This window comes from Neobacillus sp. BP17 (assembly GCF_059579525.1).
The window spans coordinates 4,050,579-4,108,249 of sequence record NZ_CM184198.1 but is presented as its reverse complement, the minus strand read 5'-3'; the positions used below and the strand labels follow the sequence as shown (position 1 = coordinate 4,108,249).

General features: G+C 37.1%; 65 protein-coding genes and 1 riboswitch (2 of these 66 cut by a window edge). Of the genes, 57 read left to right on the top strand and 8 right to left on the bottom strand.

The annotated features are described in order from the left end of the window. The 18 genes from AC4QJR_RS20020 to lysA form a co-directional block, all read left to right on the top strand. A protein-coding gene (locus AC4QJR_RS20020; protein WP_496523967.1) for an endonuclease Q family protein crosses the window boundary here: on the top strand, positions 1-795 show its 3' portion. The gene continues 369 nt to the left of window position 1, outside the view; only the last 795 of its 1,164 coding nucleotides appear in the window; the start codon falls outside the window, past its left edge; it ends in the stop codon at positions 793-795. A 126-nt stretch (positions 796-921) separates the two neighbouring features. Continuing rightward, positions 922-1,569 (top strand): stage II sporulation protein M, encoded by a 648-nt coding sequence (spoIIM, locus tag AC4QJR_RS20015; protein ID WP_496523966.1) that lies wholly within the window; start codon positions 922-924, stop codon positions 1,567-1,569. 118 nt (positions 1,570-1,687) lie between these two features. Next, positions 1,688-2,152: a ferric iron uptake transcriptional regulator gene (fur, locus tag AC4QJR_RS20010; RefSeq protein ID WP_098574870.1), complete on the top strand. Its 465-nt coding sequence runs from the start codon at positions 1,688-1,690 to the stop codon at positions 2,150-2,152. Between the two features lie 120 nt (positions 2,153-2,272). After that, entirely contained in the window at positions 2,273-2,500 is a 228-nt protein-coding gene (locus AC4QJR_RS20005) for a YqzK family protein (protein WP_098574869.1), read from the top strand. A gap of 5 nt (positions 2,501-2,505) precedes the next feature. After that, a complete protein-coding gene (xerD, locus tag AC4QJR_RS20000; RefSeq protein ID WP_496523965.1) occupies positions 2,506-3,393 on the top strand; it encodes a site-specific tyrosine recombinase XerD in 888 nt (295 codons plus the stop codon). A gap of 220 nt (positions 3,394-3,613) precedes the next feature. Next, complete coding sequence (gene deoB, locus AC4QJR_RS19995; RefSeq protein WP_496523964.1) at positions 3,614-4,798, top strand: phosphopentomutase; 1,185 nt, start codon at positions 3,614-3,616, stop codon at positions 4,796-4,798. Between the two features lie 15 nt (positions 4,799-4,813). Then, positions 4,814-5,635, top strand: a complete 822-nt coding sequence (locus AC4QJR_RS19990; protein WP_098574866.1) for a purine-nucleoside phosphorylase — start codon at positions 4,814-4,816, stop codon at positions 5,633-5,635. A 27-nt stretch (positions 5,636-5,662) separates the two neighbouring features. Next, the gene (locus AC4QJR_RS19985; protein WP_496523963.1) at positions 5,663-6,967 is read left to right on the top strand and encodes a pyrimidine-nucleoside phosphorylase; all 1,305 of its coding nucleotides are present in this window, start codon (positions 5,663-5,665) and stop codon (positions 6,965-6,967) included. Positions 6,968-7,074: 107 nt separating this feature from the next. After that, a protein-coding gene (locus AC4QJR_RS19980) for an IS3 family transposase (RefSeq protein ID WP_496523681.1) occupies positions 7,075-8,630 on the top strand; the annotation gives its coding sequence in 2 pieces (ribosomal slippage) (positions 7,075-7,720 and positions 7,720-8,630; 1,557 coding nt in all). A gap of 155 nt (positions 8,631-8,785) precedes the next feature. Beyond that, positions 8,786-9,958, top strand: coding sequence for a D-alanyl-D-alanine carboxypeptidase family protein (locus AC4QJR_RS19975; protein ID WP_251457054.1), 1,173 nt, complete (start codon positions 8,786-8,788; stop codon positions 9,956-9,958). Between the two features lie 145 nt (positions 9,959-10,103). After that, a complete protein-coding gene (gene spoIIAA, locus AC4QJR_RS19970; protein ID WP_026563990.1) occupies positions 10,104-10,454 on the top strand; it encodes an anti-sigma F factor antagonist in 351 nt (116 codons plus the stop codon). After that, on the top strand, positions 10,455-10,895 hold the full coding sequence (spoIIAB, locus tag AC4QJR_RS19965) for an anti-sigma F factor (protein ID WP_026563989.1): 441 nt from the start codon (positions 10,455-10,457) through the stop codon (positions 10,893-10,895). Positions 10,896-10,907: 12 nt separating this feature from the next. After that, positions 10,908-11,666, top strand: a complete 759-nt coding sequence (gene sigF, locus AC4QJR_RS19960) for an RNA polymerase sporulation sigma factor SigF (RefSeq protein WP_098574862.1) — start codon at positions 10,908-10,910, stop codon at positions 11,664-11,666. Between the two features lie 113 nt (positions 11,667-11,779). Then, positions 11,780-12,400 carry a stage V sporulation protein AA gene (locus tag AC4QJR_RS19955; protein ID WP_098574861.1) on the top strand — a complete coding sequence of 207 codons (621 nt, stop codon included), beginning with the start codon at positions 11,780-11,782 and terminating at the stop codon, positions 12,398-12,400. Next, positions 12,390-12,812, top strand: a complete 423-nt coding sequence (locus AC4QJR_RS19950; RefSeq protein ID WP_098574860.1) for a stage V sporulation protein AB — start codon at positions 12,390-12,392, stop codon at positions 12,810-12,812. The genes AC4QJR_RS19955 and AC4QJR_RS19950 overlap by 11 nt, the downstream gene beginning before the upstream one ends. Positions 12,813-12,866: 54 nt before the next feature. Further along, positions 12,867-13,436 carry a stage V sporulation protein SpoVABEA gene (gene spoVAEA / locus AC4QJR_RS19945; protein ID WP_142333014.1) on the top strand — a complete coding sequence of 190 codons (570 nt, stop codon included), beginning with the start codon at positions 12,867-12,869 and terminating at the stop codon, positions 13,434-13,436. Then, positions 13,423-14,913 (top strand): spore germination protein, encoded by a 1,491-nt coding sequence (locus AC4QJR_RS19940; RefSeq protein ID WP_098574858.1) that lies wholly within the window; start codon positions 13,423-13,425, stop codon positions 14,911-14,913. Before spoVAEA ends, AC4QJR_RS19940 begins: the two co-directional genes overlap by 14 nt. Positions 14,914-15,071: 158 nt before the next feature. Continuing rightward, positions 15,072-16,376, top strand: a complete 1,305-nt coding sequence (gene lysA / locus AC4QJR_RS19935; RefSeq protein WP_496523962.1) for a diaminopimelate decarboxylase — start codon at positions 15,072-15,074, stop codon at positions 16,374-16,376. 211 nt (positions 16,377-16,587) lie between these two features. Here the strand turns inward: lysA and AC4QJR_RS19930 are convergent, their stop codons facing one another. Then, positions 16,588-17,451: a DUF1002 domain-containing protein gene (locus AC4QJR_RS19930; protein ID WP_496523961.1), complete on the bottom strand. Its 864-nt coding sequence runs from the start codon at positions 17,449-17,451 to the stop codon at positions 16,588-16,590. 500 nt (positions 17,452-17,951) lie between these two features. On the opposite strand from AC4QJR_RS19930, the gene AC4QJR_RS19925 reads away from it, so the two are divergent. Further along, on the top strand, positions 17,952-18,302 hold the full coding sequence (locus AC4QJR_RS19925; RefSeq protein WP_098574854.1) for a GNAT family N-acetyltransferase: 351 nt from the start codon (positions 17,952-17,954) through the stop codon (positions 18,300-18,302). 31 nt (positions 18,303-18,333) lie between these two features. On the opposite strand, the gene AC4QJR_RS19920 is transcribed toward AC4QJR_RS19925, so the two are convergent. Continuing rightward, positions 18,334-18,864, bottom strand: a complete 531-nt coding sequence (locus tag AC4QJR_RS19920) for a DUF309 domain-containing protein (protein WP_496523960.1) — start codon at positions 18,862-18,864, stop codon at positions 18,334-18,336. A 155-nt stretch (positions 18,865-19,019) separates the two neighbouring features. Next, the gene (locus AC4QJR_RS19915; RefSeq protein WP_066363308.1) at positions 19,020-19,109 is read right to left on the bottom strand and encodes a YjcZ family sporulation protein; all 90 of its coding nucleotides are present in this window, start codon (positions 19,107-19,109) and stop codon (positions 19,020-19,022) included. 210 nt (positions 19,110-19,319) lie between these two features. Here AC4QJR_RS19915 and AC4QJR_RS19910 point away from each other — a divergent pair, with 210 nt between their 5' ends. The 4 genes from AC4QJR_RS19910 to AC4QJR_RS19895 all read left to right on the top strand — a co-directional run bounded on the left by AC4QJR_RS19910 (position 19,320) and on the right by AC4QJR_RS19895 (position 21,730). After that, the gene (locus AC4QJR_RS19910; RefSeq protein WP_496523959.1) at positions 19,320-20,090 is read left to right on the top strand and encodes a segregation/condensation protein A; all 771 of its coding nucleotides are present in this window, start codon (positions 19,320-19,322) and stop codon (positions 20,088-20,090) included. Further along, complete coding sequence (gene scpB, locus AC4QJR_RS19905; RefSeq protein ID WP_098574851.1) at positions 20,077-20,664, top strand: SMC-Scp complex subunit ScpB; 588 nt, start codon at positions 20,077-20,079, stop codon at positions 20,662-20,664. The genes AC4QJR_RS19910 and scpB overlap by 14 nt, the downstream gene beginning before the upstream one ends. 120 nt (positions 20,665-20,784) lie before the next feature. Next, positions 20,785-21,204, top strand: coding sequence for a hypothetical protein (locus AC4QJR_RS19900; protein ID WP_098574850.1), 420 nt, complete (start codon positions 20,785-20,787; stop codon positions 21,202-21,204). Between the two features lie 37 nt (positions 21,205-21,241). Continuing rightward, entirely contained in the window at positions 21,242-21,730 is a 489-nt protein-coding gene (locus tag AC4QJR_RS19895) for a YpuI family protein (protein WP_251457033.1), read from the top strand. Positions 21,731-21,923: 193 nt separating this feature from the next. Here AC4QJR_RS19895 and AC4QJR_RS19890 read toward each other — a convergent pair whose 3' ends face one another. Continuing rightward, complete coding sequence (locus AC4QJR_RS19890) at positions 21,924-23,285, bottom strand: IS1182 family transposase (protein WP_496523958.1); 1,362 nt, start codon at positions 23,283-23,285, stop codon at positions 21,924-21,926. Positions 23,286-23,674: 389 nt separating this feature from the next. Here AC4QJR_RS19890 and AC4QJR_RS19885 point away from each other — a divergent pair, with 389 nt between their 5' ends. The 14 genes from AC4QJR_RS19885 (at position 23,675) to AC4QJR_RS19820 (ending at position 37,875) form a co-directional block, all read left to right on the top strand. Then, positions 23,675-24,565 (top strand): superoxide dismutase, encoded by an 891-nt coding sequence (locus AC4QJR_RS19885; protein ID WP_496523957.1) that lies wholly within the window; start codon positions 23,675-23,677, stop codon positions 24,563-24,565. 169 nt (positions 24,566-24,734) lie between these two features. Further along, on the top strand, positions 24,735-25,880 hold the full coding sequence (locus tag AC4QJR_RS19880) for a D-alanyl-D-alanine carboxypeptidase family protein (RefSeq protein WP_496523956.1): 1,146 nt from the start codon (positions 24,735-24,737) through the stop codon (positions 25,878-25,880). Next, entirely contained in the window at positions 25,873-26,460 is a 588-nt protein-coding gene (locus AC4QJR_RS19875) for a nucleoside recognition domain-containing protein (protein WP_496523955.1), read from the top strand. The genes AC4QJR_RS19880 and AC4QJR_RS19875 overlap by 8 nt, the downstream gene beginning before the upstream one ends. Positions 26,461-26,466: 6 nt before the next feature. Further along, the gene (locus tag AC4QJR_RS19870; RefSeq protein WP_375375700.1) at positions 26,467-27,003 is read left to right on the top strand and encodes a spore maturation protein; all 537 of its coding nucleotides are present in this window, start codon (positions 26,467-26,469) and stop codon (positions 27,001-27,003) included. Positions 27,004-27,163: 160 nt separating this feature from the next. Further along, entirely contained in the window at positions 27,164-27,901 is a 738-nt protein-coding gene (gene rluB / locus AC4QJR_RS19865; RefSeq protein WP_098574846.1) for a 23S rRNA pseudouridine(2605) synthase RluB, read from the top strand. Positions 27,902-27,998: 97 nt separating this feature from the next. Next, complete coding sequence (gene resA, locus AC4QJR_RS19860) at positions 27,999-28,523, top strand: thiol-disulfide oxidoreductase ResA (RefSeq protein WP_098574845.1); 525 nt, start codon at positions 27,999-28,001, stop codon at positions 28,521-28,523. 21 nt (positions 28,524-28,544) lie between these two features. After that, on the top strand, positions 28,545-30,167 hold the full coding sequence (gene resB / locus AC4QJR_RS19855) for a cytochrome c biogenesis protein ResB (protein ID WP_496523954.1): 1,623 nt from the start codon (positions 28,545-28,547) through the stop codon (positions 30,165-30,167). Beyond that, positions 30,168-31,352 carry a c-type cytochrome biogenesis protein CcsB gene (gene ccsB / locus AC4QJR_RS19850; protein WP_496523953.1) on the top strand — a complete coding sequence of 395 codons (1,185 nt, stop codon included), beginning with the start codon at positions 30,168-30,170 and terminating at the stop codon, positions 31,350-31,352. It abuts the gene before it with no gap. A gap of 174 nt (positions 31,353-31,526) precedes the next feature. Then, positions 31,527-32,243, top strand: a complete 717-nt coding sequence (locus AC4QJR_RS19845) for a response regulator transcription factor (RefSeq protein ID WP_098574842.1) — start codon at positions 31,527-31,529, stop codon at positions 32,241-32,243. Next, a complete protein-coding gene (locus tag AC4QJR_RS19840; protein ID WP_496523952.1) occupies positions 32,240-34,027 on the top strand; it encodes an ATP-binding protein in 1,788 nt (595 codons plus the stop codon). Before AC4QJR_RS19845 ends, AC4QJR_RS19840 begins: the two co-directional genes overlap by 4 nt. A 232-nt stretch (positions 34,028-34,259) precedes the next feature. Next, a complete protein-coding gene (gene sigX / locus AC4QJR_RS19835) occupies positions 34,260-34,811 on the top strand; it encodes an RNA polymerase sigma factor SigX (protein ID WP_496523951.1) in 552 nt (183 codons plus the stop codon). Beyond that, positions 34,786-35,961 (top strand): RsiX family anti-sigma factor, encoded by a 1,176-nt coding sequence (locus AC4QJR_RS19830; RefSeq protein ID WP_496523950.1) that lies wholly within the window; start codon positions 34,786-34,788, stop codon positions 35,959-35,961. The genes sigX and AC4QJR_RS19830 overlap by 26 nt, the downstream gene beginning before the upstream one ends. 171 nt (positions 35,962-36,132) lie before the next feature. Then, positions 36,133-36,879, top strand: coding sequence for a peptidoglycan DD-metalloendopeptidase family protein (locus tag AC4QJR_RS19825; RefSeq protein WP_496523949.1), 747 nt, complete (start codon positions 36,133-36,135; stop codon positions 36,877-36,879). A 110-nt stretch (positions 36,880-36,989) separates the two neighbouring features. Beyond that, positions 36,990-37,123, top strand: a riboswitch (FMN riboswitch). 167 nt (positions 37,124-37,290) lie between these two features. Next, complete coding sequence (locus AC4QJR_RS19820; protein ID WP_098574837.1) at positions 37,291-37,875, top strand: ECF transporter S component; 585 nt, start codon at positions 37,291-37,293, stop codon at positions 37,873-37,875. A gap of 110 nt (positions 37,876-37,985) precedes the next feature. Here AC4QJR_RS19820 and AC4QJR_RS19815 read toward each other — a convergent pair whose 3' ends face one another. Then, entirely contained in the window at positions 37,986-38,234 is a 249-nt protein-coding gene (locus AC4QJR_RS19815; RefSeq protein WP_098574836.1) for a ferredoxin, read from the bottom strand. Between the two features lie 452 nt (positions 38,235-38,686). On the opposite strand from AC4QJR_RS19815, the gene AC4QJR_RS19810 reads away from it, so the two are divergent. The 6 genes from AC4QJR_RS19810 (at position 38,687) to AC4QJR_RS19785 (ending at position 44,224) form a co-directional block, all read left to right on the top strand. Further along, positions 38,687-39,862 (top strand): IS256 family transposase, encoded by a 1,176-nt coding sequence (locus AC4QJR_RS19810; protein WP_496523458.1) that lies wholly within the window; start codon positions 38,687-38,689, stop codon positions 39,860-39,862. 99 nt (positions 39,863-39,961) lie between these two features. Next, complete coding sequence (locus AC4QJR_RS19805) at positions 39,962-40,939, top strand: YpbB family protein (protein ID WP_496523948.1); 978 nt, start codon at positions 39,962-39,964, stop codon at positions 40,937-40,939. Further along, positions 40,939-42,453, top strand: coding sequence for a RecQ family ATP-dependent DNA helicase (locus tag AC4QJR_RS19800; RefSeq protein WP_496523947.1), 1,515 nt, complete (start codon positions 40,939-40,941; stop codon positions 42,451-42,453). The genes AC4QJR_RS19805 and AC4QJR_RS19800 overlap by 1 nt, the downstream gene beginning before the upstream one ends. Further along, positions 42,450-43,055 carry a CPBP family intramembrane glutamic endopeptidase gene (locus AC4QJR_RS19795; protein ID WP_098574833.1) on the top strand — a complete coding sequence of 202 codons (606 nt, stop codon included), beginning with the start codon at positions 42,450-42,452 and terminating at the stop codon, positions 43,053-43,055. Before AC4QJR_RS19800 ends, AC4QJR_RS19795 begins: the two co-directional genes overlap by 4 nt. Next, positions 43,052-43,678 carry a LysM peptidoglycan-binding domain-containing protein gene (locus AC4QJR_RS19790; RefSeq protein ID WP_496523946.1) on the top strand — a complete coding sequence of 209 codons (627 nt, stop codon included), beginning with the start codon at positions 43,052-43,054 and terminating at the stop codon, positions 43,676-43,678. The genes AC4QJR_RS19795 and AC4QJR_RS19790 overlap by 4 nt, the downstream gene beginning before the upstream one ends. Positions 43,679-43,768: 90 nt before the next feature. Then, positions 43,769-44,224: a YpbF family protein gene (locus AC4QJR_RS19785; RefSeq protein ID WP_251456994.1), complete on the top strand. Its 456-nt coding sequence runs from the start codon at positions 43,769-43,771 to the stop codon at positions 44,222-44,224. A gap of 72 nt (positions 44,225-44,296) precedes the next feature. On the opposite strand, the gene AC4QJR_RS19780 is transcribed toward AC4QJR_RS19785, so the two are convergent. The 3 genes from AC4QJR_RS19780 to AC4QJR_RS19770 are packed head-to-tail and all read right to left on the bottom strand — an operon-like array spanning position 44,297 to position 45,398. Next, complete coding sequence (locus AC4QJR_RS19780) at positions 44,297-44,866, bottom strand: manganese catalase family protein (protein ID WP_098574830.1); 570 nt, start codon at positions 44,864-44,866, stop codon at positions 44,297-44,299. 44 nt (positions 44,867-44,910) lie between these two features. Next, positions 44,911-45,171, bottom strand: coding sequence for a spore coat protein CotJB (locus tag AC4QJR_RS19775; protein ID WP_098574829.1), 261 nt, complete (start codon positions 45,169-45,171; stop codon positions 44,911-44,913). After that, positions 45,168-45,398 (bottom strand): spore coat associated protein CotJA, encoded by a 231-nt coding sequence (locus tag AC4QJR_RS19770; protein ID WP_098574828.1) that lies wholly within the window; start codon positions 45,396-45,398, stop codon positions 45,168-45,170. The genes AC4QJR_RS19775 and AC4QJR_RS19770 overlap by 4 nt, the downstream gene beginning before the upstream one ends. Before the next feature lie 142 nt (positions 45,399-45,540). Between AC4QJR_RS19770 and AC4QJR_RS19765 the strand changes: the two genes are divergently transcribed. From AC4QJR_RS19765 to rpsA, 14 genes are all read left to right on the top strand, one after another. Next, positions 45,541-46,176, top strand: coding sequence for a CBS domain-containing protein (locus AC4QJR_RS19765; protein WP_496523945.1), 636 nt, complete (start codon positions 45,541-45,543; stop codon positions 46,174-46,176). Between the two features lie 55 nt (positions 46,177-46,231). Continuing rightward, positions 46,232-46,600, top strand: coding sequence for a hypothetical protein (locus tag AC4QJR_RS19760; RefSeq protein WP_098574826.1), 369 nt, complete (start codon positions 46,232-46,234; stop codon positions 46,598-46,600). A 22-nt stretch (positions 46,601-46,622) separates the two neighbouring features. Then, a complete protein-coding gene (locus tag AC4QJR_RS19755) occupies positions 46,623-47,405 on the top strand; it encodes a metallophosphoesterase (RefSeq protein ID WP_251456988.1) in 783 nt (260 codons plus the stop codon). Positions 47,406-47,480: 75 nt separating this feature from the next. Further along, positions 47,481-48,062, top strand: a complete 582-nt coding sequence (locus AC4QJR_RS19750; RefSeq protein ID WP_496523944.1) for a genetic competence negative regulator — start codon at positions 47,481-47,483, stop codon at positions 48,060-48,062. A 219-nt stretch (positions 48,063-48,281) separates the two neighbouring features. Beyond that, positions 48,282-49,559 carry a Glu/Leu/Phe/Val family dehydrogenase gene (locus AC4QJR_RS19745; protein WP_098574823.1) on the top strand — a complete coding sequence of 426 codons (1,278 nt, stop codon included), beginning with the start codon at positions 48,282-48,284 and terminating at the stop codon, positions 49,557-49,559. Between the two features lie 116 nt (positions 49,560-49,675). Next, complete coding sequence (locus tag AC4QJR_RS19740) at positions 49,676-50,656, top strand: YpdA family putative bacillithiol disulfide reductase (RefSeq protein WP_496526717.1); 981 nt, start codon at positions 49,676-49,678, stop codon at positions 50,654-50,656. Then, positions 50,656-51,612, top strand: coding sequence for an asparaginase (locus AC4QJR_RS19735; RefSeq protein ID WP_375375051.1), 957 nt, complete (start codon positions 50,656-50,658; stop codon positions 51,610-51,612). Before AC4QJR_RS19740 ends, AC4QJR_RS19735 begins: the two co-directional genes overlap by 1 nt. 112 nt (positions 51,613-51,724) lie before the next feature. Beyond that, on the top strand, positions 51,725-52,414 hold the full coding sequence (gene prsW / locus AC4QJR_RS19730; protein WP_251456977.1) for a glutamic-type intramembrane protease PrsW: 690 nt from the start codon (positions 51,725-51,727) through the stop codon (positions 52,412-52,414). A gap of 97 nt (positions 52,415-52,511) precedes the next feature. Beyond that, positions 52,512-53,471, top strand: a complete 960-nt coding sequence (gene sleB / locus AC4QJR_RS19725) for a spore cortex-lytic enzyme (RefSeq protein ID WP_496523943.1) — start codon at positions 52,512-52,514, stop codon at positions 53,469-53,471. A 14-nt stretch (positions 53,472-53,485) separates the two neighbouring features. Next, positions 53,486-54,835 carry a germination protein YpeB gene (ypeB, locus tag AC4QJR_RS19720; protein ID WP_496526716.1) on the top strand — a complete coding sequence of 450 codons (1,350 nt, stop codon included), beginning with the start codon at positions 53,486-53,488 and terminating at the stop codon, positions 54,833-54,835. Between the two features lie 77 nt (positions 54,836-54,912). Continuing rightward, entirely contained in the window at positions 54,913-55,092 is a 180-nt protein-coding gene (locus AC4QJR_RS19715; protein ID WP_496523942.1) for a YpfB family protein, read from the top strand. Between the two features lie 163 nt (positions 55,093-55,255). Next, positions 55,256-55,930, top strand: coding sequence for a (d)CMP kinase (gene cmk / locus AC4QJR_RS19710; protein WP_496523941.1), 675 nt, complete (start codon positions 55,256-55,258; stop codon positions 55,928-55,930). A gap of 2 nt (positions 55,931-55,932) precedes the next feature. Then, on the top strand, positions 55,933-56,514 hold the full coding sequence (locus AC4QJR_RS19705) for a lysophospholipid acyltransferase family protein (protein WP_098574816.1): 582 nt from the start codon (positions 55,933-55,935) through the stop codon (positions 56,512-56,514). Positions 56,515-56,669: 155 nt separating this feature from the next. Continuing rightward, on the top strand, positions 56,670-57,671 hold the 5' portion of the coding sequence (gene rpsA, locus AC4QJR_RS19700) for a 30S ribosomal protein S1 (protein WP_496523940.1). Its footprint extends 138 nt past the window's final position; only the first 1,002 of its 1,140 coding nucleotides appear in the window; its start codon is at positions 56,670-56,672; its stop codon lies beyond the right edge, outside the window.

Below are 57,671 nucleotides of genomic sequence, written 5' to 3'. Positions count from 1 at the left end.
CACTTGAAAAATATTCAACTAAGCTCTCAAAGGATTTATGCCTCGGGCCTCACTTTGCAAAAGAAGGTGAAAGAGTTAGGTGGAATATTTATTCCTGCTCATGTATTTACGCCTTTTAAGAGCTTATATGGGAAAGGTGTCAATCAGTCATTAACTGAGGTATTGGACCCAGATTTGATTGATGCGATTGAACTTGGATTAAGTTCCGACACGAATATGGCTGATCAAATTAAAGAGTTGCATGATTATACTTTTGTAACCAATTCTGATGCCCATTCCCTTGCAAAAATAGCTCGAGAATACCAAGTTATCGCGATGAAGGAACCAACATTTTTAGAATTGCAGAAAGCATTAAAGAAGGAAGATGGACGTAAAATTATCGCAAACTATGGTCTTGATCCGTTGCTTGGTAAATATCATAAGACAGTTTGTGCAGAGTGCCTCAATCCTGCAGCAGATGACGATCAAATATGCAGCCAATGTGGAAATACCAAGATTATTAAAGGTGTAGCTGACAGAATCCTTGAACTGAAAACAGCTGAACAAGGGCCAGAAGATCGTCCTCCCTATATTCATCAGGTCCCGCTTGAATTCATCCCTGGCTTAGGACCGCGCTTACTTGAGAAGCTGGTCGATCATTTTGGGAGTGAAATGGCGATTTTACATGATGTTCCATATGATGGTTTGAAAGAGGTCGTCCCTGAAAGAATTGCTGAACTGATCCTGAAGGCTAGAGAGGGGAAAGTAAATCTAGCAGCTGGCGGCGGCGGGAAATACGGAAAAATTTCAGATTAAGTAAAGCAACCCCGGTAGCAAAAGCCATCGGGGTTAATTTCTGAAATCTATTAATTTTTGAGCATAGAAATACTAGACTGGCATACAATGTATTAACTGAATCGAGAATAGTGGGAGGAAACGCAAATGAAAAAACGATTGTACCAGTCCGATGCCGCTAGTTATTTCCGTGAGCATTCCTCAATATTTTTGTTTATTGTCGTCTTATTTTTGATGGGAGTCATCTTTGGGGCCATTGTCGTAAATAGTATGAGCATTACCCAGAAGGAAGATTTATTCTACTATTTATCCCAATTTTTTGGCCAAGTCTCAAGTGGAAAAGATGCCGAAGACAGTGATTTATTCTTACAAAGTTTATTCCATAATAGTAAGTTTATTGGGCTCATGTGGATTCTAGGTATTTCAATCATTGGTCTGCCGGTTATTCTCATTCTATTATTTATTAAAGGAATGGTAGTGGGATTTACCGTTGGTTTCCTAGTCAGTCAAATGGGATGGCAAGGGTTTATGCTAGCCTTTGTTTCCATATTACCGCAGAATTTGATTATCATTCCCGTCTTTATATTGATGGCAGCATTATCAGTAATTTTCTCACTCCGAATGATAAAAAAACAATTTATGAAAAAATATGCCCAGCCAATCCTTCCTTTTTTTAAGAGATATATTTTTGCCTTGATTGTAGCAGTGATATTTATATCTGCTGCATCCGGGATCGAGGCCTATCTTTCGCCATGGTTAATGAAAACCATTGTAACGTCTACTAGTTTAAAGTGATTATTTTATAATAATTATTACTAATAATTGTTTATTGTTATTTATAATAATTTTATTTTGATTCTCAATTGCCATCTGTTATAATGAGAATTAACAGTGGCGAGGGAGGGACTTCAGGATGGAAACTAGAATTGAGAGAATAAAAAAACAGTTGCATTCCGCAAGTTATAAACTAACACCTCAGCGTGAGGCAACCGTTCGTGTTTTATTAGAAAATGAAGAGGATCATTTAAGTGCAGAAGATGTATACCTCCTCGTAAAAGAAAAGTCGCCTGAAATTGGTTTAGCAACTGTTTATCGAACGTTGGAATTATTAACGGAATTAAAAATTGTTGATAAAATAAATTTTGGGGATGGGGTTTCTCGTTATGACCTCAGGCAGGAAGGTGCAGCCCATTTTCATCACCATCTAGTTTGTATTGAATGCGGTGCCGTTGATGAAATTCAAGAGGATTTACTTGAAGATGTCGAAGCAGTCGTGGAACGTAAATGGAATTTTAAAATAAAAGACCATCGTCTTACTTTTCATGGAATTTGTTACCGATGCCAGGATAAAGTGAAAGATGAAGAAAAAACGGATTAACCAATGAAGCTCTTTGAAAAGGGCTTTTTTCTTTTCTCCTTTAATACCAATGACTAGGTATAAAAATTGTCCGTTTTGGCATACATTTTACTAGACAACCTTAAAATTGGGGGAAGTAGAATGGGCCAATTTATTAAAGCTGTACTGAAAACCTTAAAAGTTTTTATTATATTCACAGGATGCACGATTCTTTTCTATTATGGTATCATGTTGGTAAATGAAGAATATCAAAATTATCATCGCTATGATGAACCGGAAGGAGCTTCTCTCAAGGTTTCGAACGCAGTAAATGAGGATAATTCTTCTTTGTTCGATCGGCTGATGTTGTTTTATTTAAATGGGGAGTAAATGCGATGGACGAGCAATTAAAGGATTTTATGCATTACTTAATCGTTGAAAAAGGTTTATCCAATAATACTATTGTGGCATATGAGCGGGATTTAAAAAGCTATCTTCATTATTTGAAAAATGTGGAATCGGTCATGACTTTAAATGATATACAACGGGTCCACATCATTCACTTTTTAAGATTTTTAAAGGAACAAGGAAAATCACTGAAAACCTTGGCAAGACACATCGCTTCCGTAAGGGCATTTCATCAGTTCTTATTAAGGGCAAAGGAAACAGACCAAGATCCTTCCGTTCAAATTGAAACACCGAGGCTTGAAAGGTCCCTTCCAACTGTATTAAGTCTGAAGGAAGTAGAAGTCCTGCTGGAGACACCACAACCACTTGATCATTTTGGAATAAGGGATAAGGCGATGCTTGAACTGTTATATGCAACAGGTATCCGAGTTAGTGAACTAATAGGTCTTGAGATTGATAATGTTCAGCTATCAATGGGATTTGTGCGTTGTAATGGGAATAAAGAGAGAATCGTCCCAATTGGACGAACTGCCTCTGAGGCAATAAAGCATTATCTCGAAGAAGGAAGACCACGTTTTGTATCGACAAAGCATCAGGAACATGCTTTGTTTTTAAACCATCAAGGGAGAAGGTTAACGCGTCAAGGGTTTTGGAAGATTTTAAAAAAGCTTACAAAAGAAGCAGGTCTTCATAAGGAACTTACCCCACATACCCTTCGTCATTCGTTTGCCACACATTTGATAGAAAATGGGGCGGATTTACGAGCTGTCCAAGAAATGTTAGGTCATGCAGATATCTCGACCACTCAAATATATACACAGGTTTCGAAAACAAAGATAAAAGACGTATATAGTAAATTTCATCCACGAGCTTAATAGAGTAGGAGAATCTAAAAAAACATAAATTGTCAAAAAGCTGCCTAAATTTTGGCGGCTTTTTTTCTTGTAATTTCTGAAACATTTAGTACAATAGAGATGTCAGACTTCTGACAAATAGATTTATATTAGTTTTTCATAAACCTATATAATGAGGGCAACCTATTTGTAGGATTTTAATATTTGCAAACGTTTTCGACGGATGAAGGAGGAAGAATTAATGGCTGCAAATACATATAAACGTATTTTTATTATCGTGATGGACTCGGTGGGGATTGGAGAAGCACCGGATGCAGAAAAGTTTGGTGACAAAGGCGCTGATACTTTTGGTCATATTGCCGAAAGAATGAACGGTCTTAATATGCCAAATATGGGCAAGTTAGGATTAAGTAATATTCGAGAAATAAAAGGTATTGAAAAAGCAGATAAACCCTTGGCGTTTTATACAAAAATGATGGAAGCATCCAATGGTAAAGATACCATGACAGGGCACTGGGAAATTATGGGTTTAAATATTCAAACACCTTTCCAAGTGTTCCCAGAGGGTTTTCCAGATGAGCTTCTCTCGGAATTAGAAAAGCGTACCGGAAGGAAAATTATTGGGAATAAGCCGGCAAGCGGAACAGAAATACTCGATGAGTTGGGTGAAGAACATATGAAGACAGGGGCATTAATTGTCTATACATCCGCTGATTCAGTTCTTCAGATTGCTGCACATGAGGAAATTATTCCAATTGAAGAGCAATACAAAATTTGTAAAATTGCTCGTGAATTAACGCTTGATGAAAGGTATATGGTTGGACGCGTTATCGCACGCCCTTTCTTAGGTGAACCAGGTAACTTTAAACGTACCTCGAACCGGCACGATTACGCGCTAAAACCATTTGATCGGACGGTGATGAGTGAATTAAAAGATAGCGGCTTCGATGTTATTGCCATTGGAAAAATATCCGATATCTATGATGGCGAAGGCGTGACTCAATCCCTAAGAACGGTTTCTAATATGGATGGTATGGATAAGCTTGTTGAAACCTTGGAAATGGATTTTACTGGAATCAGTTTTTTAAATCTAGTTGATTTTGATGCTTTATATGGCCATCGCCGGGACCCTGAGGGCTATGGAAAAGCTTTGGAAGAATATGATGCACGTCTCCCGGAAGTGTTTGCCAAGTTGAAAGAAGACGATTTATTAATGATTACAGCCGATCACGGTAATGACCCAGTAGCACCAGGTACAGACCATACACGTGAATATGTGCCTTTATTAGTTTACTCCAAGGGTATGACTGAAGGTAAGGAACTCCCACTAAGAGAAACGTTTGCTGACCTCGGCGCAACTGTTGCAGACAACTTTAATGTCAAATTACCTAATTACGGAAAAAGCTTTTTAAATGAATTGAAATAAAAAGGGGAATTAAGTATGAACACTGAAAAAATTCAAAATGCTTCAAGCTTTTTAAAACAGAAATATGCAAATACACCTAAGGTAGGATTAATTCTAGGTTCAGGACTTGGTGTTTTAGCGGACGAAATTGAGAACCCAGTAAAAATTCCTTACAATGAAATCCCTGACTTCCCTATTTCAACTGTGGAGGGCCATGCTGGTCAACTAGTGTTTGGACTATTAAGCGGTGTAGAAGTTGTCGCCATGCAAGGACGTTTCCATTTCTATGAAGGATATAGTATGGAAAAAGTAACCTTCCCTGTTCGCGTTATGAAAGAGTTAGGCGTGGACATGTTAATCGTGACCAATGCTGCAGGCGGAGTTAATGAAAGCTTTTCTGCAGGTGATTTAATGATTATTTCAGATCATATTAATAATATGGGCACAAATCCGTTAATTGGACCAAATGATTCGAAACTTGGGGTACGATTCCCTGATATGTCAGAGGCATATACGAAAGAATTACGAGTTGCTGCAAGAGAGATTGCTAGCCGTCTAAACATAAATGTTAAAGAAGGAGTTTACTTTGGTAATCCTGGACCTGTGTATGAAACTCCTGCTGAAATTAGAATGGTACGGACCATGGGTGGAGATGCAGTCGGAATGTCTACTGTCCCAGAGGTAATTGTAGCGCGTCACAGTGGCATGAAGGTACTTGGTATTTCATGTATTTCAAACATGGCAGCAGGTATTCTTGACCAGCCGCTTACCCATGATGAAGTGATTGAAACAACAGAAAGAGTAAAAGCTGACTTCCTTCAGTATATAAAAGAGATTGTGAAAACAATTGCTAGGTAAATATTTTTCGAAAAAGTGGTGATTTAGATGAGAATGGTTGACTTAATAGAGAAAAAAAGAGATGGACAAGAATTATCATCAGATGAAATTAAATTTATAATTAATGGATATACCGACGGATCAATACCAGATTACCAAGTCAGCGCCTTAACTATGGCTATCTTTTTTAAAGGGATGACTGAACAGGAAAGAGCCGATTTGACTATGTCGATGGTTGAATCAGGTGACCAAATTGATTTATCACAAATCGCTGGAATTAAAGTTGACAAACACTCTACCGGCGGTGTGGGTGATACAACAACTCTAGTTCTTGGTCCGCTTGTTGCTGCACTTGATGTACCTGTTGCAAAGATGTCAGGGCGCGGCTTAGGACATACTGGGGGAACAATCGATAAATTAGAAGCGGTAGAAGGCTTCCATGTTGAAATTAAAAATGAAGAATTTATCGAGCTTGTTAATAAAAACAAGATTGCTGTAATTGGACAAAGTGGAAATTTAACGCCTGCAGACAAGAAACTTTATGCATTGAGAGATGTGACAGCCACTGTCGATAGTATTCCACTAATCGCAAGTTCAATCATGAGTAAAAAGATTGCTGCTGGTGCTGATGCTATCGTTCTTGATGTTAAAACCGGTGCAGGTGCATTTATGAAAACACTTGATGATTCTCGCGAACTTGCAAAAGCAATGGTGCGAATTGGAAATAATGTCGGCAGAAGAACAATGGCTGTTATTTCTGACATGAGCCAACCGCTGGGTTTTGCGATTGGGAATGCCCTTGAAGTAAAGGAAGCGATTGATACATTAAAAGGTGAAGGCCCTGAGGATTTAACAGAATTATGTTTAACTCTTGGCAGCCATATGGTTTACTTAGCAGAAAAGGCGGACTCATTAGCAGATGCCCGGACCAAGCTTGAAGGTGTAATCAAAGACGGTTCAGCGCTTGAAAAATTAAAAGTATTTTTAAGTTCACAAGGCGGGGATGCGTCCGTTGTGGATGATCCATCAAAAATGCCGCAAGCAAAGTATATGATTGAATTGGAAGCCAAAGAGGATGGCTATGTATCTGAAATCGTGGCAGATGAAGTCGGAACAGCTGCGATGATTCTTGGCGCAGGAAGAGCAACTAAGGAATCTGTCATTGATTTAGCTGTGGGCCTCGTCCTAAGAAAGAAAATCGGTGACCAAGTGAAGAAAGGTGAATCCTTAGTAACCATTTACAGCAATTTCGAAAATGTCGAAGAAGTAAAAACCAAACTTTATAACAACATAAAAATTTCCGCGACAAAAATAGACTCACCAATCCTCATACATGGGGAAATAACCGAATAAATCAACTCTAAAGGGTGTCAGGCACCATGTGAAAAATTTGATATGCTCCCGATAAAGTAGACAGATGAAATAATAAAAATCTGTTTACTTTTTTGGGGGCTTTTTCTATGGGGAAATATTCATCACAAGAAAAATTTGAGATAATAACGGCTTATGAAAACAGAAAAATCTCAGTTTCAGACTTTTGTAAACAACACCACATATCTTCTAGAACTCTGAATGATTGGATTTATCAATTTCAGACATATGGAACTGAATGGCTTCAGGGTTCGGGGGAATGGAAGCGGTATTCGAAGAAAGTAAAAACAGCTGCGGTTAATGACTTTCTTTCGGGTCAATTCTCTCAAGTTGAGATTGTACGTAAGTATGAAATATCAAGTCGTTCAGTGTTACAAGGATGGATTAGGATTTATAATGATCATAGAGAAATAGAAGAGACGAAAAGGGAGAAGAACTCTATGATTAAAGGCCGATCCACGACATTAGAGGAACGATTTGAGATTGTTATGTATTGCATACAGAACGGGAAAAACTATCAACAAACATCTGATCACTTTAATGTTTCCTATCAACAGGTGTATCAATGGATAAAGAAGTTTGAGAAGGAAGGACCGGACGGTCTAGAAGATAAGAGGGGGAAGCGTAAAACGGAATCAGAGTTAACCCCTGAAGAGAAAATACAGCGCGAAATGAAGCGGTTAGAGCAGGAAAATGAACGCCTTCGGGCGGAGAATGCATTCTTAAAAAAGTTGGAGGAACTCGAAAGGAGGCGGTTAAAGAGATAAGCCAGGTCCGTTTGGCCGATAAATATACAGCTATTCAAGAACTTCATGAGAAAGAGAAATTCTCCATTGTGCTATTATGTGAAATTGCGAGAATTCAACGCTCTTCTTATTATAAATGGCTTAATCGCACCCCTCCTGAGAATGAAAAGATGAATGAGGAAATCCTGGAGGAGATAAAACGTCTATATAAGAAAGTGGACGGTATATATGGATACCGCCGCATTACGATGAACCTAAATCGTACCTTACCAAAGTCCATTAATCATAAACGAGTGTATCGATTAATGAGAATAGCTGGAATACAATCCGTTATTAGACGCAAAAGGAAAAAGTATAAGCCAAGCACTCCACAACATGTAGCTGAGAACATCTTGAACAGAGAGTTCCACGCAGAGAAGCAAAATGAAAAATGGTTAACAGATGTAACTGAATTGAAGTATGGAGTCTCACAAAAAGCTTATTTAAGTGCGATTTTAGATTTGTACGATGGATCCATTGTCAGTTATGTATTAGGCAATTCAAATAATAATCCATTGGTATTTAAAACCCTCGATTTAGCTTTGGAAACTAACCCAGGAGCAAAACCTATCCTCCATAGTGATCGAGGATTTCAATACACTTCCCCTACTTTTAAAAGGAAAATTGATAAGGCAGAGCTGGTTCAGAGTATGTCGAGGGTCGGAAGGTGTATCGATAATGGACCAATGGAAGCTTTTTGGGGAACATTGAAAAGTGAAAAGTATTATCTGAACAAGTACAGCACCTTTGAAGAGCTGAAGAAAGACATTGAGGAGTACATAAAATTTTATAATTATGAACGATTACAAAAAAAACTAAACGGCCTAAGCCCCTTAGAATACAGGGCTCAAGCCGCTTAGTGTCATTTATTTATTTCCACTGTCTACTTGACGGGTGTCACTTCAATTCACATGGTGCCTGACACCCTATTTTTATTTTGTTTACAAGGAAATAACTGTATAAAGTTATTAATTTTGGAAAAAATGGATGCTATAAAGAATGGAGGGTTATGCGAATGAAACGATTTGTCTCTTTGATAGTGACAATTTTTTTACTTACAAGTTTATGGAGTACATCAGCATTTGCTGCTGAGGAAAAAAAGAATGCTGATATCGTCAACAATGTAAAATCCGCTATTTTAATTGAACGTGATACAGGAAAAGTGCTTTATGAGAAAAACGGGAATGAAGAGTTACCGCCGGCGAGTATGACCAAAATTATGACTATGCTGTTAATCATGGAAGCCGTTGATAAAGGGAAACTATCTTGGAATGAAAAAATCCGTGCTAGTGAGTATGCAGCATCAATGGGTGGTTCACAAATTTTTCTTGAACCTGGCGAAGAAATGACCACCAAGGAAATGCTAAGAGGAATTGCAATTGGTTCTGGAAATGATGCATCTGTGGCTATGGCTGAAAGAATTGCTGGGTCAGAAGAAGCATTTGTTGACATGATGAATAACAAAGTGAAAGAACTTGGTTTAAAGCATACTTTCTTTAAAAATACAACGGGACTTCCAGTTAGTGGTCATTTCAGCACGGCGAATGATATGGCTATAATGGCGAAAGAACTATTAAAATATGAAGACATTACGAAATTTACTGGTATGTATGAAGCATATCTTCGTGAAAATACAGACAAAAAATTCTGGCTTGTTAATACGAATAAATTGGTACGATTTTACCCAGGTGTAGACGGACTTAAAACAGGCTTTACTGCGGAAGCAAAATACTGCTTAACAGCCACAGCTCAAAAGAATGGGATGCGTGTCATTGCGGTTGTGTTCGGAGCACCTACATCAAAGGAAAGAAATGCCCAAGTAACAAAAATGCTTAATTATGCTTTTAACCAATATCAAACACATCCAATGTACAAACGTAACCAGATAATAGCCAAAGCTAGATTGAGTAAAGGACAGGAGAAGTCGATCGAGGCTGTAACAAGCGAGCCAATTTCACTGCTTACAAAAAAAGGTGAAAAAACCGAGGATGTCAAACAAAAAATAACAATAAATAAAAATCTCCAAGCTCCCATCAATAAAGGCGATAAGATTGGAACCATTCAATTAATAAAAGACGGAAAAGTCTTTGTAGAAAGTCCTTTATTAGCAAAGGGAACCGTAAAAGAAGCTGGTTGGTGGACGCTATATAAACGATCATTTGGAATGTTCACAAAGGCTGGTAAATAAGAAAAGCGGAAGAACCTCGGCTGTGTCGAATCTTCCAAATAAATCACTTCTTTTAGCGAAATGCGACTAGTTTTGTATTTACAGAAGGATATTAACAGCCCGAAAGAGAATTGTCTCACTATACCAGATTAAGGAGGACGGGATAGTGAGTCTTAATATTGATATGGAAACAAAACATGACGTTCTATGCATTCGTTTAAGCGGTGAATTGGACCATCACACCGCGGATGAACTTCGCGAAAAAGCGATAACTGTGATTGAAAAAAATGAAATTCGTCATATTGTCTTAAATCTGGAACATCTCGCTTTTATGGACAGCTCTGGATTAGGCGTAATCTTAGGCAGATACAAACAAATTAAACAGGTCCACGGTGAAATGGTGGTATGTGCGATTTCCCCAGCGATACAAAGGTTATTCGATATGTCAGGTTTATTTAAAATCATCAAAATGGAACCGACAGAAGAATTTGCATTGCAAAGATTGGGGGTGGCCTGAATGAAGAACGAAATGAATCTTCAATTCAGTGCACTAAGTCAAAATGAGTCATTTGCTCGAGTAACCGTGGCCGCATTTATCGCCCAGTTAGACCCTAATATGGATGAATTGACTGAAATTAAAACAGTTGTATCAGAAGCAGTGACCAATGCGATTATTCACGGATATGAGAATGATCCTAATGGAATTGTCTATATTCAAGTAATCATCGAAGATAGTTTAATTGATCTAACAATTAAAGATGTAGGATTGGGAATTGTAGATGTGGAAGAAGCTCGTCAGCCATTATTTACAACAAAGCCGGATTTAGAGCGATCCGGAATGGGTTTTACTATCATGGAAAATTTCATGGATGAGGTAGAGGTTCATTCACAGCCAGGTCGAGGAACCGAAGTTAGATTACGAAAGCATTTACAAAACCGCAAAATGCTTTGCAATTAAGGAGACTTGCCAATGGATGTGGAGGTTAAGAATGATAAAGGTCAAACATATTTAAAGGATCATGAAGTAAAAGAACTCATTAAAAAGAGCCAAGATGGAGATCAAGAATCAAGGGATCTAATTGTTGAAAAAAATATGCGTCTTGTTTGGTCTGTTGTCCAAAGGTTCCTAAACCGGGGGTATGACCCCGATGACCTGTTTCAGATTGGGTGTATTGGATTATTAAAATCAGTGGATAAATTTGACCTTTCCTATGATGTAAAGTTTTCGACTTATGCAGTCCCGATGATTATTGGTGAGATCCAGCGATTTATCCGTGATGATGGAACCGTTAAGGTTAGCCGATCTTTGAAGGAAATGGGAAACAAAATCCGAAAAGCAAAAGACGAATTATCAAAAGTGCTTGGCAGAATACCAACGGTTAACGAGATCTCAGCCCATCTTGACCTCTCACCAGAGGATGTCATTCTCGCTCAAGAAGCCAGCAGAACACCTTCTTCCATTCATGAAACAGTGTATGAAAATGATGGAGATCCAATTACTCTACTGGACCAGATTGATGATGGAAATGATGGAAAATGGTTTGATAAAATTGCATTAAAGGAAGCTATCCGAGAATTAGATGAGCGCGAAAGACTCATTGTCTATTTAAGGTATTACAAGGACCAAACACAATCTGAGGTCGCTCTTAGGCTTGGAATATCCCAAGTGCAAGTATCACGACTTGAAAAAAAAATATTGCAGCAAATGAAAGGCCGTATGGATCTCTGATTCATACGGTTTTTTTGTGTAAATAAGCTGCTGGTATTTTTTGGATTTAATGAAAAAAGTGCTTATTACTCATACTATTTATACAGGAAATCATTGTTTGGGAAGTGATAGTTTTGGAAGAAACAATATATATCCGTATGCGGAATCGAGTTCAGGCTCCGCCCCAAGAAAAAGTATTGTTAAATGATATTGCCCAAGTCATTGCACCTGACGAAGTTCTTTCACAACTACAAACTTTGACCATTCATCAATTAACAGTTACAGATCAGAATATCGTCATTATTGATGTCATGAAAGTTATCCACTTAATTAAAAATGAATTTGAAAGAATGGAAGTCCAAACAATTGGACCCGCCCAAACCATCATTGAAGTCATGAATAAAAAAAAGGGAGTCCACCTGCCTTTTTTCCTTTTAATTTGGTTTCTCTTATTTTTCGGCTCAGCCTTGGCAATAATGAATTTTCATGATGATGTAAGTATGAAAAGTGTCCACGAAAAAATATATACGATCATTACAGGAAAAAAAGATGCAAAACCATTACTGTTTCAAATTCCCTATTCAATTGGATTAGGCATGGGAATGATTCTTTTTTTTAATCATGTCTTTAAGAAACGTATAAATGAAGAGCCCAGTCCCCTCGAGGTAGAAATGTTTAATTATCAAATGGATTTAGATAATTACGTAATTATCCACGAAAATAAAGAAAGTATAAAAAAAATCAGTGACGATTAAGATAATAGCCATCCTCTTTTTAGGTGTAGCGAGTGGACTGGCAGTAGGTTCTGGTTTTGTCGCATTTCTAACGGTATTAGGAATTATCCCGAGACTTACACAACTAAGTAAGACAATGAAAATGATTCAACACTATGAATGGGCAGTTGTGTTAGGAGCACTCGCTGGGGTAGGTGCAAGTCTGAGGGATCCTATTTTACATATTCCTTCTTTTTCATTAATTTTTCTCGGAATTACAGGTGGAATTTTTTATGGGATGTTAGCTGCAGCCCTCACTGAGGTATTAAACGTTCTGCCAATTCTTGCTAAAAGAATCCGATTAGATGGTGAGATTGTTATATTAATCATGGCAATCGTATTAGGAAAAATTGCGGGGTCAATTTTTCAATGGGTTTATTTTGTACATCATTAACCCTTTTGGGAAGAATTTTCAACTTGGGCCAAGAAAGGACAGCACACTATGAGCATTCGGAGGCGTGTTATTTTAATTACTGACGGTGATGAATATGCTAAGAAAGCAGTCGAGCATGTTGCCAAAGAAATAGGTGGCCGATGTATTTCTAGTTCCCAAGGGAATCCTTCAACCTTAACCGGAGAGAAAATAGTCCAGTTGATAAAAAAGACCCCTCACGATCCTGTATTAGTGATGTTTGATGATAGTGGCATAGTTGGAGAAGGTGCTGGTGAGAATGCTTTGAAATATGTAGCAGGACATGAAGACATTGAAGTTCTAGGAATTATTGCAGTTGCAGCTAAATCAAGACATGAAGAATGGTCAAGGGTGGACGTAAGTATCGATCGTGATGGAAATTTAACTCCATATGGAGTAGATAAATTTGGTATACCTGAGCTTGAAATCGGGAGAATAAATGGTGATACAGTTTACTGCCTTGATGAATTGGAGGTTCCTGTCATCGTAGGAATTGGTGATATTGGCAAGATGGCTAGACATGACTCCTACAAAAAAGGTTCCCCGATAACAAAAAAAGCAGTGGAGCTTATACTTGAAAGGAGTGGCTTCCATGTCAAGAAGTAACGAACAGAAATGGCCAATCCCTAAATCAGTAAATGAAGTTGAAAACTATATGAAACAACGGGTTGGTCTTGGGAAAAGCTTTGATTTTGGTGTGAGGAAATTAAAAATCCTCAAAAAAGACGTACATATCTACTATGTAAATGGCTTATGTGATTCCCGCTTCGTAATTGAATTAATTGAAGAATTAGTTGAAATCAATGACCATGAAAAATTATCATCAGATTTCTTTAAGGTAATTGAAAATAGGCTAATTAATCAATCGGTTGAACAGGCTACCACACTTGATTACATAGTTGATAAGGTTTTGTCCGGATTAGTTGCTGTAGTATTGGAAGGGGAAAATACAGCTTTTGTCGTTGATGTCAGAAGCTATCCAGGAAGGCAGCCTCAAGAACCTGATACAGAAAAGGTGGTTAGAGGGTCCCGTGATGGGTTTGTTGAAAATATTATTTTGAATACGGCCTTAACGAGACGGCGAATTCGAGATGAACGTCTTCGCTTTGAAATGCTAAAGGTTGGTGAACGGTCAAAGGCAGATGTGGCTTTAGGGTATTTAGAGGATGTTGCAGATCCAGATATGGTCAATGTGATTAGGAAAGAAATTCAGGCAATTAATACAGATGGAATTCCAATGGCTGATAAAACGATAGAAGAATTCATTCTAAAGCAGGGTTGGAATCCCTTTCCGCTCGTAAGATATACGGAGCGTGCAGATATCGCTGCAACACATCTTCTGGAAGGGCATGTTGTAATTTATGTTGACACCTCCCCAAGTGTCATAATCACTCCTACGACATATTTCCATCATGTACAGCATGCAGAAGAATTTCGTGAATCTCCTGCAATGGGAACATTTTTGCGTTGGACCCGTTTTTTAGGCGTACTTACGTCTATTTTACTACTCCCATTATGGATGTTATTTGTATTAGAACCATCCTTATTACCTGAAAGATTCTCTTTTATTGGACCAAATGAAACAACAAATATCCCGATTATCGTTCAGATTTTCTTGGCTGATTTTGGGATTGAGTTTTTACGATTGGCCGCCATACATACACCCACTCCACTCTCGACTGCAATGGGATTAATTGCAGCGGTATTAATTGGGCAGATTGCGATTAGCGTGGGGCTGTTTGTTCCAGAGGTAATCTTGTATGTAGCGGTTGCAGGGATTGGTTCCTTTACAACTCCAAGTTATGAATTAAGCGTAGCAAACAAAATTGGACGATTAACTCTGTTAATTCTTGTGTCGTTATTTCATCTGCCGGGATTTGTTATTGGGGCGACAGTATTCTTCCTTTTCCTTGTAAAAATACGTGCACTTAATACACCATATCTGTGGCCATTCCTTCCTTTTGAGCCGAAAGGATTTTTGCAAATCATTGTGCGCAGAGCAATACCAGGTTCTATCTTGAGACCAAGTATTGTTCACCCTAGAAACCGTTACCGGCAGCCGCCTAAAGCAAACGAGAAATAATTGCACTTTTCTAACAGGTATGCTAAAGTATTTTTAATTAAATAAAGGGATAAAGAATGAAAAATAGGCAGTATCTTTTGTAGATTCTGTCTATTTATTATTATCTTATGTGATTGTCCGCATAAACTATAGTGAGTGATTGGGAGAGAGGGAAGGGTATGTATTTTTACGGGACAACAGGCGTAAACAAAAACGGAAATTTAGAAATTGGCGGGGTCGATTCTATTGAGTTGGCGAAAGAATATGGAACTCCTCTTTATGTATATGATGTAGCATTAATGCGTGAAAGGGCCCAATCTTTTAAACGGGCATTTGAAGAACAAGAGATCAAGGCGCAGGTTGCCTATGCTAGTAAAGCCTTTTCAACCATTGCAATGATTCAGCTCGCTGAGGAAGAGGGATTGTCACTAGATGTAGTATCTGGCGGCGAATTGTATACTGCTATTGCTGCAGGGTTCCCTGTCGAGAGAATTCATTTTCACGGGAACAACAAGAGCAGAGAAGAATTAGAAATGGCATTGGATCATGAAATTGGCTGCATCGTTGTGGATAATTTTTCAGAATTGGAGCTTTTGAAAACCATTTCTAAAGAGAAAAATGCTCATGTTAGCATCCTGCTCCGAGTAACCCCTGGTATCGAAGCCCATACGCATGATTACATTTTAACTGGGCAGGAAGATTCTAAATTTGGGTTTGATCTTCAAAATGGACAAGCGGAAGATGCATTAAAAATGGCACTAAAAAATGATAACTTTGAAGTTCTTGGTCTCCATTGCCATATTGGATCACAAATTTTTGAAACAACTGGCTTTTTATTAGCAGCTAAAAAGATTGTCGCAAAAATGGAAGCATGGAAAAGAGAGCTTTCCTTCGAAGCAAAAGTATTAAATTTGGGCGGGGGCTTTGGAATCCGCTATACAAAAGAAGATGAACCCATTCAACCTTCTCAATACGTGAGTGAAATTATTCGGGAAGTTAAATTATTAACTGATAGCTATTCTTTAAAAATGCCGGAAATTTGGATTGAGCCAGGGCGTTCGCTTGTTGGGGATGCTGGAATTACTCTTTATAAAGTGGGTTCATCCAAAGAAGTTCCTGGTGTTCGAAAGTATTTAGCAGTGGATGGTGGAATGAGTGACAATATTCGACCAGCCCTTTATCAGGCGAAATATGAGGCTGTTCTTGCGAATAAACCATTAACGAAAGCGAAAGAAACGGTATCAATAGCTGGGAAATGCTGTGAATCAGGAGACATGTTGATTTGGGATTTACCGTTACCAGATGTAGGGGAAGAAGATATTCTTGCTGTTTTTTGTACAGGTGCCTACGGCTATTCAATGTCAAATAACTATAATCGCATCCCGCGTCCAGCAGTGGTATTCGTAGAAAACGGAATCGCAACCCTTGTGGTAAAGAGAGAGACATATGAGGATTTAATAAAACATGATTTACCGCTTAAGTAAAAAACTGCCGCAGAAATTTTTTTTGCGGCAGTTTTTTTATATTTTAATGCTCATTAATAGTATTGGCACGATGTTGATTGGAGCGGAAGGTGCGAGACTCCTGCGGGAGTACGGGGCAGGGGAGACCCCACAGGCGCTTAAGCGCCGAGGAGGCTCCCCGCAACGCCCGCGGAAAGCGAAGTACCTGGAGCGGAAATCAACATCCCCAATATTAAGAGAATATCGACTTAATCGTATCAATCAGCCAATTGAAAAATTGTTTTAACTTATCTAAAAAACCTTGCCCTTCTTCTGACTTAAGAAAATTAGAAATTTGATCCTTCGCTTTATTTAATTGATCGCTAACTTGATTCCAGTCAATGTTTAAATCCTTTAGCTTGTTAAAAAAGTCTATTAACCGCTGCATTTCTTCATCTGTAAGCTTTACATTTAAGTCCTTTGCAGCTTGTTCGATAATATTTTGTAATTCTTGATCATTTTTTGGTTTATTCTTTGCAATTTCTTCTTTTATCTTTGCAATTAACGCGGCAGCATTCTCTTCACCTATGGAGTCACCTAGTTTCGCAGTTTCAACCATTTCTTGATTTGCTGCCTGTTTCACTTCTTCAGGAATGGTCTTATCAGCAGATATCTCGTAGGCTTTTATAATCCCTGTTAATGCTGCGGTTCCAGAAACAGTAATCGGGGCCGTTATATAAACTTTTGCATCCTTTACACCTGCAGTTATTAGGGCATTGATGTACATTTCGTCCGTAACCCAATTAATATTCTTCGTTTCAACCGTGACACCCGCACCTTTCGGTTGGATGGTTATCGCCGATGATGAAATGGCTTTTGTTCCGATAAGTGATTTTGACACATATTTCCCTAAATACTGGTGTTCTTCCTCGTTTGTGACAGTGACAATCTGAACATCATCAGGAGCACCCATTTCTAATAAAAGTGCCTTCTTCTGAGCTTCAGTTAAATTTTGACCTAATGTAATAATCATGTCACCTTCTGCTACATCAGCAAAGGTGCGAATTGGATTGAAAATTAAAAAAGCCAACATGAAGTAAATGATAGTTTTTTTCATAGTTTCCTCCTCGGAATTTACAGGTAATCATGAAAATGTAGTGACTCTGTTTATTATAATATAACCGAATTCAATAATAATAACGTAAATAACAAGCTTTAAGTTTCATAGAAAGTAGAACTTGCTCGAAAAAATGTAAAATATGTAAGTAGAATAGCTTATTTTAGCAAAATAGTGTAGAATGTAGGACAGTACCAAATCTTCAATATTCTTTTGGAGGAAACATTTTAATGAAGAGAAGCAACTGGATTATATTTTGTATTCTTATTGGTGTGTCGATTTTATGGGGAGTTATCTATTGGATTTTTATCGGACCGAAACACTAATATTAATTTTTTCCATTGATGATTGACCGTTTATTATGTATCATGGTGATTGATGAAACATAATAACTTCCAATACATATAATGAATAGTGTTTAATATTCAGCTACTTGGTAAAAATATACTATTGTTAAACCATCAAGTTTATCGGTTTATTTAATATAATGAGGGATCTAAATGTTAATTCGTTATAAGAAAGCTTTCGAGAAAATAGCCATGGGGTTATTGTCTTTTATGCCCGCCGAAAAGGACTTAAAAAAGCTTCAGCAAACTATGAAGGAATATGAAACCGAAGATCAATTACAGCTATTTCTTTGGAAAGAGGAAGATATCATCGGTCTGTTAGGTGTCTTATTTCATAATGATACCAATTCTTTAGAAATCTTACACATCTCCGTTAATCCCTCACATCGGTATCAGGGAATCGGTAAAAAGATGGTTAAAGCTCTAAAAGAAATGTATGCTGAAAAAGAAATTACTGCTAATGAAAATACAGCCGCTTTTATCGAAAAATGTGAGTTTTGCTAATCTTATCTTCAAAAAGGCAGTGAATAATAATTTATTCGCTGCCTTTTCGCGTCTTTAATGACTTCAATCTTTCTTGGACTATGCTGGTTCTGTCGCGTAATTTATGACGATCAATAATGAATTTATTTGTCATATCACTTTGATTACCCCAAATAAACCCTTTTTGTTCACATGTTTTTTTCGCTAATTCAGTTAAGGAAGTGTCCCAAATCGGGATTGAGATGCTTCGATACGATTCACCTTTCTGAAGAGACGATAATTGTTCATGTAATAAATGGATAAGCCCGACGGGGGTTACTCCAAGTTTAGTAATAGAATCTGGTTGTAATTCGAAAATTTTAATGGCTTTAGCTAACGTCCGCTTTGCACCGCTAAAATTTTTTCGGCGATGATGATATAGAGAAACGGATAATAATATGAAACCAACCCAGATGGAATCTTTGTTTCTCGAATCTGTTTTTTTCCAATAGTCTTCAAGAAGTTCATGGCATTCGAAATAATCACGGTCTCCATGAAAATGGGCTAAAAAATGGATATACTCGCTAGGGTACAAGCAATTCACCCCCTTACACAATAATTATGTATAGTGTATCACAGTTATATGCTGTCTCGAATAAATAAAAAAAACCCGTCATGAAAGACGGGTCCAGTTTGTCTAACGGTAATGGCTGCTTTATTGAACTGGTTTTTTAGTAGTTCTTCAGCCTTCCTGTCTAATTAATATACCCAGGAAGCACCAACGATAATTAACAAGATAAATAGAACTACAATTAAAGCAAATCCGGATCCAAATCCATGTTCAGACATATTCACTACCTCCTAAAAATGATGTTTTGTTCTTTTCCTTGTCATCATATGTAGGATACTAGTCCAATGTTATGGGCAAACATCATGATTTGATAATATTCCCTCGGGGAGTTGATTTTTCTATTGGATAACCTCATTTAATCCTCTATACTATTATTAGTCGAAGTGGATAATCAACAACTTATTTTTAAAGAATTTTGGTGAAGTACAATGCCATACCAGGTGAAAATTGATGCATTTGAAGGACCGTTAGATTTGTTGCTCCATTTAATTAATGGGCTTGAAATTGACATATATGATATTCCAGTTGCCCAAATAACTGAGCAGTACTTAATGTATATTAAGACAATGAATGAACTTAAGTTAGATGTTGCAAGCGAGTTTTTGGTAATGGCTGCAACATTACTTGTCATTAAGAGTAAGATGCTCTTACCCAAACATGAGGAGGTTCCTGGTTATGAGGATCCTGACATCTTATATGAAGAAGACCCACGAGATGAACTGGTTGAGCGTCTAATCGAATACCGCAAGTTTAAAGAAGCAGCTCATGACTTAAAGTCGATGGAAGTAGAGCGAGGGCTTATGTATACAAAGCCGCCAAGTGATCTCTCAGAATACGCAAAAGAGAGCCAGCCTGAAAAAGCAGAGTTAAATGTGTCACTATATGATATGCTGGCGGCTTTTCAAAAATTAATGCGACGGAAGAAGCTTCAGCGCCCAATGGCTACGAAGATTGCTCGCCAAGAAATATCAATTGATACCAGAATGACAGAAATAATGGCTGAATTAAAGCAGGTAAAGGGCCGGAAAAACTTTAATGATTTATTTCCTTATCGAACGAAAGACCACATAGTAGTCACTTTTTTGGCGATTTTAGAGCTAATAAAAAGAAAAGAAATCAATGCACAGCAACGAGTGAACTTTGGAGATATTTATGTTGAAGCGGTAAAGGAAGGGGCAGAAATGATTGGACATCATTAATTGGAATAGCATTTTAGAGAGCCTTTTGTTTGCTGCTGGAGATGAAGGTCTTTCATTAAAACAACTAGTAGAGGTCCTTGAAGTAAGTGAATTAAAAGCAAATGAAATCATCGAAGATTTAAAAAAACAATATGAGCGTGATACTAATAGGGGAATTATGATTGTACAGCTAGCGGGAACATACCAGCTTGCCACGAAAAAAGAAAATGCAGCTTATTTAAAAAAGCTGGTTGATTCCCCGCATACGACGACACTGTCACAGGCAGCATTAGAAACATTAGCGATTATTGCCTATAAACAGCCTATAACTCGAGCGGAAATAGAGGAAATCCGTGGTGTCAAAACAGAGAGACCGCTGCATACCCTGATGGCCAAAGCATTGATCAAAGAAGTTGGTCGTGCGGAAGGGACTGGAAGAGCCTATTTATATGGGACGACAAAAGAGTTTCTTGATTACTTTGGTCTAAAGAGTATTGAAGAACTTCCTAAGCTTCCCGAAAAGGGAGAAGAGGAATTCATTCAAGAAGAGGCAGATCTTTTTTTTGAGAGATTTCAGGACACGATTAATTCTTAATTTTCAAATACTTAATTGAATTTATGATAAAATGAAGCTAAGTAAATTATGTAATTCATTCTCAAGTGAGTTGATCAGATTTATTTGCCATATTTTCATTGGCCAAGGAGTGGAATTTATTTGTTAATTAAAGAGTGTAAAGGGTTTGAATTAGAAAAAGAAAAATCAAATACTTCTGAGGATTTTTTTAACAGGAGCATCGTTACCTTTTATGAAGATGGAGAGGAAAAAACACTTCATGTTCTATACGTAAGGTATTTTGATGAAATTCGGCATGAATTTACACCATACCAGCAAGACCCAATTTTTGTTCAGCAAGATGATGAAATTGCCTTTAAAGACATTGTAGCTTTGGTCTGTCTCTTGAAAAACCCAGGCCTGCGCAGCCGGAAACGACTTTATATTAATTCTAAGCAGGAATTTGCATCGTATTTTAAAGATATCAATTATAATAAATTACCTGAAATTTTTCTTTCTTTAAATCAAAAGAAAGAATATGAGCTTCGTTCTCCGCTTGAATTCATCATGCAGCCAAAATAAGTATAATAAACGAAGTAAAAAACCTAGGGGGTACACAATGGGGAATACATTGGTAAAAACACAATTAAATGATGTAAAGAGTTTTCTAGGAAGATCTATCTCAACATTAGAGAATTTTTTAAATGAGGCAACTATTTCACAATTAAACTTAGAAAATGAAGAAGATACAAACTATAATAAATTGATCTTCGCAAATTTACGAAAAATAGTTGTTTATAGCGAGGAAGGGTTAGATGCATGTTCCGTTATTTTGCAGGGCAGCCCTTTTCAAAAAGCTGCAGCGGAAAAGACGCTTTACAAAATTTACCATCAATGTATTGAAGAGTTTTTCTCTCCGAAAAATGATGCATGGTATGAGGACAGCAGGTCAGCTTACACTGGAAGGAATTCTATTAAGTTTTACCGCACTGTATCAGACAATATCGCTCAGTTGGTTAAAAGTTTAGAAGGTGACTTTCAACGAATCAGGGAAGAACTTGAGTATTATGAAACAGACTACAGAACTAAAATGATCCAATCAAAATAAAAAGCGGCAGCGCCATAGCGCTGAAGCTGGACTGTTACCATAGTCGAAAAACTTAATATTTTTATTTTTTTACGGCTGCCCTACTAGGGCAGCTCAGATTGTAGACAAAAGGCATTCGATGAGCTTAATCGATTGCCTTTTTATGTTTTTTTTGCTCGTAAGAGCAAAATTTTGACCATTCCTATACCTTTATCTAGGCCATTTCTGGACTTTTCCATGTCCAGTTGGCCATCTTTTTCAAATTCATGGCAGCAAAAGTAAGCATCGCTTGCATGGACAATTTTTTTAGGCCTCTTAAGGTTGTCCAACGCATACCATGCTTTTCTTTAGCATCCGCAAAGACACGTTCAATTGTTTCTTTACGTTTTGCGTAAATGCTTTTGTTCTCTTGTGTATGACGAAGATGATCGGCTTCTTCTATGTAATGTTCCCACACATGCCGCTCAATCAATTTTTTATGATCTTTACTTTGCGTGCATTCGGAAAGTAATGGGCAACTTTTACAATTAAGAGGATTTGAAAAGTATTGACGCTTTCCATTCTTCGTCGTCGTTGCATATCTCAGAATTTGTCCTTCCGGACAAATATAACAATCGTAGTATTCATCATAAACATACTCATGTTTTTTCATATAACCATCCTTTGTACGTGGACGTGTATATGGTAAAGCAGGAGTCATATCATTTTCAAATACGAATTGAGCAATAGCAGGTGTTTTGTATCCAGCATCAGCAGCAACAGCTTCAGGTTTCCCGTGTTTTTCGATGATTTTCTCAAGTAGTGGCTCGAATATGACGCTATCATGGATATTCCCTGGAGTTACAATTGTGCCAAGGACAAAACCATTTCGATCTGAAGCCGCATGAAATGAGTATGCGAATTGTTTAGTTCGCTCGTCCTTTACGTAATAACCACTTTCTGGGTCAGTAGTACTTTCTTTAATTTCTTTTAATTCCTCTTTATCGAATTTATCTGGAGAAAATGGATTTTTTCCGTGATCTTCGCGGTCTTTATTAATCTCGTCTTGTAAACGTGCTTCATAAGCTTTCGATTCTTTTCGGACAACTTTCTTCTCGAATTTGCGCTTATTCGCACTAGCCTTAACGTGTGTGGAATCAATAAATACGTGTTCGCTACTAATCAATTTCTTGTCAGAGGCTTCCTTCAAAATACGGTAAAAAATCTGTTCAAACAAATCTGTATCCTTAAAGCGCCGCTCGTAGTTTTTACCGAATGTTGAAAAGTGTGGTACCTTGTCATTAAAACCAAAGCCAAGAAACCAACGATATGCCATATTAGTTTCGATTTCCCCAATGGTTTGACGCATGGAGCGTATACCGAAGGTATATTGGATGAAAGTCATCTTAATCAATACTACGGGATCGATACTTGGGCGTCCCCGTTCAGATGAATACAAATCTTGAACGAGTGGGTAAATAAATGAAAAATCAATTGTAGCTTCAATCTTTCGAACTAAATGATTCGCAGGTACAAGCTGATCTAAAGCTATCATTTCTATTTGGTCACGATTCATCTGTGTATTTTTAGTTAGCATTTCATCCACCTCATTTATATGTCTGTATCTTAATTATACAAAGGGCTGATATAAAGGTCATTAATGATTTTATAACCCTGTTGATTGGAGTGGAAGGCGGCGAAGACTCCTGCGGGAGTACGGGACAGGGGAGACCCCGCAGACGCTGAAAGCGTCGAGGAGGCTCCCCGAACCGCCCGCGGAAAGCGAAGCCGCCTGGAACGGAAATCAACAGACTAGTTTAATGTAGCCACACAAAAAAGACTGTCGATTTAAAACCCGAAATCCTTCGGATTTGTCGACAGTCTGGGCTGCCCTACTAGGGCAGCTTTGTTTTTGTTCTTATTAAACCGTATCTCTCATACCATTTAGGTAGATTACATCTTAACAGGTCAGGAATGAGGGATGGTATGGATAAATTTAGTCAATATGTAACCGAAATGTTTAAGTGGAATGAGCAAATGAAGCAGTTTCTTCAATCGGAAAAAGAGGGCAGCAGCTCAGAGTTATGGGAACAACTGGATAGTTTTACTGAGTTAATCGAAAGCACAAGAACGCAGTTATCGAATGAAGAACTACTAACATTACAAGCTAAGGCTGAATATATCCATGAGCAAATGGAACATTACTTTAATAGAAAACAAGCGAGAGGTGACATTAGGGTGGGAGAGAAAAGAGTTCCTCTAGGCGGGCATACACTGCCTAACCTCCCCTATCCCTATAATGCTTTGGAACCATATATATCAGAAGAAATCATGAGACTTCATCATGATAAGCATCACCAGGCATATGTTGATGGATTAAATAAAGCAGAACTTAAACTTAAAGAAGCAAGGGAAATAAATGATTTCGCATTAATTAAACACTGGTCAAGAGAGCTTGCTTTTCACGGGTCAGGGCATTATCTTCATTCGATTTTTTGGAAAAACATGAGCCCGCATGGAGGCGGGAGTCCACATGGACCGTTGAAGAGTGAAATAGAAAAATACTTTGGCAGTTTTACGGCATTTAAGAAGCAATTTACTGAAGCGGCCAAACAAGTTGAAGGAGTAGGCTGGGCAATATTAGTTTGGTCACCTCAAGCAAGACATTTGGAGATTTTACAATCTGAACGACATATGCTTTTGACCCAATGGGGTACCATTCCACTCTTGGTATTAGATGTTTGGGAGCATGCTTATTATCTTCAGTACAAGAATAAAAGACCTGAATATGTAGACAATTGGTGGAACATAGTCAATTGGCATGATGTAGAAATGCGTTTTGAAAAATCAGCAGACATGAAATGGACAGCAATGTAATAAGGGAAATGAAATTGAGCAGACGGCATGTTGTCGTCTGCTTTCGTTTTTCTTCAGCAAGTTGTCATAACAAGCCTTGTCCTGCATAAACTTGTACAAGAAAAATGAAAAGCAAAAACTGCTTTGACTAAAAGAGAAGATAACTTTACAAGGAGACGGGGTAAATCTAATGAGAATGATTTGGAAGCTAGTTATGTATTCCCTCATGGTCTCACTATTCATTGCTAACATTCCTCAAAAGGTGGAAGCTTCTGTTTCCGTAAGTGCAGCAAGTGCTGTTTTAATAGAGCAGAAATCAGGGCGCATCCTTTTTGAGAAAGATGCCCACACAAAAAGAAGAATCGCGAGTATTACGAAAATAATGACTGCGAAGCTAGCGATTGAATCGGGGAAAATGAATGAATATGTAAAAGTAAGTGAACAAGCAACTCGTGCGGAAGGATCATCTGTTTATTTAAAGCCAGGAGAAAAAATTAAACTTAAAGATTTAGTCTATGGATTGATGCTCAGGTCTGGAAATGACACTGCGGTAGCAATAGCCGAATATGTGGGTGGAAGTGTTGAGGGTTTTGCCTATCTAATGAATCAAAAAGCAAAGCAAATCGGGATGTTAAATACCCATTTTTCTAATCCTCATGGCCTTGATGATCATGAAAATCATTACTCCACAGCCTATGACATGGCTGTGTTAATGCGTTATGCCATGCAGGATAAAACCTTTAAAAAAATCTCTGGAACAAAGGTTTATCGAGCACCAAATCCTACGGAAGATTGGGACCGTGTTTGGAAAAATAAAAACCGCTTGCTAACAAAATATAAATATACCACCGGTGGAAAAACAGGGTACACAAAACGGGCGAAACGAACCTTGGTAACAACGGCAACAAAGGGAGATATGAGCTTAATTGCAGTCACCTTAAACGATCCAGATGATTGGAATGACCATATTTCTATGTATGAAAGTGGTTTTAAAGGGTTTGATATGGCTGAAGTGTTAGCTGAGGGTAAGATTGATGGTATTAAGAATAAGGCTTATAAGAATCACCTATATATAAAGAAAACAATTGTTTATCCGGTTACAAGCGAGGAAAGGGATTTATTCTCCATAAAATACAAACTAAATAAACCGACACAAAAATTTGATGATGATAAGAAGAATGATGTAGTCATAGGTAAGGCTGCAGTTTACTTAGATGGGCGTGTTGTCCAAGAAACGCCTATTTACTATCAAAGCGTGCCTGTAGAGAAAGAAGGAATGTTTGAATTCTTAAAGAAAATTTTTCTTATCTTTTGTGGTGTGAAGGACAATGGTTAATTATATCTGGGTGTTTATGTTTATTGTTGGTTTTATTTTCGCATTAATCAATGGAACCATGGCTGAAGTGAACAAAGCAATCTTTGATGGGGCGAAAGAAGCGGTGACACTGTGTATCGGGCTTATTAGTGTTCTGGTCTTTTGGCTTGGAATGATGCGGATTGCGGAGGAATCGGGCCTTCTAGAGCGTCTTTCTAGATTTTTTCGACCGCTGGTTAAACGACTTTTCCCGGAGGTACCAGTTAACCATCCAGCGATGGGATATATATTATCCAATATGATTTCAAATATGTTTGGATTAGGGAACGCTGCCACTCCCTTAGGGATTAAGGCAATGGAAGAATTAAAAAAGTTAAATGGGGGAAAGGATTCTGCCAGCAGATCCATGGTCACCTTTTTAGCAATTAATACAGCAAGTGTTACAATTATTCCTACTACTGTCATTGCGATTAGAATGAACTATCATTCAGCATCTCCTACGGAGATTGTCATTCCAACAATCATTGCAACTATTATTTCAGCACTAGGAGCAATCCTAATTGACCGTTATTTCTATTATCGCAGAAACAGAAAAGGATGAGGATGCATGGAACTCATTTCGGTAATTTCATTAACTTTTATTCCATTACTCATTGGGTTTATTCTATTATATGGGACAATCAAACGCGTCTCTACCTATGAAAGTTTTGTTGAGGGAGGAAAGGAAGGCATTAAAATAGCTGTATCCATTATTCCCTTTCTAGTTGGTATGCTTGTGGCTATTTCCGTCTTCCGGGCATCTGGCGCACTTGATGCTTTAATGAATTGGATTCGCCCACTCATGAAAACAATGGGCGTACCTGCTGAAATTGTGCCATTACTAATCATAAGGCCAATTTCTGGGAATGCAGCACTTGGGATGACAAGTGATTTAATTGCTGTATATGGTCCTGATTCATTTATTGGCCGTTTAGCATCTGTTTTGCAAGGGAGTACTGACACGACGTTTTATGTGTTAACCGTTTATTTTGGAGCTGTTGGTATTAAAAAAATGGGGGATGCCCTTAAAGTAGGACTCCTCGCGGATGTCGTTGGTATTATTGCGGCGATTGCCGTTGTTGGTTTAATCTTTGGTACAAAATAATTAACACGATTGTAGCATGTTCTTTGGACATGCTATTTTTATTTTTCTGTAATAATATCCGTTACTTTGAAAAGTGAAGGAATTGTGTCATAATTCATAAGGATAGGATGCAGTTTGCTGCTGTCAAATCGTTTTATATAGATAAATTCGAGGTGGAACAATGGAAAGATTACAAAAAGTAATTGCTCGGGCGGGCATTGCTTCTAGAAGAAAAGCAGAGGACCTAATAAAAGAAAGGCGCGTAAAGGTTAATGGAAAGGTTGTTACGGAACTTGGACTGAAAGTTTCTGCATCTGATAGGGTAGAAGTAGATGAAATTCAGATTGAGAAAGAAGAACCTGTTTATTTCCTTTTATATAAACCACGAGGAGTTATCTCAAGTGTTAATGATGATAAGGGCAGAAAAGTAGTCACAGATTTCTTTCCGCATCTAAAAGAAAGAATTTATCCCGTTGGACGTCTTGATTATGATACATCAGGTTTACTAGTGCTAACCAATGACGGGGAATTTGCTAATATACTGATGCATCCTAAAAATGAAATTGATAAGGTTTATGTAGCAAAAGTTAAAGGAATTCCCTTAAAGGAAAATTTAAGGAAACTAGAAAGGGGTATCCGTCTAGAAGATGGTAAAACGGCCCCTGCAAGAGTGAAATTACTCTCGGCAGATAATAAAAAACAAACTGCAATCGTTGAAATAACCATCCATGAAGGTAGAAATCGTCAGGTTAGAAGGATGTTCGAAGCGATTGGCCATGAAGTGGTGAAATTAAAGCGTGAACGCTACGGTTTCTTAACGTTAAGTGGTTTAAGAACAGGTGACGCAAGAGAACTGACACCACATGAAGTAAAGCAACTTAGAGCACTCGGGATGGGGTCTGCCAAAAAAAATTCATAAAACCGTCACAAATTACATTCTGCGTTAACACTGTGAATATATTGAGAAATGCTATAATTAGACAAACTGTGTCAAGTGGTTATGGGAGGGTTTTCTTATGAAAAAACGGCGATTAGTTATAAGATCCATCATCTTACTATTACTAGGTGCTGCCGTTGTTTATACGTTGTATCAAAATTTTACAAACGATACGAAACAAAAAGTTGCGGTAGGTGCACAGGCTCCTGATTTTGCATTGGTCGATATGCAAGGAAAAAAGCATCAGCTTTCAGATTACCGTGGACAAGGGGTATTCCTGAATTTCTGGGGAACATGGTGCCCGCCATGTAAAAAGGAAATGCCTTATATTAATAATCAGTATCATCAGTATAAAGACAAAGGTGTTCAAGTCTTGACAGTAGATATTCAAGAATCTGAACTCGCAGTTAATCAATTTGCAGAGCGTTTAAAACTGGATTTTCCAATTATGATTGATACGGATAAAGAAGTCATGAATACTTATGGTATTGATCCGCTTCCAGCTACATTTTTAATTGATAAGAATGGCGAAGTTGTAAATTATTATACTGGTGAACTCACGGAAGAAAAAGTAAGGGAGTTTATGGAGAAAATTAAACCTTAAGGTTGTAGGGAGTTTTTTCGAATGAAGGATGTTAAATGTGAATGTGGGCATGTGAATCCCCATGGAACCGTTTTATGTGAAGCATGTGGAAAAGAGCTGATCGTTCAATCTACTACAGAACAGCTTATTGATATGCGTTATGAAGGGAGTGCACGCCGTTCACAAACATATAATAAAACGATTATTGATAAAATATGGAACTTTTTTTCATCAGTAAAAGTTGGCGTTTGGCTGATTATAATCACCTTAATTGCCTCATCACTTGGTACCATATTGCCTCAAGAAATGTATATCGATTTACCTCCAGATGTATACTACGAACAAGAATATGGCTGGTTTGGTAAATTATATTACCAATTGGGATTTAATAACCTATATGGTTCTTGGTGGTACTTAGTTTTGATTGCAATGATTGGAATATCGCTAGTCATTTGTAGTCTTGATCGTGTTGTGCCATTATATAAGGCTCTTAAAGCCCAAAGAGTAACTCGACATGAAGGTTTTTTAAAACGTCAGCGTGTTTTCGGGGTGAACGAATCAGCAAGTGAAAGTGATTTTTCAATCGTTAAGAAACATTTACAAGAACGGCGCTACAATATTCGAGAAGAAAATGGAGATATTCTAGCGGAAAAGGGTCGATTTTCTCGCTGGGGTCCATACGTAAACCATGTCGGTTTAATTATTTTCTTATTCGGCGGTATGCTGCGCTTTATTCCAGGAATGTATGTTAACGAGGACCTTTGGGTGCGTGAAGGTGAAACAGCTGTTGTTCCAGAGACGGATGGAAAGTTCTATCTTCAAAATAACAAGTTCATTCTGGAGCATTACGATAAAAATAAAGATAAAACCTTTGAAAAGGCGATTGATAAGGCCGGGGAAGTTGTAAAAAATTATCAATCTAACGTTGTTCTATATAAACGAGTTGGAGAAAATCTCCCTGGAGAGAAACCAACCCTTAAAAAGGTTGAAGATTATAAGGTACGTGTAAATTTACCACTCACATATGAAGGCTATTCGGTTTTCCAGGCTTCATTCAGGAATGAATTAAATAAAATGTCATTTGGTTTGACAAATAAAAAGACAAACCAATCCATGGGCGAACTTACAGTTGACCTAAGAGATCCGAAGATGAAATATGACCTCGGAAAGGGCTACTCAGTTGAAATACTAAACTATTTTCCTGACTTTGAATTTGCAGACAATGGCGAGCCAACCACTAAATCACGGGTACCCAACAACCCTGCTTTTGTCTTTCGGATGGTGACTCCTGATAAGCCAAAAGGAGAAACAAGTTTTGTAGCCATCAAGCAAACAATTGAACCATTTGGTGATAACCAATATAAGATGTCCTTCAAAGGAATCGAAACAACAAATGTTTCAGGCTTTATTGTTCGTAAAGATTCAACCCTTTGGGTGATTATTATAGGTGGAATCATCTTTATGATTGGTGTCATTCAAGGTGCCTATTGGAATCATCGCCGCATTTGGCTTCAAAATAAAAACGGCGAAGTCTGGATTGCTGCGCACACAAATAAAAATTGGTATGGATTAAAACGAGAAATTGAAGGTGTATTGGCAGATACGAATCTTAAAATGCCAATTGATCAAACTCAATTAGAAGAATCGGATAAGGGGGGAGTCTAGTTGGTATCAATAAGTAGTAATTTATTATTTATTTCTTTTATTCTATATTTAGTTGCAACCCTATTTTTTGGCGGGTCGATTAAATCCAAAAAGCAAGGGGAAGAAAAGCAAGGAACCAATAAGTGGGGGAAAATAGCAGTCTTTTTAACGATTATTGGTTTTATCTCCCAATTAGGTTATTTTATTACGAGATGGATTGCGGCAGGACACGCTCCAGTAAGTAATATGTTTGAGTTTACAACATTCTTCGGAATGGCTCTAGTCGGTGCATTTATTGTTATATATTTTATTTATCGAACTACATTACTTGGATTATTTACCATGCCTGTGGCTATTTTGGTTATCGCTTATGCAAGTATGTTTCCGAAGGATATTTCGCCACTAATTCCTGCGCTGCAAAGTTATTGGCTACATATTCATGTTACGACTGCGGCAATTGGGGAAGCTATTTTAGCGATTAGTTTTGCTGCTGGGCTTATTTATCTTGTTAAGGCAATTGACCAAACCAAATCAAGCAAACAAACCTTTTGGCTTGAAATGGTGATGTTTGCACTTGTTGCAGTCATTGGATTTGTTGCTGTTTCCTCCATTTTTTCTGGTTTGGGTTATCATGAAAAATTTAATTGGATTGATAAACACGATAACGCGTCTGTGCTTGAATATACAATGCCTGCGCTTTCTGGTCCACATGAAGGAGAATTAGTAACTAAAGATGGATTTAAACCTTTGTTCGAGGTTCCAGCTTTTATTAATGCAAAAAAATTAAATACAGTCATTTGGTCATTGATGGCGGGGATTGTTATTTATGGCGTCATTAGATTAATTTTAAGAAAGCGAATTGCAGCGGCACTTAAGCCGATTGTAAAAAATATTAAACTAGACTTTGTGGATGAAATCAGCTATCGATCTGTGTTAATCGGTTTTCCTGTTTTTACTCTAGGTGCCCTGATTTTTGCAATGATTTGGGCCCAAATGGCTTGGTCGCGGTTTTGGGGCTGGGATCCAAAAGAAGTATGGGCATTAATTACTTGGTTGTTTTACGCAGCATTTTTACATCTACGTCTTTCAAAAGGCTGGCATGGAGAAAAATCCGCATGGCTAGCTGTTATTGGTTTTGTCATAATTATGTTTAACCTGGTTGCAGTAAATCTTGTTATTGCTGGACTCCATTCCTATGCAGGTTAAATTGCTTTAAAGCTAAATTTTATAGCCTTCACTTTTATTAAAGTGAGGGCCTTTTTAAAACTCAGATGTTTATAGTTTGTCAAAATATTGACACAACTTTTCAGGTGAATTAGCAGGAAATTATAGCATAAAACAATAGTGTTTTGTAAAATAAACTCCATGGGGGGATTATTAATGGATAAAGACGTGAAAATTTTAGTGGTAGATGATGAAGAAAGAATTCGTCGCTTATTAAAAATGTACTTAGAGCGAGAAGATTATATAATTGATGAAGCGGAAGACGGGAATGAGGCATTAGAGAAAGCATTTGCTAATGATTATGATGCCATTCTCCTCGACCTAATGATGCCTGGTAAGGATGGAATTGAAGTTTGTCGTGAATTAAGAGAAAAAAAGGCAACGCCAGTAATCATGCTGACAGCAAAAGGGGAAGAAATCAATCGAGTTCAAGGATTCGAAGTGGGAACAGACGATTATATTGTTAAACCATTCAGTCCCCGGGAAGTTGTCTTAAGGGTTAAAGCGTTGTTAAGAAGATCATCACAAACTAGTTACCTGCAAACGGAAACAACAACTAAAGACGTCATTGTATTTCCGCACTTAACAATTGATAATGATGCACACAGAGTATCAGCTAATGGTAAAGATGTTAGTTTAACTCCAAAAGAATATGAATTACTTTATTTCTTATCGAAAGCGCCTGATAAGGTTTTTGACCGGGAACAATTACTTAAAGAAGTCTGGCATTACGAGTTTTTCGGAGATCTGCGAACAGTAGATACACATGTAAAGCGTCTCCGTGAAAAATTAAATAAAGTTTCCGAGCCGGCTGCTAGAATGATCGTTACAGTTTGGGGTGTAGGCTATAAATTTGAGGTTATTAATGAATGACCTTTTTAAGAAGTGTTGTAGGAAAGCTATGGTTAACAATTCTTTTATTAGTTTCAGTTGTGCTTTTCATCTTAACAATCATGCTTCTCGAATTTTTCCAAAACTACAATACTCTTGGGATGAAAGAGGATTTAACCAATACAGCCGAGAAGATTGCTAACGTTTTAGAAAGCCATACTAATGGGGAATTATCACTTGGATTAGAGATATCCTGGGAAATTATCGATAAAGTAAATAATGTTGTCATCATCAAAAATGATAATGAAATCTACTACTCTCCAAACACAGAAAAGACGAAAAGATTATCATTGACAGATATTAAGAGTGACCCAAATTTATCACAGGTCTTTCAAAGAGACGTTAATGTAGAAAAGGTTTCCACACTTACGTTCAATAAAAATGATGATGATGGAAAGGGAACAAAGTTTACGATTATCGGTGTACCTTTGCATCTTCCTGGCGAAAAGCATAGTGCTGTATTTATTTATCAATCAATGGAAGTCATGCAGGAAACTACTCATGAAACAACAAAATTTATTCTACTTGTGGCTGGCGTTGCAATTATTCTTACAACGATTTTTGCATTCTTTTTATCTACAAGAATTGCTGCTCCGTTAAGAAAGATGAGGGAAGCAGCATTTGAAGTGGCTAGAGGGAAGTTTGATACCAAAGTTCCAATCCTCACTCACGATGAAATTGGTGAATTAGCAACTGCGTTTAATCAAATGGGCAGACAATTGAAATTCAATATGAGTGCACTCAGCCAAGAAAAAGAACAGCTATCAAGTATCTTAAGTAGTATGGCAGATGGAGTTATTACTTTTAATCGGGATGGTACAATCTTAATTACTAATCCCCCGGCTGACCGTTTTCTACAATATTGGTATTATGAAATGGGTGTATTTAGTGCTGATTCTGAGGCTATCCCAACGGAGGTAATGGATCTATTTCAACAAGCAGTAGATACTGAGTCTGAACAAATTGGTGAGATTTCGTTTCAAGGCAGGCATTGGGTCATCTTAGTAAGCCCCTTATATAGTAACCGTTTTATCCGCGGTGCTGTTGCTGTTTTAAGGGATATGACAGAGGAACGGCAGCTAGATAAGATGAGACAAGATTTTATTGCAAATGTTTCACATGAACTTAGAACCCCTATATCGATGTTACAAGGGTATAGTGAGGCGATTGTAGATGATATTGCTGAATCCCAGGAAGAGAAAAAGGAAATGGCAAAGGTTATCTACGATGAATCATTGCGGATGGGCCGGCTTGTAAATGAGTTACTGGATCTGGCGCGAATGGAAGCGGGTCATCTTCAACTAACAATGGAAGAAATTGATATTTCTTCATTTATTAATCGTATAATCCATAAGTTTCAGGGTTTAGCTAAAGATAATGAAATTCGATTGTATGTGGAGATTGAAAATGGAATCACCTCTATTTCTTTTGATCCTGATCGAATCGAACAGGTACTCACTAATTTAATTGATAATGCAATCAGACATACACCTAAAGGTGGATCAGTTAAATTAAGTGTCGGATCTGAAGAAAAGGGAATCATGATTGGAGTAAAGGATTCTGGCTCTGGTATTCCTGAAGAAGACTTGCCGTTCGTTTTTGAGCGCTTTTATAAAGCTGATAAGGCTCGAACTAGAGGAAGAGCAGGAACAGGCCTTGGACTAGCCATAGCAAAAAATATTATTGATGCACATCATGGTCATATCTCGGTTCAAAGTAAACTCGGACAGGGGACGACATTTTCCTTTTTAGTACCTCGAAAATAGTAAAATGAACAAGTTTTTTGCCGACTGTTCTTGATTCACGGGGAACATTTAAGAATAAAATATTGTTCAATCAAAAACTCATCCATAAAAATAGGATGAGTTTTTTTGTCATATCTTTAGGAAATCTATTCCAAATAATACCTTTCATTTTGTCACAAAAAAGTCTATATTTATAAGGTGAAACTTTTTATACATATAAATCGACTAATATTATGAACGGGGAGGGGAATGGATGGACTCCGTTTTCGATGAACTTTATCAAAAATACCATCACGACGTTTTTCAATTTCTATTTTATATGGTTAGAAACAAAGAACAAGCAGAGGATCTTGTCCAAGAGGTTTATATAAGGGTATTTAAATCCTATCGTCGTTTTGAAGGGAAAAGCAGTGAGAAAACATGGCTTTTTTCGATTGCGAGAAATGTAGCTATAGACTTTTTCCGAAAACAAAAAGGATGGAAAGGAAGATTACTGGAAAAATTCGATTGGTCAACTGATCAACTGAAAGACGGATATCCGATTCCAGAAGAAATTGCAGTACAAAGGGAAGAAATCAGATGGGTATATACTTGCCTTGAATATTGCACACTGGATCAAAGAGCTGTAATAATTCTACGGTATATACAAGATTTATCTATTTCTGAAACAGCCCAAGCACTAGGATGGACTGAAAGTAAGGTGAAAACTACACAACACCGTTCGTTAAAGGTATTGAAGAAGCATATGGAACTTTCTTATGAAAAGGAGGGATTAACTAGTGAAAAAGTCAGAGTGGAGCGATAAGCAGCTCGAAGAATTATTAAGGCAGATGCCTAAAATACAAGATGATCGCAATCCTCGTGACATTTACGAAAATCTTCCCATAAGAAAAAAGAAACCAAAACAATGGCTGGTACCTGGTCTTGCTACTGTTGCTGCCTTGCTCATCTTCTTTATCTTAATTCCTAAATTAATGGTCGGGCCACAATATTCAAAGGATCACGCTGGTCAAGAAAAATCATCTGTAGAGCGAGACATACAAAAGGCAGATGAAAATTCAACCATTGCATTGAAAAAGGAGGATGCAAGTCCAAAAGCAAGGACATTTTCAGGAGCGGATAAAACTCAAACTTCGAAAACGGCTATTTATGATGAAGAAGTGGGTGATGGAAAAGTATTAACCTACTGGATTCCTGACCCGCAAATACAAATCCTTGTACCCGTTTCAACAATAATTAATGATTCAAATGAGAAAACATGGCTGGAGTTATTTAATGAAAATATGGTGAATTTAAAGGAGCAGGAATGGGGATTAAGTGAATTCTATCCTCTTAGTGCTTCATTGAAACTTGATGAAAAAAATAATGGTATCTTAGTCGATGTTCCATCAAACCATCAGTATGGACAAGGATCAGCGACAGAAACAAATTTCATTAATGTTCTGAAAAAGGATATCTCCTCCAATAGTGATTTAAAAAAAATAAGATTTTCAACCAATGGTGAACCTGGTATTGAATTGGGGAATTATGGTCATCAAGACGAAGTGAGTGTACAGAAACAAAAGAATCATGCCTACTTCTTTTATTATTCTGAGGGTAATGATATACCCTTCCTAGTCCCATCTATAGAAAAATATGAAGATATTAAGAAGGCTGTTGAGGAAATGAAAAAAGATCAGCCCGCACTAGGATTAAAAAGTTCACTTTTACCTGCACTTCCGATAAATGTGGTGTCTATTAAAGAGAAAACGTTAATTGTATCAATGGAGGATAAAACAAGCCTTCAAGATGATCAACTAACAATCCACGCTTATGAGTCACTGTTATTAACAGCAAAAGAATTCGGATTAGAAAAAGTCTTTATTACGAACCCGCCAACAAAAAATCTTGGTCCATTTGACCTGTCAAAAGAGAATAAAGTACCGCTGGCTCCGAATCAACGGACATTACAATAATTTACTTAATCAACCGTTAAAGGTTGATTTTTTAATGAATATTATTTATCATTTCTCCAAATTATAACAAGTATGCCTAATCACTCCACCGATAAGGATTATGTTCTAAAGGTGAAAAATACTACATATTGTGTGGAGGAGGAAAAGAAATAAGGAGAGTGACTAAAGAAAATGCGAGATTACATAAAAAGGGTTATTATAGCCCTAATTATGGCGCTATGTGTCAGTTTGTTATTTTTAGGAGGAAAACATTCCGAAGCTAGTATGCAGGTTGATAAAAAGGTTAAGGATGGATGGATATGGCCTGCAGATGGTATAGTTTCTGATACATATGGAACAAGGATGGGTAAGCATAAGGGAATTGATATCGCTGGAAAATTAAATACACCTGTACTAGCAGTTGCTGACGGACAGGTGGTGAAATCTTATTACTCTAATACATATGGAAACGTAGTGTTTATTAAACACCCAAGTCATTTAGTAACTGTCTATGCACATTTAAACAAGAGAAACGTGTTACAAGGACAAAAGATTAAGCAAGGTACAGTAATAGGAAAAATGGGGGAAACTGGACAAGCTACAGGGATACATCTCCATTTTGAAACGCATCAGCAAGAATGGAGATATGATAAGAAGTTTGCATTGGATCCAGAAAAGATATTAGGAAAAGCTGACACCGGGGAGACAGTACGCGGAGGGATTGCCGCAAGCAATGGCGTTGTATTAGAAGCGAGCTCACATATTAAATTCAATCATGAGGATAAAATCAAGGTGACAAACCAGCAATATATCGTCAAACAAGGTGATACATTGTATTCGATTTCGAGGGAAAAAAACATCTCGGTGACCCGGATTAAAGAGTTAAACCACCTTTCCACCGACTTGATCAAACCTAAACAAATATTGAATATACATTAATTTCACGCAGCAAGACCCGCAGACTATTTTCTGCGGGTCTTGTTACGTGAAACCTTTTACTTAACAAAAGATAAGTTCTGCAGTATAATTGAAATTGTAATTTAATATCGATCTATCTTCGGGGCAGGGTGAAATTCCCGATCGGCGGTATTTGAGTAAAACTCATAAGCCCGCGAGCCGTTTTATGGCAGGATTTGGTGAGATTCCAAAGCCGACAGTATAGTCTGGATGGGAGAAGATGGAGGTTCTGCAGACGTTCAAAAAATTTTATATTAATGAACGTTTATTAAGCGTGCCTTTGTAAACTCCCTTAAGCAAATTATTGCTGAGGGAGTTTTTATTTACATTGGTCTCGTCTGTTGCTGAACCTCTCTTCCTTAACGCGATGGATCAAAAAAAGGAGAGAGGAAGATGAAGAAAATGCAGAAAAAGAGGAAAATGAACGTTAGGGCTTATGTGTCAATAGGAATGCTGAGTAGTATTGCTTTTCTGTTAATGCTCATACAATTTCCGTTGCCGCTATTCCCAAATTTCTTGTTTGTCGATTTCAGTGACATTCCAGCATTAATTGCCACATTGATTTTTGGACCGATTGCAGGAATTTTAGTTGAGTTTTTTAAAAATGTCCTTAATTATATTCAGACAGGTAGTCAAACAGGAATCCCGGTGGGGCAGATAGCCAATTTCGTTGCGGGAATTGTTTTTATCCTGCCGACCTATTTTGTATATAATAGACTTAAGACTAGAAAAGGTATGACGCTAGCATTAATTTTTGGTACGGCAATCATGGCAGTTATGATGAGTATTTTAAACTACTTGGTAATTTTACCTGCATATACCGTTCTAATGGGCTTTCCAGATATGAGGAATTTAGTATTGCCAGCAATCTTACCATTTAACCTTTTAAAAGGAGTCATGATGTCCATCATCTTCATGCTTCTGTTCATACGGATGCAAGCATGGATCAATAAATTTACTACTATTAAAAGCGCCTAAGTAGCTAAAGGACAGGGGGAATCATTCCTCCTGTTTTATTTTGTAAACAAAAATAAAGGCCCCTCACCTAAATAGGAGAGAGGCAGTAGCTTAAACGATTATCCTAAATATTACTCAAATTTAGTTGGATTGCCATCAAAAGCTTCGTCTGCTACTTTAATGGAATCAGTAGGACAGCCTTCGAAAGCATCCATCATGTCATCGATTAATACATCAGGAATTTCAACAATTCCTTCATTATCATCAAGTGTTACGTATGCGATACCTTCATCATCGTAATCATAGATATCTGGTGCTGCCGCGCCGCAAGCTCCACATGCAATGCATGTTTCCTTATCAACAATTGTGTACTTTGCCATGAAAAAAACCTCCCAGTAAATTAAAAAAATAAGACTCATTTCCATTATTAATATGAAAACGGATAACTCATATCTATTGTAAAACTGTATCGTCAACTTTTCAATAGAAAAATGCCTTTATCACTTTAGTTTATCCAAGTGTTTTGCTAAATCTTCCACATTTTTGGGCATCAAGATCCTTTATTTCATGGTAGAATAAAGAGAGAAAATGGTGTTTTTGGTCGAATATGTGCGAAATAAGTGATGGGAGGTTCGTATGCTCCAAATTGAATCCATCATTCTTTATAGTATAAAACAATTAAATAAGGAACGGACCATTTATTCGGTCTATCACCTTCTTAATGGAAAAAAGTCGATTAAGCCCATATAATTGTGTAAAAAGAAAATGAGTCAAATTAATTCCTCATGGTTACAATGTTAACGGCTAATTAAACAATGTGGAGGAAGTAATTATGACTCAAGTACAGTTTAACCTAAATATCGAGGATTTAAAAGATTCTGTTATGAACTCTAATATAGACGCTGTCATCAAAGCGTCCATCGTTTTGGTATTAAATTCTTTTATGGAAAAAGAACGTGATGAGTTCTTGCAAGCAGAATCCTATGAACGTTCTAACTTACGACGTGACTACCGCAACGGATATTATGAACGTGATCTAATTATTGGCATTGGAAAAATTACTCTTCGAGTACCACGTACTCGCAGTGGAGAATTTTCGACTACCGTGTTTGAACAATATGCTCGTTGTGACCAAGCTCTCGTATTAGCCATGCTTGAAATGGTTGTGAATGGAGTCTCTACAAGAAAAGTTTCAAAGATCGTGGAACAACTCTGTGGGCAAAAGGTGTCTAAATCATTTGTATCTACACTCACAGAAAAACTAGATCCTTTAGTGAATCAATGGGCAAGTCGACCTCTGAATACGATGTACTATCCCTATATCTTTGCCGATGCCATGTATATCAAAGTAAGAGAACATAATCGTGTTGTATCTAAAGCTGTATATATCGCAACGGCCGTTGACCAGAACAATAGACGTGAAATTCTAGGTTTAAGAGTAGATCATGGGGAGAGCACTGAAGCCTGGCAACGATTTTTCCAATACCTAAAGTCAAGAGGACTACAATCACCTAAGCTAGTTATATCTGACGCACATCAGGGGTTAAAGTCTGCCATTGGTACAGAGTTTGTTGGATCCTCTTGGCAAAGATGCACAGTGCATTTCAAAAAGAATATCATTACGCATATGCCCAAAAAAGGCATGGACGAAGTGAAAATGGGTTTAAAAAGAATATTTGAGGTAACGACCGTTGAAGAGGCAAGAAAATATAAAAATGAGTTCATTGGGCAATTGGGAGATAATCCAAAACTAGAAAAAGCGATAGAGATATTAGAAGAAGGCTTCGAAGATGCCATTCAATATTTAAATGAAAAACCAAAATACCATACACATATTCGAAGTACGAACTCGTTAGAAAGAATCAATGAGGAAGTCCGGAGAAGAGAGAAGGTAATTAGAATATTTCCTAATACACAATCCGCATTCCGATTAATTGGTGCGGTTTTAATGGACTATGCTGAGGAAGTAAGAAGAAGAATAATTCGGGACCAAGAAGAGAAGAAATAGCAACCGCGAAGCGCGAATTTTTGGTGTACTGGAAGGGGGGTACCCCCCTTCCAGTACACCAAAAATAAATCAGCTGCTTAACATTGTTTTTCATCAGGAATGAATTTACACATAATAATGGGCTTGACTAAAAAGTCATCGCAAACTATCCAAGATGCCCATTTATTTTCGTTGAAAAGTTTTTTTGGGATTTATGAGCAATTATCCAGAGAATCTTTTGAAGAAATTATTCAATCGATGAGTGAAAAAAAGTGGGTAAAAAATATCGGAGAACAACGATTTATAGTTACGCTTCTTGGAAAAGAGCTTCTAGAAAAAACTCAACTGCCGAAGTATATTCAAGGCTGGAACTATCATCAAATGACCTCCTTATTTTGGGAAAGATTGTCCCTATTAGTACAGGTGATATCCAATTTAATGTTCGGAGAAACAAGATATACTCCCATCCAAAAAAACAAAGAAGTTCATACTTGGTTAAAATCCGCTCTAAAAAGTATTAATCTGCCTAGGATGGAAATGGGGACAACTTTTTATTCAGAATTAGAAGATTGTCTTGACGCGGGAAACGGGTTTGACCCTGCCATCTTAGTAATTCGGTTAACAGGTTTTCAACAAATTGGCTTGACCCCTCTTCAAGCAGCCAAACAGTTAAATATAAATTTTCACGACTACCAAATTGGTTTTACAAATACACTTCATTATTTATTGCGAAAAATTGAGAAAGATGGTTATAAGTTTAAAATTTTGCCTTTTTTAATTAAAGGTCTAATGAAAAATGATGAATTAACGTTATCTACCAGGAAAACACAAAGATTATTAAATCAAGGATATACACTTGATATGATTGCAAATATAAGGCACTTAAAATTAAGTACAATAGAAGACCATCTGGTTGAATTAGCCTTAAATATGGAGAATTTCTCCATCGATACTTACGTAGATAAAGAATTACAAAATAAGATTTTAGAAATTTCACACCAAATAGCAACTAAACAGTTAAAGTTAATTCGAGAAAAGATTGTAACCGCAACATATTTTCAAATAAGACTAGTATTGGCGAAATATGGTGATAGATAATGGAACTAGAAAAAGTATTAATAGAACATTTTGGTTATCCAAGTTTTAAGACTGGACAAAAAGAGGTAATCACATCAATCTTGTCTGGCCATCATACATTGGCTATGCTCCCGACAGGAACAGGAAAATCATTGTGTTACCAACTGCCAGGTCTAATGTTAAAGGGGCAAATTTTAATAGTATCGCCACTCCTCTCATTGATGCAAGACCAAGTGGAACATTTAAAGAAATTTGGTGAAAAGAGAGTCATTGCGTTAAACTCCTTTCTTAGTGCAGATGAAAGGAAAAATGCACTTCATCAATTGAAACAGTATAAGTATATCTTCATCTCACCTGAAATGTTAATGATTCCTTTTATCCTTCGCAAACTACAAGAACTTACAATTTCATTGTTTGTAGTCGATGAAGCTCATTGTATTTCCCAATGGGGCTTTGACTTTCGGCCAGATTATTCAAAACTAGGTGAAATTAGAAAAAAGTTTGGCGATCCACTCACACTTGCGCTGACTGCAACTGCTACCAAAAAAGTAAGAGAGGACATCATTCGTTCACTTGATTTGGATGAAATTAAAAAAATAGAGTCCACAATTGACAGGCCAAATATAGGTTTTTATGTTAAAGAATTATTAGAATTCCGCGAAAAGCAAGGGGTTGTCTGTGAGCTTGTTGCCAATTTGCAAAAGCCTGGGATTATTTATTTTTCAAGTAAAAAAATGGCTGAACAAATGGCTTCCTTGTTATCAGATAAAGGAATCTGCCGAGCGATGGCCTATCATAGCGGTTTGGACCAATCCACTAGAATACTGATTCAACAGCAGTTTGTGTACGGACAATTAGATGTTATATGTGCCACAAGTGCCTTTGGCATGGGAATAAATAAGGACAATATCCGGTTTGTTATTCATTATCATATGCCGATGCAAATAGAATCGTATCTCCAAGAAATTGGAAGGGCTGGCCGAGATGGCAAACCAAGTATTGCCATCCTTTTATATACGCCTGGGGATGAACAACTGCCGATTCAACTTGCGGAGAGTGAATTACCATCTGAGCAGCAAATAGACTGGTTGTTTAATAAACTGGACGAGAAACGGATGTTAATAGATGGGAAGATGACTTTAGATATCAATCTAATGGATCTTGGCGGTTTCTCGGAAATTCAATGGCGGATTGTTGAGGACTTTGTAATAAATACTTCTCTTGAAACAACAAGTATTAAACAATTAAGAAACATCATTAAAGAGTTTGTTCTGGAAAGATTAACAATTAAAAAGAATAATATTTATCGAATGAAGAAATGGGCTGAATCTAGATTATGCAGACGTCAAAATATTTTACAATATTTTGATGAAACACTATTAAACAAGGTAAACAAATGCTGTGACATATGCGGACTTCAAATAATCGAATACCAAACAGGTCATTCTAGTGATTTACCTTTGGTGAGAAAAACGGAACAAAACTGGAAAGAATTACTTGCCAAAATTCTAATCAATAGTGAGTTGAGGGAATGAAAAAGAAGTATTTTGAATTAATAAATGGATTAACGGATAGAGATTTGCTTTTTCATCTGTATATGACACAAATCATTCTCTGTGTCATCTCGTTACTATTGGGGTTTATATTTTTTGACCATTTCTCCTATTTAGAAAATATAATTTTGGATGACTCTAACATTTTTATAATTGGGATTCCTGCGGGAGTAATCATTGTGATGTTAGATGTTCTTTTAATGAAATGGCTGCCTTCTTCCTTTTATGATGACGGGGGGTTAAATGAAAGAATCTTTAAAAATAGAAACTTTTTTCACATCATACTGATTGCTTTTTTTGTAGCGTTTAGTGAGGAATTATTGTTTAGAGGAATCATACAAACAAAAGTAGGATTGGTTTTTGCGAGCATTATTTTTGCAATTATTCACTATCGATATCTTTTTAATTGGTTTTTATTTGTAAATATTGTTATATTAAGCTTTTTGATTGGTGTAATTTTTGAATGGACCAATAATTTAGCGGTTACAATTGTTATGCATTTTGTTATTGATTTTTTATTAGGTGTTTATATAAAATGTAAAAGTCCAACTAGAGAAGACCCACGGGGAGGAGTGCGGCTATGAATAGCGAAGAACCATACAGGGACCAGGCGGAACGTTTGAAACAACGTATAGAAAAAATTAATGAGAAAGTGGACGCCAAGGATGACTTGCCGCCTCGTGAGCATATCCATCGGAGAAAGAAGAAAAAAACAAAGTGGAAGCTAAAATACCCAGTCATCCGTTTATTAGTTTTGTTCTTTATTCTCCTGCCGATTATAATTTTTAGTGTAATTTCGTACCGTGATGGAGCTAAAAAAGTTAATGGAGTTCCAAATACCACCGAGGATTCTGTTGGATATGAAACCATTAATTTAGAAACGTCAAATGACGAAGAAGAAACAAAAGCCGAGGATTTTGATCAATCAAAGGAAACGAATCCTGCTAATAATGAAACAAAACAAACTAGCAACGAGGTAAAACATTCTGAAACTAAAAAACCCTTAAAAAAAACAACAGGAACTTCGACAGAATCACAAATAAAGTCTATTGTAACACATACAGTTAAACGAAACGAAAATCTATATAGAATAGCCTTAAAGTACTACCAATCTCCCAAGGGGATGGACATCATTATGAAAGCCAATCATCTTCGGAGTAAACAAGTAAATGCAGGTCAGGTCTTGAAAATACCGATAAACAATTAGCCGATCCCTTAGTGATCGGTTTTTTCATGAAGAAATCATAATAGAAAGGACAAGTTCATATGTATATATATAGAAATGGAGGGTGATAAAATGGATTCTCCAATCCAATTACTTGAAAATACGGATCAAGCAACCAAACAAGCGCTTGAAAATGTGAGAAAAAGGAAAGAAAAGTTTGATCGGTTTAAAAAGCGGCATATCCTTTCAATCTGGGGAACAATTATATTGGCCGTAAGTTTTTTTGTCTATTTATATTTAACAGTTGCCAGCATTTATTCCTATTCCTTTGCTGCGATGTTTTCAGCTTTTGTTAATGATTCGAATAATTTAACACTATTAGTCTTTTGTGTGGGCATGTATGGAACCATGAACTTATTAAAAGAGAAAAAAGACAAAGCAGAAAAAGAGTACCATGAATTACGCTGTGAAATTGTTGACCGAAGTAAAGATTACTGGAAAAAAGAAGAAGAATGGAAAAACCGCCATATTGTCTTTGAAATGATGAAAACAAAATATGACATTAATCTATACCATGAAAAAAAATAAGAAGCAGGACAAAACTGCTTCTTATTTCTTTTGAATCCAACTCCAGCGCCTAGAGGAGCTTCCACTTTTTAGTTAAAATATTTTCTTTTTGCCTTGTTCGTCTTTTAATATTTCCACGGCTTCACGGAAGCGCTGTGAATGAATAATCTCTCGTTCTCTTAAGAACCGTAGACCATCATTTAAATCTGTATCATCACTCATATTAATAATCCATTGATAGGTAGCTCTGGCTTTTTCTTCTGCTGCAATGTCTTCGTAAAGATCTGCAATAGGATCCCCTTTTGTTTGGATAAATGCTGCTGTCCATGGCACTCCAGCAGCATTATGGTAAAACAAACCTTTGTCATGGTTTACATAGTGATCCTCAATCCCTGCCGCTTTTATTTGTTCTGGTGTTGCATCCTTTGTTAGCTTATAAACCATGGTGGCAATCATTTCAAGGTGTGCAAATTCCTCTGTTCCTATATCTGTCAGAAGTCCGATTACTTTGTCAGGAATGGAATATCTTTGGTTTAAATATCGTAGTGCTGCAGACAATTCCCCATCTGCACCGCCATATTGCTCAATTAAATATTTAGCCAATCTCGGATTACAAGTGCTGACACGAACAGGATATTGTAATTTCTTTTCGTAAATCCACATTTACACCAATCCCTCCTCAAAAAATAATACGGGCGCTTCGGATTTTAGACTTGCCATGGCCAAGGGGTATCGTCCCAATTCCATGGATAACTTGAGTAACTATTACCAAATTGCAAAAGAGGTCCAAATTGGCTTTCGAATGCTTTTTTAAGGCGTTTTCTTTCTTTTGCGTAATGATTGAATTGATTGATGGCTTCAAGATCATCATTATGAGTATCCAAATATAGGGTTAGTTCGACTAAGACAAAGTCAACAGCTTGTAGTTGTTCCATTAATTGATAGTACTCGGCAGGAACTTGTTTCATTGGGGTAATCCTCCTTTGCCAGGCTCCAGTGGACTAAACCATGGATCATAGAATGCTTTCCAGAGTGTACCGGCTCTAAGTGCCTCAAGTGGTGTAAATTGTTCCAGGTTTGGTGGTTGAAATCCCATATATAAATTTGGCGGGGTAGAGTATGCTTTTTCAAGAATCGGCGGACAAGGGTCAAAGGGACTCACATACGGATGAAAGGTTTTGAAATGTGTATTCATAATAGTCCTCCCTTTATTCAACATCAGTTAATAATATGAAATAATCCTTTTTCTATGACATAATCTTAAATGCAAAAGGGTTTTTTCCAAGCCTTATAGAAGTATACTAAATAATGCATGATTATATTTCGAGGTGATGGATTTGTTCGTAAAAAATATAATGATTCCAAAGCATGAATGTTTTACTGTCCAGGAAAATACTACACTTAAAGACGCTTTAGAAAGTTTGGAAAAATATCAGATTGATGGACTTCCGGTTTTAAGTGGAGATAAATACGTAGGAGTGGCGACAAGATACAACATTTATATGAGCTATTTTAAGTCTGATAAACAAAAGAATGAGTATTTATCCCAAACTTTTGTAAAAGATATTGCTACACATCATGATAAGTTTCTAGAAGGTGGAGAATTATTTGAGAAAACACTTCTTGATTTAAAGGATTTTCCTTTATTATCAGTTGTTGATGCTAACAAAAACTTCCTTGGTGTAGTTACGCGCTCTGATGTTATTAGTTCTTTCGAAAGTGCATTTGGGGTGAATCGTCCAGGTGTACGGATTGCCTTTACATCAGTTGAAACCGAAGGACGAATCGCTCGCCTGTCTGAAATTGCACATCAATTCCACGAGCATATTATTTCTCTGGTAACTTTCGATGAAACAGATAAACTTGTCCGGAGAATCGTTATGAAGATAGAGAAGAAAGACAATATCGATAAATTCACCAAGAGGCTGGAAGACCATGGCTTCAGAATATTGAGCATTCAAGAAGATGATTAACTAGCAGTAGGTAAGTTTTTAAATCCTTCTCATACATTGTATGGGAGGGGTTTTTATGTTCATTAAAGTGATTAAGTATTTTGTAATTTTTATATGTGGGTATATACTCATCAAATGGATTTCAATACCACAACCTTTTGCCTTATCTGATTTCTTTATAAGTCTTGTCGTAAATCCCTTAAAATTTTTTGCAGCCACGTTAGTTTTTTTTATCGGATTTCTCTTAACTGGGAGAGTCCTATCAGAACTTATCGTTGGCACAAAAATAGCTTGGCAAAAACGAAAAGTAATTGGTGTTGACCTTCTCATTGAGTATCTATATCTTCTGATTGTTTTTTGCCTTCTCTTTTATTTAGGTTTGGTGCAGACGATTGCATTTTTTAGTTTAAGTCTTTTTTATGGTATGATTTCCATTGAACGTTAGTTAAGAAATGGGGAAAAGAGAAATGGTTATAACATTAGTATTCTTGTTCATCCTGGGTGGATGCCTTCTTATATATATGTTACGAGAAGCTTTTTTAAATAATATCATAGAACATGAATTCAGCTTTCCTGACTTTCCTAAATCACTTGGCAGCATTTCTATTTTTTTTATTTCCGATATACATAGGCGAACAATCTCTGATAAAGTGATAAATCCAGTTATGGGGAAAGCGGATATTGTTGTGATCGGTGGTGATTTAACTGAAAAAGGTGTATCTTTTGAAAAAGTAAAGGCAAACTTGAGGAAATTAAAACAAATTGGCCCAGTTTATTTTGTTTGGGGAAACAATGATTATGAAGTGGATTATCATAAATTGGATACCATTCTCCTAGAATTGGGTATTAAAGTATTAGCTAATACAGCAGTTACCTTTGAATCTGTTAAAGGAGAAAAATTTTGTTTACTAGGTGTAGATGATTTAAACCAAGAACGAGATCGCCTAGATTTGGCCTTATTAGATGCGGAAGAAAGTGGGTTTAAGATATTAGCCAGTCATTATCCTAATATTACAGATAAGATTCTTCCAGAGCATAAAATACGTTTGGTGTTAAGCGGACATACACACGGAGGGCAAATTCATATTTTAGGATATAGCCCCCATGAGCGGGGAAAAATAAAAAAGCTGGATAACACGGTCCAACTTATAAGTAATGGTTATGGTACCACTTCCATTCCACTCCGGTTAGGTGCACCGGCTGAATGTCACCTGATTACACTAAATGGGAATTCTGTAATCGAAGGATAAATATAGACAATTCACCAACGGACCCCTGGGGCATACACTGAAAACAAGAGTTATGTCACGGCAGGGGGCAAAATCATGCGCTTAGAACGCTTAACAGCCAATAAAATAAAGATTTTTCTAACCTCTGATGATTTATTTGACAGAGGACTCTCCAAAGAAGATATTTGGAAGGACTCCATTAAATGGAATCAGCTTTTCCATGATATGCTGGAAGAGGCAAGTGAGGAATTTGATGTTGATATTCAAGGTTCTGTTGCGGTAGAGGTGTTCTCCCTCCAAGCTCAAGGGATGATATTGATTATTACCGTTGATGATGTGGTAGAAGATGATGAAATTTTGTATGATGGTTTTATCGAGATGCAAGTAAGAGTTGAAGGCTATGAGGACCTCTTGTATGAGTTTGATGAATTTGAAGATATTATCAGCCTTGCCAAAAGACTGTCCACTGTGAATATTTTCGGCGGGAGTCTCTATGTATGGAACAACCGCTACTATTTAATAATGGATAACTTAGAATCGGAAAAAAATATTAAAGCTGCCTGCGTTTTATCCGAATTTGGCAATGCATCTATACTTAGTCCATATGTTCTAGCTGAGTACGGTAAGCGAATAATCGAACAACAAGCGGTGGAAACCATTCTTCATTTTTTTAAGTAGAAATAATTGTTTTTATAGATAAAAAAGGGCGCCACCGCCCTTAAATTGGAAAATGATATTGCGCAATAATATTTAGCCATTGCATATAAAAATGCCAATGGCAGCGTTTACATAATTGGACTTTTTTTATACTTTTCTTCTTGCATAAATGAATGAAAGGTGTATACTTGTGTCTGAAAGATGACAACATTCGTAGCATTTTTTTAGGGAGGATTACAAATGGTAGCCGAAAGAGAAAATGAAAAGACTAATCAAGAGGAAAAGCATGATGTGTTGAAATCGACACAAACAGTTATACATAAGGCCCTTGAAAAGTTAGGTTATCCTGAAGAGGTATACGAGCTCTTGAAAGAGCCATTACGTTTAATGACAGTTAAAATTCCAATTAGAATGGATGATGGTTCCATAAAAATCTTTACTGGTTACCGTGCACAACATAATGATGCAGTGGGGCCAACAAAGGGTGGGATTCGTTTCCATCCCGGTGTAACAGAAACGGAAGTGAAAGCCCTTTCAATTTGGATGAGCTTGAAATGTGGGATTGTCGACCTGCCGTACGGTGGTGGTAAAGGCGGTATCGTTTGTGACCCTCGAGATATGTCCTTTAGAGAGCTTGAGAGATTAAGCCGAGGTTACGTTAGAGCCATTAGTCAAATTGTAGGACCAACGAAAGATATTCCAGCACCAGACGTATTTACTAATTCTCAAATCATGGCATGGATGATGGATGAATATAGTCGAATAGATGAATTTAATTCACCTGGTTTTATTACAGGGAAGCCGCTTGTTCTAGGTGGGTCGCATGGGCGTGAATCAGCAACTGCAAAAGGTGTGACAATCTGTATCCAAGAGGCTGCAAAGAAGAAAGGTATCCAAATTGAGGATGCACGTGTTGTTATCCAAGGTTTTGGTAATGCGGGAAGCTTTTTAGCTAAATTTATGCATGATGCAGGAGCAAAAGTCATTGGGATTTCCGATGCTTATGGCGCCTTGCATGATCCAGATGGACTAGATATTGATTATTTATTAGATAGACGAGATAGCTTTGGAACTGTTACAAAATTATTTAATAACACAATAACTAATAAAGAATTGCTAGAACTTGAGTGCGATATTCTGGTACCAGCCGCAATAGAAAATCAAATTACTGAAGAAAATGCTCACAATATTCGTGCGAGCATCGTTGTTGAAGCAGCAAATGGTCCAACGACACTCGAAGCAACGGAGATTTTAACTGAACGTGGTATTCTCCTTGTACCAGATGTTTTAGCTTCAGCAGGCGGTGTAACGGTTTCTTATTTTGAGTGGGTTCAAAATAACCAAGGCTACTATTGGTCGGAAGAAGAAGTGGAAGAAAAGCTTGAAAAAGTAATGGTAAAATCCTTTAATAATATTTACGATACTGCCCAAACCCGTCGAGTAGATATGCGTTTATCTGCATATATGGTGGGGGTTAGAAAAATGGCAGAAGCGAGCCGCTTTAGAGGCTGGATATAATAACGAGCTGCTGCTAAATATAATACTTAACCATTGAAACATAGTTAAAAAACTCCTATCATAGACGATAGGAGTTTTTTGTTATCCATGTGATTGTATTAAGGAGTGTACCTATGATGCAAATAGAAGATATCATAATTGTTGGTGGTGGACCCTGCGGCTTGGCAGCAGCCATTGCCATTCAGGATAAAGGAAAAGAGCCATTAATCATTGAAAAAGGAAATGTGGTAAATTCCATTTATCACTATCCAACCCATCAAACATTTTTTAGCACGGCAGAAAAGTTAGAAATTGGGGAAGTGCCATTTATTACTGAGAGTTATAAACCAAAAAGAAATCAAGCACTTGTCTATTATCGAGAAGTCGCTAAACGAAAACAGCTGCGTATAAACTCTTTCGAACAAGTGAATAAAGTTCTTAAAAAGGATGAAATGTTTCAAATCTTTACTAATAAAAATACGTATTGTGCACGCCATGTAATCATCGCAACAGGTTATTATGATCATCCAAACTATATGAATGTTCCGGGCGAAAATTTACCAAAGGTATTCCACTATTTTAAAGAGGCTCATCCATATTTTGATAAGGATGTTTGTGTGGTCGGCGGAAAAAATTCAAGTGTGGATGCGGCCATAGAACTTGTAAAAGCAGGTGCGAGAGTGACCGTTTTATACCGTGGTGATAAATATTCACCAAGTATTAAGCCTTGGATTCTCCCTGAGTTTGAATCGTTAGTTCGAACAGGAACCATTTTAATGGAATTTAACGCCCTCGTTAAAGAAATAACAGAGAATCAAGTTATTTATACAAAAGACGCTGAAGATAATACAATACCCAATGATTTTGTATTTGCCATGACCGGATACCATCCAGACCACCAATTTTTAAAAAATATGGGTGTAAAAATTGATGAAGAATCTGGAAGGCCATTCTTTAGTCCGGATTCGATGGAGACAAATGTAGAGGGAATATATATTGCAGGTGTAATTGCTGCTGGAAATAATGCAAATGAAATATTTATTGAAAATGGCAGATTTCACGGAGAAGCAATCGCACTCTCAATTATCGAAAAAGATGCAAAAAGGGTGGCTAAATAATGAAAAAGGTAGTTTTATTAACGACTGGTGGGACTATTGCAAGCAAGACAAATAAAGAATCAGGAAAATTGGCCTCAGGAGCGATAACGGGTGAAGAATTGGCAAGTATGTGTAATTTGCCAAAGGACATCGAAGTAGTTGTTGAATCAGTTTTTCAGAAGGCTAGTATTCATATTACATTTGATGATTTATTACTATTGAAGAATAAGATTGAAGACTATTTTAAGGATGATTCGGTTTCAGGTGTAGTTGTCACACATGGAACAGATACGATGGAAGAAACTTCTTATTTTCTTGATTTAACAATTAATGATTCCAGAACTGTGGTAGTGACAGGATCACAACGCTCTCCAGAGGATTTAGGAAGCGATGTATATATTAATTTACGTCATGCCATTTATTGTGCTTGTTCCGATGATTTAAGGAATGCTGGAACAGTGGTAGTTTTTAATGAACGAATATTTGCAGCACGTTATGTAAAAAAAGAACATGCATCTAATATTCAAGGCTTTAACTCATTTGGGTTTGGATATCTTGGTATTATCGATAATGATCAAGTTCATGTTTTCCAAAAACCAATTAAAAGAGAGTATTTTGAGATTAAAACTTCCATCCCTCAAGTGGAAATCATTAAATGCTATATTGGAGCGGATGGGAAATTTATTAAGGCAGCGCGGGAGGCGGGGATTGCTGGAATTATCTTAGAGGGAGTGGGACGTGGTCAAGTTGCCCCTAAAATGATGACAGAAATTGAAACAGCCATTGCAGAAGGAATGAAACTAGTTATAACTACAAGCGCAGAAGAAGGCTCAGTTTATACAACCTATGACTATGAAGGAAGTGCCTTTGACCTATTTAATAAGGGTGTAATTCTTGGAAGTGATAATGACTCTAAAAAAGCAAGAATTAAATTGGCAGTTGCGCTTGCCAGTAATTTGAATGAAATTAGATTTTAAGTTTTAATTAACCAAAAGATAAATACCTATTAGGAATTGGAATGAATCTTTCATTTTCTTTATAGAGAAACCATGTTACGATTAAGAAAATGGATTTGAAAAGAGGTTCATCATGCTGGGAATATTATCAGCCGGACTTGCCCCCGGACTGGCATTACTAAGTTATTTTTATTTAAAAGATGAATATGAACCAGAGCCAATTTCATTCGTTTTAAGGACTTTTATGTACGGAGCACTTCTTGTGTTTCCCATTATGTTTATCCAGCATGTCCTTGAAACAGAACATATAGTAAAATCTGAACTATTCAATGCATTTCTTAGCTCAGGCCTATTTGAGGAGTTCTTTAAATGGTTTATACTCTTTTATGTTATTTATCAGCATGTAGAGTTTGATGAACCCTTTGATGGAATTGTTTACGGAGTAGCTGTTTCACTTGGTTTTGCTACAATCGAAAATATCTTTTATCTAATTGCGAATGGAATCGAACACGCCATGACACGTGCATTGTTACCTGTTTCCAGTCACGCCCTATTTGGTGTAATTATGGGCTTTTATATTGGAAAGGCAAAATTTACAGAAGGAAATAAAGCGAAGTGGGTCATTCTTTCCTTATTCTTGCCATTTATTCTCCATGGAGCCTACGATTTTATCTTAATTTCACAAGAAAATTGGCTTATGATTATTTTTCCGTTTATGATTTTCCTTTGGTGGTTTGGTCTTAGAAAAGTTAAGAAAGCAAAAATCTTAAGTGCCAATCATTTGAAAAAACAATATTCTGTCCAAAAAACCCTTCAATCATAAAGAAGGGTTTTTTTATTTATTTAAATGGAATAAAAAACCCATTAAAACAAAAAATAGGTTTACTGCTAAAAAGATTTACAATGGGGGTTAAAATTCCATGAAAAAGAAGAAAATCCTAATTAAGTTATTTATACTAATCCTTCTGATCGTGACATCATCGATTTCTGAAAGCAAGGAAGTGCAGGCTTTCTCTAATCAGGTAATTGAAAAGGGTGCGGTTGGAGATGATGTCATTGAGCTTCAATCGAGGCTCCAGTATTTGGGTTTTTATAACGGTAAGATTGATGGGGTTTTTGGCTGGAGCACATATTGGGCGTTAAGAAATTTTCAATATGAATTCGGCCTGCCAATTGATGGGCTTGCAGGGTGGACAACAAAATTAAAACTAGCCAAAGCAAGTAAATACAATGAGCAGTTTGTAAAAAAACATATTAACACTGGCAAAAAGTTTACACATTATGGCGGGGTTGATCAAAGTAAACAGGTTGCACCAAGTCCTGGGAAACAGGCACCAGCGAAACAGGCACCTGCTAACCAAGCGCCAGCGAAACAGGCACCTGCTAACCAAGCGCCAGCGAAACAGGCACCTGCAAAACAAGCACCAGCAAAGCAGGCTCCAAAACAAACGGTGCCACAAAAAAACACAGCACCCCAGAAAACAGCACCTAAAAAACCGACGGCAGCGAACACACCAAATGGTTTTTCGCAAAATGATATTCAGTTGATGGCTAATGCCGTTTATGGAGAATCCCGGGGTGAGCCTTATACAGGGCAAGTTGCTGTGGCAGCTGTTATTCTCAATCGGGTAAATAGTGCCACATTCCCAAATACAGTTTCAGGAGTGATTTTTGAGCCTGGTGCATTCACAGCCGTAGCAGATGGACAAATATGGCTCACACCAAATGAAAATGCAAAGAAAGCGGTTTTGGATGCGATTAATGGCTGGGACCCAACTGGAGAGGCACTTTATTATTTTAACCCAGATACCGCTACAAGCGGGTGGATCTGGGGACGACCACAAATTAAACGAATCGGGAAACATATTTTTTGTAAGTAGAGAGGTGAATGAAATTGATAAGAGGAATATTAATTGGAGTTCTTGCTGTTGGTGTAGCGGGAACAGCATACTGGGGCTATCAAGAACACCAGGAGAAAAATGCAGTTCTTTTAAATGCGGAAAACACGTATCAACGGGCATTTCATGACCTTAACTATCAAGTAGATTTATTACACGATAAGATTGGTACAACCCTTGCAATGAATTCAAAACAATCATTGTCACCTTCCTTAATTGAGGTATGGAGGCTTACCTCGGAAGCACATAGTGATGTTGGACAATTGCCGTTAACCCTGCTTCCGTTTAACAAGACGGAGGAATTCTTATCAAAAATTGGGAATTTCAGTTACCGTGCTGCTGTTAGAGATTTAGACAAGGAACCACTTTCAAAGGAAGAATACAACACGTTAAAGGTACTGTATAAGCAATCTGGTGATATTCAGGATGATCTCAGAAAAGTCCAGCATATGGTATTAAAAAATAATCTTCGGTGGATGGATGTTGAACTTGCATTGGCATCTGGAAAAGAAAAAACAGATAATACGATTATTGATGGCTTTAAAGCTGTAGAAAAGACAGTAAGCGGCTACACTGAATCAAATTTGGGTCCTACTTTTGCAAACATGCAACAAAAAGATGAAAATTTTAACAAAATAAAAGGAAAAACCATTTCTAAGCAAGAAGCAATTAAAATTGCGAAAAAATACATCAAGATTGACGGGAATTCAGAAGTAAAAGTTACAGAGAATGGGAAAGGTTCCGACTATGGTTTTTATAGCGTTTCAATCAAAGATAAGAAAACCGGTGAGGAAGGCAGTATGGATATTACGAAAAAAGCTGGCCATCCGATTTGGTTTATTAATCATCGTGATGCAAAAAAACAAGTTATTAGTTTAAATGATGCTGATAATAAGGCCGCAGCATTTTTAAAGGAGACGGGCTTTAAGGGTTTAGAAATCTTTGAAAGCACACAATATGACAATATTGGAGTGTTCAATTTCGTTTCATCCATTAATGGCGTTCGAATTTATCCTGAATCAATTAAAGTAAAGGTAGCACTCGATAACGGGGATATTATTGGTGTATCAGCCGAAGAATATTTAAAATCTTTCCATACTAGAACTATTGAAAAACCGTCCCTCTCTGTGAAGCAAGCTCGAGCAAAAGTAAATCCGAACACTAAAATCATGGAAGACCGTCAGGCAGTTATTATAAACGATCTTAACAAGGAAGTTCTTTGTTATGAGTTTCTAGGAACAATCGATGATGATACGTATCGAATTTTTATTAATGCCAAAAGTGGTGTTGAGGAAAAAGTTGAAAAGCTAAAAAATGCTGAGGCTGTTTATGAAGACGTGTTATAAGGAAAAGCATATGCTTTTCCTTATATTTTTTTCAAAAAACTCCAATAATAAGTATATTAATCGGTGGAGTGGATGTTATGAAAAAGGTAGAAAGAGTCTTAATAAAAATTATCATCGTCCAATTTATTTTTCTATTTCTAACACAACTTTTTTTTCATCAGCTAAATGTACTTCCTCAAGTAAAACAATTGACAAAATACGAAGGAGTAAATGAAAATACATTTACTGAAATTCTTGAAACCTTTCAGGGTAAATGAGAAAGCAGGCCAGCCTGCTTTCTTTTGATTGGGCGAATAATAACAATAGGATCGTTAAAAATTTCATATTTTATCATGGTAAAAAAAGAGGCAATCCAATATCTTGTGGTAAAATAAATATAGACAACACCTAAGAAACTCATGATGACAAATAGGAGGATTTATGGACAAAAAATTATCAATCGCAATAGACGGCCCTGCTGCAGCCGGTAAAAGTACAGTTGCTAAAATAGTGGCAGAAAATCTTTCATATATTTATATCGATACTGGTGCAATGTACCGTGCTTTAACATATAAGGCAATCGTAAATAAACTGAATCTAGAAGACGAAGATGCATTATTGGCAACATTATTATCAACAGATATTAGATTACAGCCATCTGATAAAGGTCAGTTAGTATACGTAGATGAGCGAAATGTTTCTAATGAAATTCGTTTTGCTGAGGTTACCAATTCGACTTCGTATGTTGCTAAACACCAAAAGGTCCGTGAAGAAATGGTTAAAAGACAGCAGGCGTTTGCCACAGAAGGCGGCGTTGTGATGGATGGAAGGGACATTGGGACACATGTATTGCCTGATGCGGAGGTAAAAGTATTTTTACTTGCTAGTGTTGAGGAAAGAGCGGAAAGGCGCCATATGGAAAATATCCAAAAAGGCTTCCCGTCTGACTTAGAAAAATTAAAAGAAGAAATTGCTCGTAGAGATAAAATCGATTCTGAGAGAGAAGTGGCACCATTGAAAAAAGCAGATGATGCAGTGGAAATCGATACAACCTCTCTATCAATTACAGATGTTGTAGAAAAAATAATGGTGTTGGTGCACGAAAGGATTGGATAGGCGTGACGTTTTATGATTTTGCCAAATCAGTGGTTACTGGAGTATTTAAACCACTTTATAGAGTTGAAGCTATCGGATTAGAACATTTCCCAAAAGAAGGTGGTGTCCTTCTTTGTGCGAATCACATCCATAATTTTGATCCCATTATAGTTGGAATTATGGCTCCGCGTCCTGTACACTACATGGCAAAAGAAGAGATTTTTTCAGTTCCTGTTTTGGGTAATATTGTGAGAAAATGTAATGCCTTTCCAGTAAAAAGGGGATTCAATGATCGAGAAGCACTTAGAACAGGCTTAAAAATCCTAAAGGATGGTCAAGTTTTCGGTCTTTTTCCAGAGGGAACAAGAAGTAAGACTGGCGAACTAGGTAAAGGACTTTCTGGAGCAGGTTTTTTTGCTTTAAGGTCCACAGCAGCGGTTGTTCCTTGCGCCATCATTGGTCCCTATCGAAGTTTCCGAAAATTAAAGGTGATCTATGGAGAACCTATTGATTTGGAGGAAATGAGAAAAGAGAAAGCGTCAGCAGAACAAGTTACTGAATTGATTATGTCAAAAATTGATAAACTTAGAAAAGAACATCGATAGGTTCTGCTTGACAAAATAGTCTATTTGTAAGAAGTTAATGGAAAGAGTTTTTTTTGAAAATTCACTGCTTTTATTTTTATATGTGTTGTATGCTGCGTGGCATCCACCAGATCATATATAGAATTTTGAAGTAAATGGATTAAGGAGGAATACATATGTCGGAAGAATTAAATCAAGTAGAAGTGAAAAGCTTTGAAATCGGGGATAAAGTAACGGGACAAGTTACCAAAGTAGAAGAAAAGCAGGTGCTAGTCGATATCCAAGGCAGCAAATTAGATGGAATCATTCCAATCAGTGAACTTTCTAGTCTGCATATTGAAAAGGCATCTGATGCAGTTGCTGAGGGTGATGAATTAGAATTAGAAGTGTTGAAGGTTGAGGAAGAAGCAATTGTTCTTTCAAAAAGAAAAGTTGATGCAGAAAAGGCCTGGGAACACTTAGAAAATCAATTCCAAAACGGAGAAATTATTGAAACTGAAGTAAAGGATGTTGTAAAAGGCGGTTTGGTAGTCGATTTAGGAGTTCGTGGATTTGTACCAGCATCATTAGTTGAAGCACATTTTGTTGAAGATTTTAGTGATTATAAAGGTCGTAGTCTTACTTTTAAAATTGTTGAACTTGAAAAGGAAAAGAATCGTTTAATCCTTTCCCATCGAGCAGTGGTAGAACAAGAAAAAGGTAAGCAAAAACAAAGTCGGCTTAGTGCTGTACAAGTTGGTCAAATTATTGAAGGAACAGTTCAAAGAATCACTGATTTTGGCGCTTTTGTTGATATTGGCGGCATTGACGGTCTAGTTCATATTTCTCAACTATCCTATGATCATGTTGAGAAACCATCAGATGTGGTTCATGAAGGTCAACAAGTTCAGGTTAAAGTTTTAAGTGTTGACCGTGATAGTGAGAGAATTTCTCTATCGATTAAAGAAACACTGCCTGGACCATGGTCAAATCTTTCCGAAAAAGCACCTAAAGGCAGCATCTTAAAAGGTAAAGTAAAAAGATTGGTCTCTTATGGTGCATTTGTCGAGGTATTCCCTGGAGTGGAAGGTCTTGTTCATATCTCTCAAATTGCACATAAGCATATTGGTACTCCACATGAAGTATTAAAAGAAGGCCAAGAAGTGGACGTCAAAGTCCTTGATGCAAATGAGTCTGAT

Excerpts from the sequence above, each read along its gene's own strand:
- AC4QJR_RS19895 (WP_251457033.1), top strand. The coding sequence starts at position 21,242 with ATGGGGAATACATTGGTAAAAACACAATTAAATGATGTAAAGAGTTTT.
- AC4QJR_RS19880 (WP_496523956.1), top strand. The coding sequence starts at position 24,735 with ATGAGAATGATTTGGAAGCTAGTTATGTATTCCCTCATGGTCTCACTA.
- fur (WP_098574870.1), top strand. The coding sequence starts at position 1,688 with ATGGAAACTAGAATTGAGAGAATAAAAAAACAGTTGCATTCCGCAAGT.
- sleB (WP_496523943.1), top strand. The coding sequence starts at position 52,512 with ATGAAAAAGAAGAAAATCCTAATTAAGTTATTTATACTAATCCTTCTG.
- cmk (WP_496523941.1), top strand. The coding sequence starts at position 55,256 with ATGGACAAAAAATTATCAATCGCAATAGACGGCCCTGCTGCAGCCGGT.
- AC4QJR_RS19990 (WP_098574866.1), top strand. The coding sequence starts at position 4,814 with ATGAACACTGAAAAAATTCAAAATGCTTCAAGCTTTTTAAAACAGAAA.
- xerD (WP_496523965.1), top strand. The coding sequence starts at position 2,506 with ATGGACGAGCAATTAAAGGATTTTATGCATTACTTAATCGTTGAAAAA.
- AC4QJR_RS19885 (WP_496523957.1), top strand. The coding sequence starts at position 23,675 with ATGGATAAATTTAGTCAATATGTAACCGAAATGTTTAAGTGGAATGAG.
- AC4QJR_RS19770 (WP_098574828.1), bottom strand. The coding sequence starts at position 45,398 with ATGAATACACATTTCAAAACCTTTCATCCGTATGTGAGTCCCTTTGAC.
- AC4QJR_RS19840 (WP_496523952.1), top strand. The coding sequence starts at position 32,240 with ATGACCTTTTTAAGAAGTGTTGTAGGAAAGCTATGGTTAACAATTCTT.
- AC4QJR_RS19795 (WP_098574833.1), top strand. The coding sequence starts at position 42,450 with ATGAAAAAGAAGTATTTTGAATTAATAAATGGATTAACGGATAGAGAT.
- lysA (WP_496523962.1), top strand. The coding sequence starts at position 15,072 with ATGTATTTTTACGGGACAACAGGCGTAAACAAAAACGGAAATTTAGAA.
- spoIIAB (WP_026563989.1), top strand. The coding sequence starts at position 10,455 with ATGAAGAACGAAATGAATCTTCAATTCAGTGCACTAAGTCAAAATGAG.
- AC4QJR_RS19805 (WP_496523948.1), top strand. The coding sequence starts at position 39,962 with ATGAATTTACACATAATAATGGGCTTGACTAAAAAGTCATCGCAAACT.
- AC4QJR_RS19715 (WP_496523942.1), top strand. The coding sequence starts at position 54,913 with ATGAAAAAGGTAGAAAGAGTCTTAATAAAAATTATCATCGTCCAATTT.
- AC4QJR_RS19755 (WP_251456988.1), top strand. The coding sequence starts at position 46,623 with ATGGTTATAACATTAGTATTCTTGTTCATCCTGGGTGGATGCCTTCTT.
- deoB (WP_496523964.1), top strand. The coding sequence starts at position 3,614 with ATGGCTGCAAATACATATAAACGTATTTTTATTATCGTGATGGACTCG.
- rluB (WP_098574846.1), top strand. The coding sequence starts at position 27,164 with ATGGAAAGATTACAAAAAGTAATTGCTCGGGCGGGCATTGCTTCTAGA.
- resA (WP_098574845.1), top strand. The coding sequence starts at position 27,999 with ATGAAAAAACGGCGATTAGTTATAAGATCCATCATCTTACTATTACTA.
- AC4QJR_RS19780 (WP_098574830.1), bottom strand. The coding sequence starts at position 44,866 with ATGTGGATTTACGAAAAGAAATTACAATATCCTGTTCGTGTCAGCACT.
- sigX (WP_496523951.1), top strand. The coding sequence starts at position 34,260 with ATGGACTCCGTTTTCGATGAACTTTATCAAAAATACCATCACGACGTT.
- resB (WP_496523954.1), top strand. The coding sequence starts at position 28,545 with ATGAAGGATGTTAAATGTGAATGTGGGCATGTGAATCCCCATGGAACC.
- AC4QJR_RS19940 (WP_098574858.1), top strand. The coding sequence starts at position 13,423 with ATGTCAAGAAGTAACGAACAGAAATGGCCAATCCCTAAATCAGTAAAT.
- AC4QJR_RS19875 (WP_496523955.1), top strand. The coding sequence starts at position 25,873 with ATGGTTAATTATATCTGGGTGTTTATGTTTATTGTTGGTTTTATTTTC.
- AC4QJR_RS19910 (WP_496523959.1), top strand. The coding sequence starts at position 19,320 with ATGCCATACCAGGTGAAAATTGATGCATTTGAAGGACCGTTAGATTTG.
- AC4QJR_RS19925 (WP_098574854.1), top strand. The coding sequence starts at position 17,952 with ATGTTAATTCGTTATAAGAAAGCTTTCGAGAAAATAGCCATGGGGTTA.
- AC4QJR_RS19785 (WP_251456994.1), top strand. The coding sequence starts at position 43,769 with ATGGATTCTCCAATCCAATTACTTGAAAATACGGATCAAGCAACCAAA.
- AC4QJR_RS20005 (WP_098574869.1), top strand. The coding sequence starts at position 2,273 with ATGGGCCAATTTATTAAAGCTGTACTGAAAACCTTAAAAGTTTTTATT.
- AC4QJR_RS19800 (WP_496523947.1), top strand. The coding sequence starts at position 40,939 with ATGGAACTAGAAAAAGTATTAATAGAACATTTTGGTTATCCAAGTTTT.
- AC4QJR_RS19820 (WP_098574837.1), top strand. The coding sequence starts at position 37,291 with ATGAAGAAAATGCAGAAAAAGAGGAAAATGAACGTTAGGGCTTATGTG.
- AC4QJR_RS19930 (WP_496523961.1), bottom strand. The coding sequence starts at position 17,451 with ATGAAAAAAACTATCATTTACTTCATGTTGGCTTTTTTAATTTTCAAT.
- AC4QJR_RS19815 (WP_098574836.1), bottom strand. The coding sequence starts at position 38,234 with ATGGCAAAGTACACAATTGTTGATAAGGAAACATGCATTGCATGTGGA.
- AC4QJR_RS19745 (WP_098574823.1), top strand. The coding sequence starts at position 48,282 with ATGGTAGCCGAAAGAGAAAATGAAAAGACTAATCAAGAGGAAAAGCAT.
- AC4QJR_RS19810 (WP_496523458.1), top strand. The coding sequence starts at position 38,687 with ATGACTCAAGTACAGTTTAACCTAAATATCGAGGATTTAAAAGATTCT.
- sigF (WP_098574862.1), top strand. The coding sequence starts at position 10,908 with ATGGATGTGGAGGTTAAGAATGATAAAGGTCAAACATATTTAAAGGAT.
- AC4QJR_RS19825 (WP_496523949.1), top strand. The coding sequence starts at position 36,133 with ATGCGAGATTACATAAAAAGGGTTATTATAGCCCTAATTATGGCGCTA.
- AC4QJR_RS19975 (WP_251457054.1), top strand. The coding sequence starts at position 8,786 with ATGAAACGATTTGTCTCTTTGATAGTGACAATTTTTTTACTTACAAGT.
- prsW (WP_251456977.1), top strand. The coding sequence starts at position 51,725 with ATGCTGGGAATATTATCAGCCGGACTTGCCCCCGGACTGGCATTACTA.
- AC4QJR_RS19985 (WP_496523963.1), top strand. The coding sequence starts at position 5,663 with ATGAGAATGGTTGACTTAATAGAGAAAAAAAGAGATGGACAAGAATTA.
- AC4QJR_RS19775 (WP_098574829.1), bottom strand. The coding sequence starts at position 45,171 with ATGAAACAAGTTCCTGCCGAGTACTATCAATTAATGGAACAACTACAA.
- AC4QJR_RS19870 (WP_375375700.1), top strand. The coding sequence starts at position 26,467 with ATGGAACTCATTTCGGTAATTTCATTAACTTTTATTCCATTACTCATT.
- AC4QJR_RS19760 (WP_098574826.1), top strand. The coding sequence starts at position 46,232 with ATGTTCATTAAAGTGATTAAGTATTTTGTAATTTTTATATGTGGGTAT.
- AC4QJR_RS19790 (WP_496523946.1), top strand. The coding sequence starts at position 43,052 with ATGAATAGCGAAGAACCATACAGGGACCAGGCGGAACGTTTGAAACAA.
- AC4QJR_RS19735 (WP_375375051.1), top strand. The coding sequence starts at position 50,656 with ATGAAAAAGGTAGTTTTATTAACGACTGGTGGGACTATTGCAAGCAAG.
- AC4QJR_RS19890 (WP_496523958.1), bottom strand. The coding sequence starts at position 23,285 with ATGCTAACTAAAAATACACAGATGAATCGTGACCAAATAGAAATGATA.
- AC4QJR_RS19750 (WP_496523944.1), top strand. The coding sequence starts at position 47,481 with ATGCGCTTAGAACGCTTAACAGCCAATAAAATAAAGATTTTTCTAACC.
- AC4QJR_RS19740 (WP_496526717.1), top strand. The coding sequence starts at position 49,676 with ATGCAAATAGAAGATATCATAATTGTTGGTGGTGGACCCTGCGGCTTG.
- AC4QJR_RS19845 (WP_098574842.1), top strand. The coding sequence starts at position 31,527 with ATGGATAAAGACGTGAAAATTTTAGTGGTAGATGATGAAGAAAGAATT.
- spoIIM (WP_496523966.1), top strand. The coding sequence starts at position 922 with ATGAAAAAACGATTGTACCAGTCCGATGCCGCTAGTTATTTCCGTGAG.
- AC4QJR_RS19915 (WP_066363308.1), bottom strand. The coding sequence starts at position 19,109 with ATGTCTGAACATGGATTTGGATCCGGATTTGCTTTAATTGTAGTTCTA.